Raw genomic sequence first — 57,671 nt, 5'->3', positions numbered from 1 at the left:
GCGAACTTCGTCCCCTCCTCATCGAGGCCGAAGTGGGACGCCATCCACGCCTGGTGCTCCTCCAGCGTGTCGAGGACCTTGAGCGAGCGCTCCATGAGCTCCTCGTCCTCGCGCGCCCATTCGGGGAACCAGAAGGGAAGCTCGTCCAGACGGACGTACCGCAGTGATTCCTGGGAGAAGGCGCAGCCCGCGCGGTGGCGGATGAGCTCGTGTGTCAGCACGCGGGACACGTTGTGGAGGATGAACGTGTAGTTCGCGTGCTCGAGCACCGATCCGTGCTGCGAGCGGATGACGTTGCCGACGTATTCGGAGGAGTCCGTGCGCACGCGGGAGACGTTCGGGTTGAGGCCGGGCTCCCACGAGCGATAGCACATGCGACCGGAGAACTCGACGAGGTCCTCGCCATCGGGCGACTCGGACGGCTGGACGCGGTCCGACCATGCACGGCCTCCCACCTCATCGAGGTAGGCGTTGACCGACTCCCAGTCGATCTGGGGCTTGGCGATGAGCGAGACTTCCGGTTCGACGTGGCGCACTTCTGTCCTTCTTCGCGGTTTCCGGGACGAGGTGGAGCGCGGCGATGACGCCGCGTCCCACGGGTGTCGCCAGTCTCCCACATCGCGGGGCGCCTCACCCACCGTCGTCACGGCACGCGGCGGGTCCATTTCTCCGTGCCGAACTTCTCCTCCACGAGCTCCTGGGCCGCCGCCATCTCCTGGCCCGTGACCTCGCCGGTGCGCGCACCGTACTTCGCGGTGAAGGTCTCGATCATCGTGCGGATGATCTCCTCCCGCGACACGCCCGTCTGACTGCGCACCGGATCGACGCGCTTCTTCGCACTCGCGATTCCCTTGTCGGAGATCTTCGCCTTCCCGATCCGCAGGACGTCGGTCATCTTGTCCGCATCGATGTCGTAGCTCATCGTCGCGTGGTGGATGACGGCGTTCCTCGTCCGCTTCTGGGCGGCTCCGCCGATCTTCCCCTTCGACGAGGTGATGTCGTTGATCGGCACGTACCAGGCGTTCACGCCGTGCTTCGCGAGCGCTTCGATCACCCATCGGTCCAGGTACGCGTACGACTCCGTGTAGTCGAGCCCTGCGACGATCTCCCGCGGCGCATAGAGGGAGTAGGTGATGCAGTTGCCGCCCTCCATGAACATCGCGCCGCCCCCGGTCACACGTCGGACGACTTCCACACCGTGCTCCTCGACGCCTTCGGGGTGCAGTTCGTTCATGTACGACTGGAAGGCCCCGATCACCACTGCGCGGTCGTCCCACTCCCAGATCCGGAGTGTGGGCCCGCGCCGGCCGGCTTCGACCTCCGCCAGGAGCAGCTGGTCGAGCGCGACATTGAGCCGCGTGGGCAGCACCGGGGTGTGGATGACCTCCCACGGGTAGTCCGCGAACTCACGCGCGCCCGCCAGTGCGCGGCGCACGACCGTCACGACGTCGTCGAGGCTGAAGCCCTGCAGGTCGAGGTCCTCGTCGAACGGCGCGAGTGCCGCTTCGAGGCGCTGCACCAGCGCCTCCGGGCCCTCCGTCGCCGAGGCCCCCACAAGTGCCGGTGCCAGCGCATCGAAGGCGTCCTCCGGGTCGAGGAAGAAGTCCCCGGAGATCTTCGCCTCCACGATCCGACCGTCCGCGGTCGTGAGGTCCGCGACGACGAGCTTGCCGCCGGGCACCTTGTACTCGCCGTGGTGCTGCTGCCTGTGCGTGCTGGAGTGTTCTGCCTTCGAGTGATCCATGCTCGTCATGCCTCCAACCTACTCGGTGCACACCGTTCGGCTGGGTGCACATCGTTCTGCTGGGTGCAGATCGTGCACCGACCCTTGACTCGACCCTCGGTTGAATGGTTACCTAGTCGAGTAACTAACCGATCCACCAGGGCAGGAGCTCGGATGTTCGATCAGGGTCGCCCCCTCTTCCTCCAGATCGCGGAATCGATCGAGGACTCGATCGTCGACGGCAGTCTCGAGGAGGAGTCCAAGGCGCCTTCCACGAACGAGCTCTCGACCTTCCATCGCATCAATCCGGCGACAGCGGCGAAGGGTGTCTCCGAACTCGTGGACCGGGGAATCCTCTACAAGAAGCGAGGAATCGGAATGTTCGTCGCCACCGGAGCCCGCACGCGACTCGTCGACGAGCGCACCCAGGGGTTCGCGCACGCCTACATCTCCCCTCTGCTCGCCGAGGCCCGCCGACTGCGACTGGGACCGGATGACGTCATCCGCCTCATCACAGAGCACCGGGACGACTCGGAGCGGACCGAACGGGCCGCAGAGCAGACAGACCCCACCGACCAGGCGGGCTCCACCGACCAGGCAGACCCCGCAGACCAGGCAGCCCACCGTGCACCACAGGAGGCATGATGACCGCCGTCATCGACGTCCAGAACCTCACCAAGCGCTACCGCAGCACCACCGCAGTCGACGACCTGAGTTTCCGCATCGAAGAGCATGCGATCTACGGGTTCCTCGGCAGCAACGGCGCCGGCAAGACCACGACGATGTCCATGCTCACGGCGCAGAACTTCCCCACATCGGGCAGCATCCGCGTGTTCGGGGAGCAGCCCTACGAGAACGCCCGCGTCCTGTCCCGGATGTGCTTCGTCCGCGAGAGCCAGAAGTACCCGGACGACTTCACCCCGCAGCACGCCTTCCGCTCCGCACGCCTGTTCTTTCCGCACTGGGACGAGGACTTCGCGCAAGAGCTCATCTCCGACTTCCGCCTGCCCCTGAAGACCACGATCAAGAAGCTGTCCCGCGGGCAGCTGTCCGCTGTCGGCGTCATCATCGGATTGGCAGCGCGGGCGGAGATCACGTTCTTCGATGAGCCGTACCTGGGACTCGATGCAGTGGCACGCGCGCTCTTCTACGACAGGCTCATGGAGGACTACGCGGAGCACCCGCGCACGATCGTCCTGTCGTCGCACCTCATCGATGAGATCGCGGACCTCATCGAGCGGGTCCTCATCATCGACGACGGGCACCTGCTGGTCGACGCGACGACTGATGACCTGCGCGGCCAGGCCGTGACGCTCACCGGCAGCGCCGACCAGGTGAACCGTTTCGTCGTGGGCCGCGAGGTCCTGCACCGTCAGTCGCTCGGCAACGTCTCATCCGCCACGGTGTTCGGCACGCTGAGCGATGCGGAGCTGACGGATGTGCGGGAGGCGGGCCTCGAGCGCACGCCCGTCCCGCTGCAGCAGCTCGTCGTCCACCTCACCCAGAAGAACCGGAACGGATCGTCCGAGGCACGACCCGGCGCACAGGCCGGTTCACAGGCCGGTTCACAGGTCGGCTCACAGGCCGGCACGGGATCCCGCTCCACTGATCCATCGGAGGCACGCACATGACCACCGCATCCACGACCACCACCTCGACCAGTACCTCGGCCAGCACAGGAGGCACGACCGTGACCACGACCGGCGACGCCGCCAGGGCGACAGGACCGATCCGCGCCCGTGCCGCTGATCCCCCGACGAGCGGCACCGCTTCGACCGGCTCACGCATCCTCAGCGTGGTACGGCTGCAGTTCGTCAATCGGTACACGTTCCTCTGGATCCCGCTCCTCATCATCGTCTCCGCCGTCCTCCTCTCCCTGGCGATCTACTGGATGGTCGACTCGGACTCCCCGGTGTACGGCGGCGGCGGTCAGGCTCCGCTCTGGTACTACCTGGCCGTGGGCGTCCAGGCGATGAGCCTCACGTTCCCGTTCTCCCAGGCGATGAGCCTCACGCGGCGCGAGTTCTTCCTCGGCACGGTCCTCGCCGCAGCGATCTCCGCCCTTGTGCTCGCCGCGTTCTACGTCCTCCTGGGACTCTTCGAGCAGGCGACCGACGGATACGGGATCAACGGCTACATCGCCTACCTCCCGTGGGTCTGGGAGAACGGTTGGGTGGGCACGGCAGCCGTCGTCGCCGCACTCACGATGTTCTTCTTCCTCACCGGGTTCTGGTTCGCCACGATCTACCGGCGCGCGGGGACGATCGCCGTCACGATCGCCGTCATAGGACTGGCCCTCGTGCTCCTCGCAGCGATCTTCATCATCACGCGGATGGAGGCGTGGTCGTCCGTGCTGGAGTTCTTCGCAACGATGGGACCGCTGGGGCTGGCAGGCATACTCGCTGGACTGGCAGTCGTCGTCGGGACAGGCTCCTGGGTCACCCTGCGCCGCTCGATGCACTGACGACTCGATGCAGTGAGGACTCGAAGCGCTGAGGACTCGAAGCGCTGAGGCCCGGCACGGCCCTCGAGCAGCACCCGGCCTCGAGCAGCACCCTCCCTGGAGTAGCAACCGACCTGGAGCAGCACCCTCCCTGGAGTCGAGTGAGTGCAATATGGCCCAGAATCGCCGATTCCGGGCCATATTGCACTCACTCGATCGGGTGTTGAGGGGGGCGGGTCACGCTCGGTGTCTCCGCGGCTCCGTCACTCCCGTACTCAGCCGTCCAGCCGCTCCGTCACTCAACCGCCCAGCCGTTTAACCATCCAGCCGCCCAGCCGTCCAGCCGTCCAGTCACTCAGCCGTTCAGCTGTCGCATGAGGAACGCGTAGGACAGCGCGCGGGTCTTGGCGGCCTGCTCGTTGTCCGACGCGGCGGAGTGGCCGCCCTCCCGGTCTTCGAAGAACCACACATGCTCCGCGCCGGCCTTCTGCATCCTCGCCGCCATCTTCCGCGCCTGCACCGGGCCGACGCGGTCGTCCGAGGTCGCCGTCCAGAAGAGGACGGGAGGATACGTCGTCCCTCCCTCCTCGTCGACGAGGTGGTACGGCGAGAAAGTCCGGATGAAGTTCCAGTCCGCGGGGTCGTCCGGGTCGCCGTACTCGGCGGCCCAGGAGGCTCCGGCGGACAGCTTCGTGTAGCGGCGCATGTCCAGGAGCGGGACTCCGCAGGAGACCGCGCCGAAGTCGTCGGGGAACTGCGTGAGCATGTTGCCGACCAGCAGGCCTCCGTTGGAGCCGCCGGAGCACGCGAGCTTCTGCGGCACCGTCACGCCCCGGGCGACGAGGTCGCGTGCGACGGCCACGAAGTCCTCGTAGGCACGCTGGCGGTTCTCCCGCAGCGCTGCCGTGTGCCAGCCGGGGCCGTACTCCCCGCCGCCGCGGATGTTCGCGATGACGTACGTGCCGCCCTTCTCCAGCCAGCCCAGCCCGATCGTCGGCGCGTAGCCGGGCAGCCGGCTGAGCTCGAAGCCGCCGTATCCGTCGAGCATGACGGGGGCGGGTTCGCCGTCTCCGCCTCCGTCTGCGGGACCCACCTGGAAGTACGGCACGCGGGTGCCGTCCGCGCTGCGGGTGAAGTGCTGGGTGACGGTGAGCCCCGTCGCGTCGAAGAGCTCAGGAGCCTGCTTGACCGCAGTCAGATCGGCATCGGGTTCCCCCGCGGTTCCGAGCGCGCCTCTTTGCAGCGTCGTGGGCGTGAGAAATCCGCTCACCGTCATCCACACGTCATTCGCCGTCGCCGGATCATCCGGGTCGACGGCCCCCAGGCCGACCGACAGCATCGGGTCCACACCCGGCAGCGCACGACCGGGCAGCGCACCGGGCCTCCCCGCAGGGACGTCTCCTGACGCAGCACCACCCTCGGACACAGCACCACCTTGGGACGCGGGCACGCCCCCGGAGACGAGGACCTCGCGGTCCACGACCCGCAGCTCCGCGCGCACATCGGTGAGGAAGGACAGCACCAGATGGTCCCGGGTGAGCGACCAGCCCTGCAGCGAGGTCCGCGGCTGGGGACCCTCCTCCGGGGCGAAGAGGACCATCGGCGCAGCGGACGCGGCTCCCCCGCCGTGGACGAATGTGTCATACGGCGCGACGGCGAGCGCCCCCGCCGGCACGGTGAAGGGAACGCCGTTCGGACCGGTGCCCGACCAGTCCGTGCGCGGCCGGAGGAGCAGGAGGTCCCGATCGACGTCGACGGAGACGTCCGTCGGGACGTCGATGAGCGTCCAGCTCACGGTGAGGTCATCCGCCTCTGCGATGCCGTCGTCGGTGACCGGGAGCTCTCGCATCCAGGTGCGGGAGTTGTAGAAGTCGATCGCCTCGACGATGACGGCCCGCTCGAATCCCGGTGTGCGGTCGACGCCGGTGAAGATGGACAGGAGCTCGACCGGCACGGACATGATCTCGCGGGCGTCCTCGAGCGCCTCTCCGCGTCGCAGCAGACGGGCGCTGCGCGGGTAGGTCGAATCGGTGAGCGATCCGGGTCCGAAGTCCGTCGCGATGAGCAGGGTGTCGTCATCGATCCAGCTCGCCTGCGCCTTCGCGGTGGGCAGCACGAAGCCGTCCGCCGGGTCGACGAACTCCTTCGTCTCGAGGTCGAACTCCCGGATCATATGGGCGTCGCCGCCGTCCGGGGACAGCGAGACGAGCGCACGACGGCGGTCGGTGCGGCGGACCCGGACGCCGTGGAACACCCACTCCGTCTCGTCGGCCGCGGCCAGCGCGTCGACGTCGAGCAGCAGCTCCCACTCCGGGCTGTCCGTCACGTAGGACTCCCAGGTGGTGCGGCGCCACAGGCCCTTGGGGTGGTCCCGGTCGCGCCAGAAGTTGTAGTAGAGGTCGCCCAGCTTGCTCACGCCGGGGATGCGGTCCTCCGAATCGAGGGCCCCGCGGATCGCGTCCGAAGTCGCCTTCGCATCGTCATCGAAGAACTCCGCGAGAGTCGCCTGGTTCTGCTCGTCCACCCAGGTGAGCGCATCTGCTCCCTCGATCTCCTCGAGCCAGAGGAACTCGTCGTGGGGCATGGGGGCGGCACCGGACTGCGCAGACGTTTCGACCATGGGCCCACCCTACGCACAGCCCACCTGCGCACAGCTCCTCAGCTCTCTGCCCCGATCCTTTCTGCTCCGCTCCTTTCCACCCCGATTCGCTCCGGCCGCAGGTCGAGCCGGCGCAGCAGCTGCGCGTTGAGTGCGACGACAACGGTCGACAGCGACATGAGGATCGCTCCGACGCTCATCGGCAGGACGAAGCCCACCGGCGCCAGGACGCCTGCGGCCAGGGGCACGGACAGCAGGTTGTAGCCGGCGGCCCACCAGAGGTTCTGCACCATCTTCCGGTACGTCGCCCGCGACAGGTCGATGACGGACAGGACGCTGCGCGGATCCGAGCTTGCGAGCACCACCCCCGCGGAGCCGATCGCCACATCCGTGCCGGCGCCGATCGCCAGCCCCACGTCCGCGCGGGCGAGCGCGGGAGCGTCGTTCACGCCGTCACCCACCATCGCGGTGATGCGGCCCTCCTGCTGGAGGCGTTCGACGGCGGCCGCCTTATCCTCCGGGCGCACGTCGGCGAAGACGCGGTCGATGCCCAGTTCTGCGGCCACCGTCCGTGCGACGGACTCCGCATCGCCGGTGATCATCGCGACGTCGACCCCGCGATCGTGGAGCGCGTCGATCGTCGCTCGCGACTCCGGGCGCACCTCGTCCTCGACGCGCAGTGCGCCGACGACGACGCCGTCTGCGAACACGTGCAGGACGGTCGCCCCTGCGTCCCGCCACGGAGCCGTCGCGTCGAGCGACTCACCTCCCAGCCTCGTGAGCAGGTGCGGGCCGCCCACGTGGACGTCGATGCCGTCGGTGCCGTCGGTGCCATCGGTGCCATCGGTGCCGTCGGTGCTTTCGACGCGAGCGTGCACTCCCTCCGCGGGATGCGAGGAGAAGTCGGTGGCCCGGGGCACGGTGAGTCCCCGCTGCTCGGCCGCCCGGACGATCGCCCGGGCCAGCGGGTGCTCGCTGTCGGCCTCCGCTGCCGCGGCGAGCCGCAGCACCCAGTCCTCCCCCGCGCCCGAGGCTGAGGTCCGGACCTTCCCCGCGCCCGAGGCTGAAGTCCGGTCCTCCCCCGCGCCCGAGGCAGGAGCCGGGTCCCGCTGGACCCCCTCGGCCGGGCCGTTCGGCTGGGTCTCGACCACGACCTCGGCGGCGGGGTTCTCCCCAGCAGTGCGGTTCTCCGCAGTGATGGGGTTCTCTGCAGCAGTGAGGTCCTCAGCGACTGTGGGGCGAGCCGTCACGACCACGTCGGTGACGGCGGGTTCGCCCTTGGTGAGCGTCCCGGTCTTGTCGAAGAGGACCACGTCGACGCGGCGCATCGACTCGAGCGCCAGCCGGTCCGCCACGAGCACGCCCGCGCGGGCGGCCCGCTCCGTGGCAATCGACACGACGAGCGGGATCGCCAGCCCCAGTGCATGCGGACACGCGATGACGAGCACGGTGATCGTGCGGACAACGGCGTCATCGGGTGTGCCGAGCAGCCCCCACACGATCGCGGTGACGATGGCAGCGACGAAGGCGAACCAGAAGAGCCAGGCCGCGGCACGATCAGCGAGCCGCTGGGCGCGGGAGCTGGAGGACTGGGCCTCCTCGACCAGACGGCTGATGCCGGCGAGGGTGGTGTCGTCCCCCACCGCCGTCACCTCGACGCGCAGACCGGAGTCAGTGGCGATGGTGCCGGCGATGACGAGATCGCCCTCGGCTCGGCGGACGGTCGTGGACTCGCCGGTGACCATCGACTCGTCCATGCTCGCGGAACCCTCGGCGACGCGGCCGTCGGCCGGCACGGACGCACCGGGGCGGACGACGACGAGGTCGCCCACCACCAGCTCGGCGGGATCCACCTGGACGGTCTCGCCCTCGCGGACCACCTCTGCGGTGTCCGGCAGGAGGGCAGCGAGCGCGGTGAGGGCGGAGGCCGTCTGCGCGGTGGAGCGCATCTCCACCCAGTGGCCCAGCAGCATGATGACGACGAGGAGCGCCAGCTCCCACCAGAAGTCCAGTTCAGCACTCAGCACGCCCAGGGTGGAGCCCCAGGACGAGAGGAACGCGACGGTGATCGCGAGCCCGATGAGGAGCATCATCCCGGGACGAAGGGCCCGGATCTCGTCGACCGCGCCGGTGAGGAAGGGGCGGCCGCCCCACACGTACATGACGGTGCCGAGGACCGGAGCGACCCACGTCAGCCAGCCGGACTCGGGGAGCGGATAGCCGACGAGTCGCGCGAACATCGGGTCGAGGGCGACGGTGGGCACCGCGAGGACCAGCATGATCCAGAAGAGGCGCCGGAACTGCTCCGCGTGGGCGGAGTGGTCGTGGTGACCGTGGCCTCCGGCGTGCTCGTGCTCGTGCTCGTGCTCGTGACCAGCATGGCTGTGGCCATGGGAACCGTGCTCGTGGTGGCCGTCCTGGTGATCGCCGGGTCCGTCCCGGTGATCGCCGTCGCCAGCTGGGTGCTCGCCATGGCTACCCGCATGCTCGCGGTGGTCCGCGTCAGAGTTATGAGGGGGATGGCGCCGAGAGTCAGTCATACTCCATATATACCCCCAGGGGGTATATATGGCAAGCCGCTCACAGGTGGTCCAGGGCGTCCACCTCCCGCGCCAGACCGCCCGTCACTCCAGTTCGCGACCCGTGGTGTCGTGGGCGAGCACCGCCATGAGGATGACTGCGATGACGACCAGCACTCCCGTCAGCGCGAAGGTCCACGTCAGCCCGAGGACTGGCCACAGGAACGACCCGAACGCCAGCGGCGCGATGCCCGTCGCCCAGCGCGATGCGCTCGACGCCCAGCCGAAGCCGGAGGCGCGCAGCTTCGTCGGGTAGAGCTCGGAGACGTACGTGTAGAGGGTGGGGATCGCGATCTGGATGACGAACCCGAACACGAGGATGAGGGCCTGCGCCGTCGCACTCAGGTTGGCGCCGGACGATTCCAGCGCCCATGCGAAGCCCACCAGGGCAGCGACGCCCGCGAGCGACGACAGGGCCAGCTGCCAGCGCCGACCGATGTACTCGATCAGCAGCGCGGACGCGATGACGCCGACGATGCCCACCGCCGTCATCTGCCCCGTCACGATGAAGGCGGCCTCGTCGCCCAGGCCCTGCTCGCGCAGGATCTTCGGCAACCAGGTGAGCGCCGCGTAGTACAGGAGCAGGATCGAGACGAACAGCGACCACGCCACGAGCGTGATCGGAGTCGACCACTTCCACAGATCTGCGACCTGCCCGGTGACGGCCGCGACCTTGCCCGCCCATGTGCCGGGCGCCGCCGCGGGAGGCTCGACCTCCGCACGGCGCCACTCCGTCACGTCGGACCCTGTCGCCTTCACGAGCCGGTGGACGATCACGTCGGCTTCGTCGTGGCGGCCGACGCTCGCCAGGTACATCGGGGATTCGGGGACGAAGAGGCGGATGCCGAACACCAGGAAGGCGGGGACGATCATGATGAGCATGACGGCGCGCCAGTCAGTGAACGAGATGAGCCATGCGGAGACGAACGCGCACAGGGTCGCGCCGATCGGCCACCAGCCGTCCAGTGCCGTGAGCACCCGGCCGCGGTGCTTCGCCGGCGAGAACTCGCCCACCAGCGCGTAGTCGACCGGGATGCAGCCGCCCAGGCCGAATCCGGCGAAGAACCGGAAGAGGCAGAAGATCCAGATGCTGGGGCTCATCGCACCCAGTGCAGTGAAGACCGAGAAGCACAGCAGCGTCAGGGTGAACGCCTTCTTCCGCCCGATCCGGTCAGCGATGCCGCCCCAGACGAACGCGCCGATCGCCATGCCGATCAGATTGACCGTCGCGATCCAGGCGGCCTCACCGACCGTCAGGCTCCAGTGGTCGCTCAGCAGCGGGATGAGGAAGCCGTTGAGCGCGACGTCCCAGGCGTCGAACATGAAGCCCAGGCCACCCACCAGGAAGATCGCACCCTGGGTTCTCCACCTCCAGGGGAGGCCGGCGATGACGTCTGAGGTCGTCGGAAGCTCAGCGCGCTGCGCGAGCGTTCCCGCATCACTGCGGGAGTCTGAAGAAGACATGGGGAGACAGTACACCGGCTTTTTCGCTCTTCTGCGAAAAAGGGGTGACACCGAGAATCATCGTGACCGTTTCGTAATATTCTTGGGTCAGCGGCGGCGCGGCAGCAGCCGGTCGGCCGCCAGCTGCGCCCGGATCGTGCTCCCGAGCATCGACGACGGCCCGCCGCCCTTCGACAGCCCCTCGAGCCGCACCTCCGACGAACCGCCGGCACCAGCATCTGCGCCGCGCAGCTCATCGGCCCCGTCAGCGTCGCCCTCCCCCATAGGTGCGACCGTTCCCTCCTGTGCGACCGTCCCCACCTGCGTGACCGTCCCGATACGTGCGACCGCCAGGCGGATCGACGCGAACAGCGCTTCGACGTGAGTATCCAGGGCACTGTGGCCGTGGTCCGGCACCGTGGCCAGCACACCGCGAGGCGACAGCTCCACGATCCGCTCTGCGACAGGACGCGGCGTGCGCAGGTCCCGGTCCCCTGACAGCGCGATGACCGGAACGGTGAGCGATGGAAGCGCCCCCGCGAGGTGGAAGGGCTCAGCGCTGAATGGCGAGAATCCCTTCGAGACGTCGTGGAACGATGCGCCCGTGTCGAAGAACGCCTCCGGGTCCGAATCGGCGAAGTCGAGTTCCCGGAACGCGATCTCGCCGACCAGGTCGAACTCCATGTAGTACGGGAGCGATTCGTCGGTGTCCGACCGGCCGAGCTTCGCAAGCGTCGCGAGAGTCGTCCGAGCTCGTCCCACCGCGATCTGGTTGAGCAGCGCGTCGAGGGTGCCGGGCCCGGCGAACTCGTAGACGATGCGGACTGCATGAGACAGCTGCTCCGCCGTGACCACCCCGTCCAGCGCGAGGTCGCGCACCTTGCGGGCCAGCAAGCGGTGCTCGTCGTCGCCGTGGGTCCCGTCGTAGAGCAGACCGTCCGCCCACGCGCGGCTCTCCGCCCTGCTCGCCTCCAGCATCGGAGAGTCCAGCACGATCGCCGCCACCCGATGAGGCAGGGTCACGGCGAACGCCAGCGCGACGTACGAGCCGTAGGACGAGCCCACGATGGTCACCCGGTCGATGCCCTCGGCATCGAGCACGGCGCGGATGTCGTCGACGACGAGAGAGATGCGCATCGCCTCCAGCGGCAGATCCGACCCGTCGGCGGAACGGCGAGAGAGCCCGACTCCGCGGTGCTCGAGCATGAGGACGTCCAGGCCCTGCTTGACGGCCTTCTGCCGCAGCGCCCGGTACGGCACTGCAGACGCCAGCCCGGGTCCACCCGGGATGATGAGGACGGGAGGACCGGAGTCATCCGCCGCCCGCGGTGCATCATCGCCCAGTCCGGGCGTCGTGCGGACATAGGCCAGGGAGAACGTCGCCGAATCCCGCTCATCCGTGACCGGTCGTTCGATCCGATGCAGTCCGGGGGTGGCCTCAGCGGCCGTGCGCAGTCGCTTGCTCATATGCGGTCATCGTATGCGCCCGACACCCACGCCGCATATCGGTCCGCCGACTCTGCGATGGCACGCGCCCCGCCGTGCATGAGCCGCTGCCCGAAGCTGCCGTAGATCCTCTCCACGTCCAGGTCCGCGACGCGCTCCGCGATCATCCGGACCGCTCGTGCGGACAGTGGCAGGTAGTTCGGGAACGACCGCATGAAGGTGACCCAGCCGGCGCGGGCCACGGGCGACACGGAGTCGCTGCCGAGCATCACCAGCGCACCGTCGCTCGGCGCGCGCCACAGCGCCACGGAGCTGCCGGGGAAGTGCCCGCCCACCTGGCGCACGCGGATGCCGGGCAGGGGCTCCGCCTCCTCGTCGTAGAGCTCGATCGCGGGTCCATGGCACTGCACCCAGCCCGAGTCCTTCCGCGACACGAGGATCGGGGCATCGTCGAAGGCACGGCTCCACTCGAGCTGCAGTCCGTACATGTGCGGGTGGCTCGCCACGATCGCGCCCACTCCCCCGCGCGCCGCCACCGCCTGGACCGCGGCGTCGTCGATGAAGGGCGGGACGTCGAAGAGCAGCCCGCCGGTGCGATCCGCTCCCGAGGCCGCCGCCAGATAGCAGGTCTGTCCGATTCCCGTGCGGGGCTGGGTCCGCAGTGAGTGGAGGCCCGGCTCGACCTCGGCTACCTCGATCGATCGCCCCGAGTCAGCGAGCTCTCCCACCGTCGTCCACACCTGGCCGACGGCGGGGACGAACTGGCGCTCGTCCTCGCAGATCGGGCAGACGGCGGGCGGCGGATCCGCCGCCTCCACGCCGCAGGTCGCGCACAGCGTCACGCGCGCGACGGAGCGCGCTCCGTCATGGCTGGGGACGGCACTGCCTGCAGAGACAGCAGAGGGGGCCGGGGCACCTTCGTCTTCGGGCATCCCGACCCCCTCCTCGTCGAACAGAGCGTGCATGGATCAGCGCGTGTGTGGACCAGCGCGTGCGGTCGATGCGGTCTGTGCTCGCTCAGGCGAGCTTGACCATCCAGCCCTCCGGCGCCTCGGCCCGGCCGTACTGGATGTCCAGCAGAGTCCGCCGCATCGCCATCGTCGTCTCGCCGGGCGTCTCACCGTGGTCGACGGTCCAGTCGTCCGTGACGAGCTTCCCGATCGGGGTGATCGCCGCGGCGGTGCCGCAGGCGAATGCCTCCACGATCGTGCCGTCGGCGGCACCGGTGCGCCATTCCTCCACAGTGATGGGGCGCTCCTCCGGGGTCAGCCCCAGACCCGATGCCAGGTCGAGCACCGACCGGCGGGTCACACCGTCGAGGATCGTCTCCGACACCGGTGGGGTCAGCAGCTTCCCGTCCGAGGTGACGAGCATGAGGTTCATGCCGCCCAGCTCTTCGAGGTGGGTGCCGTCCACAGCGTCCGTGAACATGACCTGCTGGCAGCCCTTCGAGCTCGCCTCGATCATCGCGGCCGTCGACGCGGCGTAGTTGCCGCCGGTCTTCGCGAAGCCGGTCCCGCCGGCACCCGAGCGCTTGAGGTTCTGCGACAGCCAGATGCTCACCGGCTTGATACCGCCGGAGAAGTACGCGGCGGCTGGAGACGCGATGACGTAGTAGTCGGCCTGCTGCGTGGGGCGCAGCCCCAGGAAGCGCTCTGCGGAGATCATGAAGGGGCGCAGGTAGAGGCTCACCTCGTCGGCGTCGTCCTTCGGGGTGGGCACCCACGCCGCATCCTGCTCGACCAGCGCGCGCAGCGAGTCGACGAAGTCATCTCCGTCCATCGGGGGCAGCGCCATGCGGGCAGCGGAGGAGTTCATGCGGTCTGCGTTGCGGTCCGGGCGGAACGTCCAGACGGATCCGTCGGCGTGGCGGTAGGCCTTGAGCCCCTCGAAGATCTCCTGCGCGTAGTGCAGGACCGCGGCGGCCGGATCCAGGGCGAGAGGACCGTAGGAGACCACCTCATGGTTGTGCCATCCCTGCTCCTCGGTGAACCGGATGTGGGCCATGTGGTCCGTGAACTGCGTCCCGAACACGGGGGCACCCAGAATCGCGTTCCGCACGGTCTCGCTCTGCGGCTGCGGATTCTTCTGGAGTGCGAACGTCGTCATTGCATACTTCTCTCTGATGAGGAATCGGTTGTGTCTGCGGTCACTCTAACGCAGGGACGACGAACGCCCCCACCCGGTGGGCGCACCCGACTCCGGAGTGCTGGGAAGGGGGTTCGACGGCCTCGGCGAACCGCTGGTCAGTCAGTCAGCCGACCAGCCGGCCCGGCGTCCAGCCGGCCCGGCGTTCAGCCGGCCCGGCGTTCAGCCGGCCCGGCGTTCAGCCGGCCCGGCCCGTCAGGCCAGGCGTGCTGCGATGGCGTCTCCGACCTCGGCGGTGGTCCGGGGTGCCGTACCGCGGTCCGCGAGGTCGGCCTCGACGGCTGTCTGGATGGCCTCGGCGACAGCGGTCAGACCCAGGTTCTCCGCCATGAGCGCTCCGGAGAGGATGCAGGCGGTGGGGTCCGCCTTGCCCTGGCCCGCGATGTCCGGGGCCGATCCGTGGATGGGCTCGAACAGGCTGGGTGCCGTGCCCGCGACGTTGATGTTGCCGCTGGCGGCCAGGCCGATCCCGCCGGTGACGACGGCCGCGAGGTCCGTCACGAGGTCGCCGAACAGGTTGTCGGTGACGATGACGTCGTACTGCGACGGGTTCGCGACCATGTAGATCATGGCGGCGTCAGTGTGCTGGTAGGCCACCTCGACGTCGGGGTACTCCTCGCCGACCGATTCCACCACGCGGCGCCACAGGTGGCCCGCGTGGACCATGACGTTCGTCTTGTGGAGGTACGTGAGCTTCTTCCGGCGGGCGCGCGCCTGCTCGAAGGCGAAGCGGACTGTGCGCTCGACGCCGTAGCGGGTGTTGACGGAGACCTCGGTGGCCAGTTCGTTCGGGGTGCCTTCGCGCAGCGTCCCGCCCTGTCCGGTGTAGGAGCCCTCCGTGCCTTCGCGGACGACCACGAAGTCGATGTCGCCGGGGTTGGCGAGCGGTGAGGTGGCGCCCGGGTACAGCTTCGACGGGCGGAGGTTCACCGCGTGCTCGAAGCCGAAGCGCATCTTGAGGATGATGCCGCGCTCCAGGACGCCCGACGGCACCGACGGATCGCCGCATGCGCCGAAGAAGATGGCGTCGAAGGCGCGCAGGCGCTCCATCTCCTCGTCGGTGAGGGTCTCCCCCGTCTCGTGCCAGCGACGGGCGCTGGCATCGAACTGCTCGGTGTCGAGGACGGCATCCGAACCGGTGGCCTCGATCGCGCGGGTGAGGACCTTGAGGCCTTCGGGGACGACTTCCGTGCCGATGCCGTCACCGGGCATCACAGCGATCTTGAACGTTGTCATGGGGATGACAGTAGCGCGCGGGTCTCACCATTCGACTGCTCATCTTGAGAAATGAGACTCGGACAGGCGAGGGGTGTCTTCGCGTCGTTCAGGCCGGTCGATTCCGCGTGCCACGACGCATCGCCGCCGGGTGCATTCCGGCGACAGCGCCGGGTGCATTCCAGTGACAGACGGCAATAGACTCGGAGCATGTCGACGACTCCCATTCGCAATGCTCGCGCCGCGGCGCTGCCCGCCAAGCTGTCCCGGACCTGGCTGCTCGTGAACGCCGCCAAGCCAGAACTGTTCGAACCCGGTCAGCGGTCCGAGGCGGACTCGGTGATCTTCGACATGGAGGCCGCCGTCGCGGAGGACCAGAAGGATACGGCGCGCGCGCACGTCGTCGAGGCCCTGTCCGGCCGCGACTCTGACACCGGCGAACCCAAGATGACCGCATGGGTGCGGATCAACGGGACGCGGACCCCTCACTGGGAGGACGACCTCGCAGCGCTCAACGGGCTGGCCGGTCTGCGCGGCGTCATGCTTCCGAACACGGAGGCGCCCGAACAGGTCAGCTGGACCTCGATGAAGGCGGGGGCCGGAGTGCCGGTGCTTGCGCTCGTCGAGACCGCGATCGGTGTCGAGCACGCGACGCAGATCGCGAACGCCCCCGGCACGTTCCGCCTGGCGCTGGGCACGAACGATCTCCGCAAGGACACCGGCATGTCCGACGATCCGCTGGCGCTGGCGTACGTGCGCTCGCGGCTCGTCATCGCATCCCGCGTGGGCGGACTGCCGGGCGCCATCGACGGGCCCTCGCCCGCCGGCGCCTCGGAGGATCGCGTCCGTGAGGACTGCGAGTGGACCATCAAGATGGGTATGGCCGGGAAGCTCACGCTCACGCCCTCGATGACGCCGATCATCAACGATTCCCTGGCCCCGTCCGAGGACGAGCGCCGCTGGGCGCGCGAACTGATCGAGGGCGCGCAGAGCAGCGGCGGGGAGATCACGGACGGCTCGTACCTGCCGCGCCTGGCCCGCGCGAAGAAGATCGTGGAGCTCGCAGACTCCTACGGTCTCTGGAACGCCTGACGGAAGTCGCACGCGCTTCCCACCGAGTGAGTGCAAACCGGCCCAGAATCTAAGGTTCTGGGCCGGTTTGCACTCACTCGGTATGGGGTGACTGTAGATACGGGGTGACTGTCGGTGTGGGGTGGGCGTCGGTATGGGGTGGCTGTGAGGCACGCGACCGCGCGGGCACGGGCCGCGCGGCGGGACAGAGTGCCAGCGCCGCGATGAGTCCGCCCTACGCCCGGATCAGCCCAGACCTGTCCGGAGACCCTACGCCCCGATCAGCCCTGAGACTGTCTCCACGACCTGGACGCCTGCCAGCACTGTGAAGAGCACGAGGCACACGGTGAGCACGGTGTTCGACAGCCATCCGTTGCGCAGCTGCGGCGCGACCGACTTCCGGTTGAGCAGCAGGAGCAGCACGATCGCGAGTACCGGCAGGATGAACGAGCTGATCGCCGCGTAGACCAGCACCAGCGTGACAGGGCGGTCGAAGCCCAGCACCTGCTCCACGGTCAGCAGACCCAGCGTGCACACCGTCAGCCAGATGAGCGCCGCCTTGAACTCCACCGCATCCGATGACATCGCGTGGGCAGGATCGTCCTGGTGCGGGTACCGGCGGAGCACGCGCAGGCAGTCACCGGTCACGTACGCGATGCCCTGGAATCCTCCGAGCAGGCTCGTGTAGGTCACGGCGAAGAACGACAGCAGGAACAGGATCCACGCCCAGCCGCCCAGCCGCTCTCCGATGAGCTCGCCTACCATGAATACCGCGTCGTTGCTCTCGATCGAGTGCCCCTGGCCGTAGAGCCAGAAGGCTCCGACGACGGTCATCGAGACCGCGAAGAGCCCCACGAGCAGGTAGCTGAATGCCAGGTCGACGCGCACGACGCTCTTCCACGCCGCCCCGCTCCAGCGCTTCTCCTGCACGAAGAACGTGTAGGCCATGATCCCGGTCGCACCGCCCACTCCGCCGACCAGCGACAGCACCGTGATGAGCGACGTGTGCGGGTAGATCGGCATGATCGTCTGCGCCGCGGTCGCCTGCGCGTCGCCGTCACCGGCCGACCCGATCGCCAGGGACACGATGCCGAGGAACATGAGGATCGCGAAGCCCATCATCGCCTTCTCGACGATGCCGTAGCGGCCCACCCAGAGGAGGACGACGGCGGACAGGAGGATCACGACCAGCGTCGGCCAGAACGGCAGGGCGGGGAACAGCGCCTGGGCGATGAGCGTGGTGATCGCGGCGACTCCCGCGCCGAAGAACAGCCCCACCAGGAGTTCCGCGATGAGCAGGACGACGGGGAACAGCCGTCCGCCCACATCCGTGATGTGTGAGAAGAGCGAACGGTCCGCGGTGAGCTGGAGGCGGGTGATCGCCTCGGACAGCCCGAACTTCAGCAGCAGCCCCAGGGTGAACACCCAGATGAGCGCGAGGCCGTACTCGGCTCCCGAGTTCAGCGTCGTCACCATGTCCGACGCGCCGACGCTCGCAAGTGCCAGCACGACGCCCGGGCCGAGCAGCCTCAGGTGGCCCGCCCAGGAGCGCGGCGCGACAGGGCCGGCCTCCCCCGGGGCGCCGGCCTCGCGTGCCGCAGCACCGACTGGCTGAGTTGCCCCGGCAGACTGAGCCGCACCCGTCCCGCGTGCAGCCCCGGCCTCGCGCGCAGCACCGGCCTCGCGTGCCGCGCCCGTCCCGCGTGCCGCGCCGGTCCCGCTGTTCTGTTCCATCGTGCTCGTCCTTCCGGAGGATGGTCTCGTACACACGAGGAGCGGCCGGGCTGCGAAACCCGACCGCTCCTCGCGGTGATGCCCGTGGTGGTGCGGAGGTCAGACCTCCGCGAGGTCAGTCCTCCGTGAGGTTGACCGCTGCGGCGTGCTCCGCATCGGCCGCCGCCGCGACGGTCTGCACGATCTCCGTCGTGACCGCGGTGTCGACGGCGAGCACGGACAGCGCGCGGCCGCCCTCCCCCGCACGCGACACCTGCATGCCGGCGATGTTCACGTTGTTGCGGCCCAGAGCCTGGCCGAAGACGCCGATGACGCCTGGACGGTCCACGTACTCGAAGATCAGCAGGTGGTCGGTCAGCGAGATCTCCAACTCGAAGCCGTTCACCTCGACCAGCTTCTGCACCTGCTTGGGTCCGGTGAGCGTGCCGGACACGGACACCTGTGCCCCTGCCGAGGTCGTCGCCACCAGGGTGATGACGTTGCGGAATCCGTCTGCGACGTCGCTGGTCTCGACCGCGACGTCCACGCCCCGCTCGTCCGCGAGCACGGGGGCGTTCACGTAGGAGACGGGCACGTCGACCCGGTCCTTGAAGAGCCCCTTGAGAGCCGCGAGCTTGAGTGCGCCCACGTCCTTCGATGCGATCTCGCCCTTCACCTCGAGCTTGAAGTGGGTGACGGTGTCCGTGAGTGCTGCGATGATCCGGCCCAGTCGCTCCGTGAGCGGGATGCCGGGGCGGACGTCCTCGTCGATCTTGCCGCCGGCCACGTTCACGGCGTCCGGGACGAGCTCTCCGGCGAGCGCGAGGCGCACGGACTTCGCGACGGCGACTCCGGCCTTCTCCTGCGCCTCGTCGGTCGATGCGCCGAGGTGCGGAGTGACGTTCACCGCGTCGAGCTCCATGAGCTCCGAGTGCTCAGGCGGCTCCTGGGACCACACGTCGATGCCGGCGCCGCCCACGCGACCGGAGGCCACGGCCTCGGCGAGTGCCTCTTCATCGACGATCCCGCCGCGGGCCACGTTCACGATGCGCACGCCCTGCTTCGCCTTCGCGAGCTGCTCACGGCCGATCATGCCGACCGTCTCCGGAGTCTTCGGCATGTGGACGGTGAGGAAGTCCGCCTGCTCGACGAGCTCGTCGAGTTCCATGACCTTCACACCCATCTGCGCTGCGCGCGATGCGGAGATGTAGGGGTCGTACCCGATGAGGTTCATGCCGAACGACTTGGCGCGCTCTGCGACGAGCCCGCCGATCCGGCCCAGGCCGATGATCCCGAGCGTCTTGTCGTAGAGCTCCACGCCCGTGAGGCGCTTGCGCTCCCAGCGGCCCTCCTTGAGGGAGGCGTGGCCGGCGCCGAAGAAGCGGGCCGAGGCCAGCAGGTGCGTCATCGTGAGCTCTGCGGCGGAGATGATGTTCGAGGTCGGTGCGTTCACGACCATGACGCCCGCAGTCGTCGCAGCGGGCACATCGACGTTGTCGAGTCCCACCCCGGCGCGGGCGATCACCTTGAGGCGCGGCGCGGCGGCGATGGCCTCGGCGTCCATGTGGGTGGCGGAGCGGACGAGCACGGCGTCCGCCTCTGCCAGGGCGGTCAGCAGTGCCGGGCGGTCGGTCCCGTCGGCCTGACGGACATCGAAGTCGGGACCGAGGGCCTCGACGGTGGCCGGTGAAAGGTTCTCAGCAAGCAGCACGACGGGCTTGGGCACAGTTCTCCTCCTGGGGAGCGTCTTCGCGGATCGTGCCCACTGTAGTGACCGCAACGGGGATGTGCGCGGCCGGGTTCACATCGTGAGCAGTGCCGGGTCGTCGCACGATACGTCGCCTCTTGTCATACTGTGTGCCACACAGTATTGTGTACGCCATGATTCCAGCCGACTCCCCCGACCCCCTCGCCCTGCATCTCCAGGAGGTGCGGCGCGGCACTGTGGTGCTTGCATGCCTCACCGCGTGCAGGGAGCCCCAGTACGGCTACTCGCTGCTGGACACGCTCGCTCAGGCGGGCGTCCAGGTCGAGGCCAACACCCTCTATCCGCTTCTGCGCAGGCTCGACAAGCAGGGGCTGCTGACCGCCGAATGGAACACCGATGAACCGCGTCCGCGGAAGTACTACACGCTCACAGACGCCGGTGCCCGGATCGCCGACGACCTCCGCACCGAATGGCTCGCACTCACCGCGAGCCTCACAGCTCTCTGGAAGGACATCTGACATGCGCACGCTCACCGACAGGTATGTGCACGCCGTCGTCCGCCGCGTCCCGGATGCCATGCGGCCCGAGGTCACAGCGGACGTCACCGCGATGATCGCGGACATGACCGAGGCCCGCATGGCCGACGCTCGCATGACCGAGGCCCGGCACGACGAGATCGCGGCCGCCACTGAGGCCGACGTCGAGGCCGCCGTCGAGATCGCCGTGCTCGAGGAACTGGGCGATCCGGCGGTGCTGGCGCGGGAGTACTCGGACTCGCCGCAGCACCTCATCGGCCCGCAGTACTTCCCCGTCTACACATGGCTGCTCACCTGGGTACTGCCGGTGGCCCTGGTCGCCGCGCTGGTCTCGAACGGGCTCTCCTACACTCTCAGCACTGCGGACGCGCACATCGGAGGACTGCTCGGCACTGCGATCGGCAAGTCCATACCCGCGGTCTTCATAGCCTTCGCGGCGGTGACCATCCTCTTCGCGATCATCGAACGCGCCACCCCCATGGGCACGCAGGCGGGCACGGATAATGCCGCCGAACAGGTCGGTGAGAAGCTGCGTCCCGTCGCCGCGCGTCGTCCCCGGTGGACGGTCGACAGCCTCAAAGAGGTCCCGCCCGGAGGCACATCCGTCCGCGCGGACGCGATCCTCTCACTGGTCTTCCTCGTGCTGCTGGCACTCGTGCCGTTCGTGCCCACGACTGCCGTCTACGTCGGCCACCTCAATGACGGGGAGACGTTCATCAACCCGGATCTGGGTCTCTTCTGGCTCATCGGGTACTGGGTGCTGCTCGCGGTCACCGCGGTCGGTGCGGTGCTGAGGATCCGCCGCAGGCGCCTGAGCACGGGTCTGGTCGCGCTGGACATGATCACCGACCTCGTCATGGCGGTGTTCCTCACGATCGCGCTCCTCACGCAGGACGTGCTCCATCCCGCGATCGAGGCTCTGACGTCCCTGCCCGTGGAGCTCTGGGCGATCCCCCTCATCTGGGCGATCACGATCTGGGACCAGGTGAGCACGGTCCGCGGCTACCGCACCCACCTCGCCGCGCACGGCCGGTCATGACGAGGCGGAATGCTGCGGGGTGGAATAGCGCCGGGCCGAACGTGATGAGCTGGAACGTGAACAGCAGGACTGTGACCAGCCCAGCCCACCCCCTGCCGAGGATCATCCCTGAGGACGATGTCCGACCGCTCCCCCACCGCTAGCGTGGCACGCATGTCCTTCTCCTCCACCGCCTCTCGCGCCCGATCCGTCCTCCGCGCTCATCCGTGGATCACCGACGGTCTGCTGTGGGCGGCGCCGGTGGCCTGGTTGAGTGTGAGCTCTGTTCAGGGCCGCGTGTGGGTCGATACGACGAGCACCACGCCGCAGTGGGTGCACTTCGCGGTCGCTCTGCTCATGACGGCGCCGCTCGCGCTGCGGCGACGGGCTCCGCTCGTGAGCTCAGTCCTCATCGCGACCGGCTGCGCGCTCTCATTGCTGACCGGGGCCGGTCCGTCCATGGCGGTCATCGCGGTGCCCCTCACGGTCTTCTCCTCTGCCAAGTGGGGGTCGCGGACGGACTCGCGGATCGTGCTCGGGCTGGGTCTGGTCGGTTCCCTCGCCATGGGCCTCTGGGCGTATATGGCTGCTCTGCAGAGTTCGATGGGACCCGGTGGCCGACCGATCGACGGCAGTGAGTACTCCGCGCTGAGCGCGCTGATCATCCTGTGCGCGGCGATCGTGCTCTCCGCGTGGCTCCTGGGGATACTCGCCCACCGCCGGCGCACCGCCGTCGAGGACATCCGCGAGCGCAACCGCCTCCTGGAGAAGGAGCGGGAGTCGGAATCTCGACTGGCCGCGGACGCCGAGCGCATGCGGATCGCCCGGGAGATGCACGACATCATCGCCCACTCGCTGTCGGTCGTCATCGCGCAGGCGGACGGGGGCCGCTATGCGGCGAAGAGCAATCCGGCCGCCGCCGAGGACGCGCTCACGACCATCGCGGCGACCGGACGCGACGCCCTCGCGCAGACGCGGAATCTGCTGGGCGTCCTCCGGACCGATTCGCTCACGGATGCGGCGACCTCGCCGATGCCGGGGCTGGCGGCCGTCCCCTCCCTTGTCGACGACCTGCGGGCCACCGGACTCGCTGTGAGCATCGACGGCTTCGACGCTCCAGAGAAGGTGGGGCACCTGTCGGAGGGCGCGGGACTCGCGGTCTATCGGATCGTGCAGGAGGCGCTCACGAATGTCCTCAAGCACGCGGGGTCGGGGGCTCGGGCGCAGGTGGCGCTCTCGACGACGGACCAGGGACTCATCGTCCGCGTCAGCGACGACGGCGGCCCGGTGCGCTCGCACGCTGGCCGCGCGGGTGCTGCTGAGGCAGGAGTTTCTGAGGCAGGAGTTTCTGGGGCAGGAGTTTCTGGGGCAGGAGTGTCTGGGGCAGGAGTGTCTGGGGCAGGAGTGTCTGGGGCGGGCGTTTCTGAGGCGGGTGCTGCTGGGGCTGGAATATCTGCAGCTGGAGCGTCCGGGAAGGACACCTCCGTGCTGGGGGGAGCCGGCAGCGGGATCATCGGAATGCGCGAGCGCGCCACGCTGTACGGCGGGTCACTCGAAGCGGGACCCCGTCGCGGAGGCGAACGCGGGTTCACGGTGACAGCCCGGTTCCCGTCCGCGGGCCGCCCGGCGTCGGAGCCCACAGCAGGCGGTCGTCCTGCAGGCAGTTCCCCAGCAGCCGGTCCTCCAGCATCCGATCCGCCAGAAGCCAGGCCTCCAGAAGCCACGCCCCCAGCACAGACTGCTCTCGCACCCTCCGCGACCGAGGCGCCGGAGGCGAGCGCGGACCCGGCTCCTGCTGGAGCGACGAACAACGGAGGGGCGAGCGCTGAACTGGCGAGCGCTGGGGTGCCGAGCGCTGGGGTGCCGAGCGCTGAACAGGCGAGCGCGGGGATGACTGCCGAGGACCCTCGTGCAGACAAACCGCATGCTGAGGAATACCAGCAGAGGAGCGCACACCATGACTGACCCGATGGCCTCCTCAGCAGATGGGACAAAGGCTCCACGCGACGTGCCTATCCATGGAGAGTCCCCCGACGCCGCTCCCGAAACCACTCCCAGCGACTCCTCCGCACCCATCCGTGTGGTGCTGGTCGACGATCAGGCGCTCGTGCGCGCGGGGTTCTCGATGGTCATCGACTCGCAGGACGACCTGGAGGTCGTGGGGCAGGCCGGCGACGGCGAGGAGGCGGTCGCGATCATCGCCCGCGTCCAGCCGGACGTCGTGCTCATGGACGTGCGCATGCCGCGGCTGAACGGGATCCAGGCGACGGGTCGGGTCCTCGCCCTCGCCGATGAGGGAGCGATCCGCGCACCGCGGATCATCGTCCTCACCACGTTCGACGAGGACGAGTACGCACTCGCGGCGCTGCGCGGCGGGGCATCCGGGTTCCTGCTCAAGGACGTCCTGCCGGAGATCCTGCTGGACTCGATCCGCACGGTCGTCAGGGGAGGTGCTGTGATCGCGCCGACGACGACCCGCCGGCTGCTCGACACGCAGCTGTTCCAGGCCACTCAGGGAGTCGGCGCTGACGACGCACACGCGGCGACCTCGGCGGCTGTGCCCTCAGACGCTGCGACCGCAGCCGGTGCGCCCGCAGCTGCTGCGACCTCGGCGGCTTCATCCTCACCCGCGGCACCCACGTCCACCCCACCCAGCGCCCCGCCGGCCCCACCCGCACTCGACCCTGAACGGGCCCGGATGCTCGCCTCGCTCACGCCGCGCGAGCGAGAGGTGCTCGCACTCGTGGGGCAGGGCATGAGCAACGCTGAGATCGTCGACTCCCTGGTCCTCGCCGAACCCACCGTGAAGACCCACGTGGGGCGCATCCTCATGAAGCTGGAGGCGAGGGACCGCGTCCAGGCCGTCGTCTTCGCCTACGACGCCGGGATCGTCACGCCCGGGCACTAACCCACTCCCCTGCAGCAGGTCGTGCTAGCAGCACGTCGCCCGCCGAGTAGTACTCCGGTATGACGCGGATCGTGCATCGTCGCACCGCACCGTGCTCCGCGCCACATCCAGGACCATCCTCCAGTCCGATGTGCGCACGGCCGTCGGCGACGAGGCTGGAGTCATGCACACACCACAGCAGCCACCTGCACGAACATCCACTCACGCAGCATCCGCCGCTCCGGCCACCGCGTCGGCCTTCCCAACGTCCCAGGCACCGACCCACACACCGACCACAACCACCGCCCCAGAAGTCGCCCCTTCCTCCGCGCCCACCGCCGCACCTGCCATCCGTGCGATCGGCCTCGTGAAGACGTACGGCGAAGGTGACGCGCGCGTCCGGCCGCTGGACGGGCTCACGCTCGACATCGCTGCGGGGAGCTTCACCGCGATCATGGGGCCCTCCGGCTCCGGCAAGTCCACCCTGCTGAACATGCTCGCCGGCCTCGACGTCCCCGATGCGGGTGATGTCATCCTGGCCGGCACGCCGATCACCGGCCTGAAGGACTCCCAGCTCACGGCCCTGCGACGCGACCGGATCGGGTTCGTCTTCCAGGCATTCAACCTCGTGCCCGCGATGACGGCGGAGGAGAACATCCTCCTGCCCTCCCAGCTGGCCGGGCGGAAGGTTGACCGTCGGTTCTTCCACCGGATCGTCGACCTCCTGGGGCTCACGGACCGCCTGCGGCATCGTCCGCACGAGCTGTCCGGCGGCCAGCAGCAGCGCGTGGCCGTCGCTCGTGCGCTCGTCACGAGCCCCGAGGTCATCGTCGCCGACGAGCCCACCGGCAACCTCGACTCCGCGAGCGGTGCGGAGGTGCTGGGGCTGCTCCGGGCCTCAGTCGACGAGTTCGGCCAGACCGTCGTCATGGTGACCCATGACCCGCAGGCCGCCGCGCGGGCGGATCGCGTCGTCATGCTGGCCGACGGTCGGCTGGCCGGCGAGCTCCGGTCCCCCACCGCCGAGGCCGTCGCCACCGCACTCGCCCACATCACCACCCAGCCCGGCACCACCAAGGCAAGCACCACCCAGACAAGCTCTACTCAGCCCAGCGCCACCCAGGTCAGCCCTACTCAGCCCAGCGCCACCCAGCCCAGCCCTACCCAGCCCAGCCCCACTCAGGCCGGTGGTGCACGATGATCCGCATCGCATTGTCGAACCTCCGCAGCGCGTCGGGCAGGCTCGTCGCGGCCGGCATCGCGGTCGCGGTGTCCGTCGCGTTCATGGTCGCCGCGCTGCTCTTCGCACAGGGCTTCGGCGATACGCTCGCGAACCAGGTCAGATCGTCCTGGGCCGGGGCGGATGTCGCAATCCTCGCCGACGAGCGTGAGGATCCGGCGGATGCGGCCGAGGTCCTCACCGACGACCTCCTCGACGAGGTCGCAGCGGTCGACGGCGTCGAAGCCGCTCACATCGAGGAGACCGGCTACCTCATGGCGAGCGCGGGCACCTCGAGCGTCTCCGCGGCTGTCACGGGACTGCCGACGAACGGCCAGGATCCCGTTGACGGGACGCTGCCGGCAGCCGCCGACGAGCTCGCCCTCAACGAGACGGACGCAGAGGCGCTCGGGGTCACAGTCGGCGATACCGTGACGCTCGAGGCGTACGCGGCCACCCCGGGGACGGAGGAGACCGACTACACGGTCTCCGGCCTGCTGCCGGATTCCTCATCCCTCCAGCTGACCCTCCACCTCACCGATGACGGCCTCGAGGGCGCTCCGGCAGAGATCATTCCCGCCGCGATCCGTGTGAGCGCCGCGGACGGCACGGACCCGGCGACGCTGTCGACGGCGATCGACGAGGCGATCGGTGAGAGAGAGTCAGGCAGCGGGGCAGGGTCGGCCGGCGAGGCAGAGTCGGCCGGCGAGGCAGAGTCGGCTGGCGAGGCACCTGTCGACGTGTCCACCGTCGAGGAGGTCGTCGAGCAGCAGATCCAGGACCTGTCCGGATCGACGAACATGCTCGCGACCGTGGGGATCGCGTTCGGGCTGCTGTCCGTCGGCGTTGCGTCCCTCGTCATCTCGAACACGTTCCAGGTGCTCGTCGCCTCCCGTGCCCGCGTGCTCGCCCTCTACCGAGCGGTGGGAGCCACGGCGCGACAGCTGCGCGGCGCGACCCTGCTCGAGGGGCTCGTCCTGGGAGTCGTCGGCGCGGCGGCGGGCGTGGTGCTGGGACTGCTGATCGGCTGGGGACTGTCAGGGCTGGTCCGCGCACTGTGGATGCCCGACTTCGCGCAGATCTCCCCCACCCCGGCGGCACTGCTCGTGGGTCCGCTCGTCGGCATCGCCGTCACGGTGCTCGCGGGGATGGTCCCGGCGTTCCGGGCGGGAAGCGTCTCCCCCATCGAAGCGCTGCGTCCCGCCGATGTCCGCCCTGCTCAGGCACGTTTCCCCTGGGTCCGCATGATCATCGGCGGACTGCTGGGGGCGGGCGGGCTCGCGCTCTGCCTCCTCGCGGTATCCACCCAGTCCGTACTGATCGGCATCGTGGGTTGCTTCACGCTCTTCATCGCTGTGCTCGTCGCGGCGCGCGTCTTCGTGCCGCCGCTCATCGGCGTCATGGGCCGCGCGCTGTCCGCTCTCACCGGTCGGTCGCCGTCCATCCTGCTGGCGGGCCGGTCCGCGAGCTCCGCGCCCGGGCGCACCTCGTCGACGACTGCGGCGCTGCTCATCGGTGTCACCCTCGTGTCCGCCGTGCTCGTGGGCGCGGCGAGCCTCCAGCGCACGATCGAGCTGTCGACGGCGGAGGACACTCCGGTCGACCTGGTGGTGGACGGGTCCGGCGACCAGGTCGCGGCGGCGCTCGACGAGTCCACTGTCGTCGAGGAGCGCGCGGTCGTCCCCGCGGTCCGTGCAGAGGTGACGGTCACGGATACGCCGGCCGGGGCCTCGGGCTCGGATTCCGACGCCGAGGCGGCGGGAGCCCTGACAGGTGACCTCACCATCGCGAGTGCGCAGGACGCCGAGGACTCCGTGCTTCGGAGCGACGGCTTCGAGGTCGAGCCGGGGACGGTTCGCCTGGCGCCGGGTGAGCTCGGGGGCGACGGTGCGACGGCCGACTACGAGGGACTCGAGACGACGATCGCCGTGGGCGGCGAGACCTTCACGCTCACCGTGGATCCGACGCTGGACGTGCCCGCCGGCACGGCGCTCGTGAGTGGCGCGGACGCGGAACGGATCGCGGAGGCGGCTGATCCAGCGAGTTCAGCTGAGGCAGCTGACGCCGCGACTGCAGCTGAGACGGCCGAGCAGACGTGGGTGCGGCTCGCGGATGATGCGACGATCGCGCAGATCGAGTCGCTGACCTCGCAGCTGTCGGCGCTGGACGTCACGGCGGACGCGGATCCGTCGCTCATGCGCGCTCAGTACGCGGACATCTTCCAGGTCGCGATCACCGTGGTCCTGGGGCTGCTCGCCGCGGCCGTCGTCATCGCCGTCATCGGGGTGAGCAACACGCTCACGCTGTCGGTCATCGACCGGAGGAGGGAAGGTGCGCTGCTGCGTGCGCTCGGTTTCAGCCGTGGCGCGCTGGGCCGGATGATCACGGTCGAGTCGCTGCTCATGACGGTGATCGCGCTGGTCGTCGGCGTGGGTCTGGGGACGTTCTTCGGGTGGGTGGGCACGGCCTCGCTCATCGGGGAGACGATCGATCCCACCCTGAGCGTGCCGCCTCTGCCCCTGGCACTCATCGGGGTCGCGGCGGTCGCCGCTGCGGTCCTCGCGTCCGCGCTGCCGGCACGGACGATGTCCCGCGTGGTGCCTGCGGAGGGCATGAGCGAGGAGTGACGGGAGTCGGAGAGGTGGGAGGACGCGTGCATGAGCGCCTGCGGTCCCACCTCTCCAGCTCCGGGCACGTCTGCCGACTCCCCGGTTCCAGACACGTGTGTCGACCATGAGAACGTCGACCGCGCCCGGGTCGATGATCGTGCCCGGGTCGACGATCGTGCCCGGGTCTCCTCAGTACGTCCCCTCGCCGTCTGCGGCCTCTCGATTCGTCGCGTCTGCCTGCTGCGGCCCCTCAATTCGTCGCGTCTGCCTTCCGCGCGAAGGCGAGCGCGAACTCCTTCCTACTGTCGGCGAGGGCGACCTGCTCGTGGGTGTTGCGCCATGTGCGGATGAGGCGCTTCTGCTGGGCGATAACCGCACGGTCGGATTCCATTGTGTCGCGCAGGTAGCTCAACGCTGTCTCACGGACCTCGGCGGGCTCGACCAGCGCATTGAGGAAGCCGCAGCGGTCCATGTCCTGCGCGGAGAACCTGTTGGCGGTCAGGATGAGCTCCGTCGCCTTCGTCCATCCCATAAGTCTCCAGAGGTTCGCTGCGTCGAGGACGGAGGGGATGCCGATGCGCACCTCCGGCATCGAGTACCACGAATCCGTGGCGGCGACGCGGTAATCCGCGGCCGCAGCGATCTCGAGCGCTCCGCCGATGCAGTACCCGTGGATGGCTGCGGCGACGGGCAGGTCGCAGTTCTTCACCGCTTCGCACACCTCGCCGAGGTGGCTGATCGTGGCGTATGCGCGTTCCGAGTCCTGGTGCTCGAACTGGGCGGTGTCCATTCCGGCGGAGAACCCCCGATCCCCTGCGGAGGTGAGGAGGATCGCTCGCAGCGACTCGTCTGCGGACGCGATGGTGAACGCGTCGATCAGCTGCGTGAGCATCTCCGCGTTGAGGCTGTTCGCCCTCCGCTCGTTGTCGATCGCGATCGTGAGGATGCCGGCGTCGCGGGTCTGAGTGATCACAGAGGGTCCTTCCGGATGGTGTGGTGGCATGAGCCCACCGTCGGGCGTGGGTCCACGACCACACTGGCACAGCACCATGCACTTCGCACCGCATCATGCGGACGGGTCCGGGCCTGGTCGCTCAGACTCCCAGTTCAGAAGGGTGGAGGAACATCACCTGGTTCATTCACCTCCTCTGGCTCATCCGACTCGGCTGGCTCATCAGAATCGTCTGACTCAACCGCGCGGGTCAGAAGAGTTCCCGCTTCAACGGTTCGATCGCTCACAGCCACCGGAGGTGCCGTCCGCATCGCGCGCACCCCCATGGGCAGCACCCAGCACGCCTCATTCGGACCGAGCTTCTCGAGCCGAATCACGCCCTCCGTCTTGAGACCGTGGTGATGCTTGCACATCGGGTGCAGGTTCTCCATGACAGTCAGCCCGCCAGTGGCAGGGTCCATCTTCGAGAACCGGCAGCAGTGCTCCATCTCGCACCACTGCGCCGGCTGACTGCATCCGGGAACGGTGCAGGTCCGCCACTTCTGTCGGACCGTGCGCCGCATCGCCGCAGTCGGCTCGTACGTGTGCGCGACGTGATCGGTCACGATGCTCGTCGCCGGATCCGTGAGAACCCGGAACCAGGACGTCGCATGCGCGGCCGCCTCACGGCACTGCTCGGCAGCGAGCGGCACATCGCCGTTGACCATGCCCGGGCTGTCATCCAGCGACAGCACCGTGGTGATCGGAACCGTGATGGTGACCGCAGCCTGTTTCCGCAGCCAATCACCATCGGTCGGGCAGAACACATCGATCAGTTCTTCCTGCTCTGCACCGTCCTGTGGCGAAGCACTCCCCTGTCCCGCTTCGGAACCCGGACTCTTCACTCGCACCTGCGTGTGCAGACGCGACGAGGCCAGCAGATCGAACATCAGCTGCGCGACGGTCCGCTCGTCGACAGTGCCGAGTTCGACACGGCTCGGGTCAACAGCCCGCCCGAACGAGTCCGACTCCATCGACTCGAGCTGATTGCGACGTATCGATCGCGCCATCGCACATAGACGCTGATACAGCCCTTCGACCACGAGGATCGGCCCGTGCAGCTCCAAGCGCGCAGTGCCGTCATCGAACCGCTCGTAGCGCACGCAGCGCTGCTTGCGCGGCGCCTCAGGATCAGCCGGCACGGGCGCGAGCGAACGGATGTGCCGGCGTGCGAGCTTCTCGAACTGATCCAACGACAGCTGCGGACTCAGCTCCGCGAGGAAACCGTCCAGCTTCCTCACCTCATCCACTGGGAGCAGTGAATCATCGATACGACGATGGAGCCGCTCAACCCGTTCGAACCTCACGCGACCAGTCGCCGCTGATTCGAGCAGGCCGTGCAGACCGATGAACGCGACGACCGCGCTCGCCGCGGCACGGCGGGCGAAGTCCAAGCGAGTGTTCAGCTTCGCCGCGACGAGGATCGCATCGGCCGGATCGAGCAGTGCCCGAGCCCGCGTCGACAAGCGATCGTCCTCGAAGACCTCGACGCCCGAACCCGAGGCCGAGGCGGCCGACGAACCGGACGCGGAGGCTGCCGACGAACCATCGTCTCGGCCTGCAGTGCCCCTGGCCGGAGTCGCCAGGAAGTCGCTCAGCTCAACGTCCCCATCCCTGCGCGCGAGGACACGTGCGAGCACGAACGCCCCCAGCCGAGCGGTTTCAGCCGCCCGCATCCGGTCCGCGGCGCGAGAGCTCTCCGCCCACTCCTCCAGCAGTGCGAACGATGAGACAGCCTCGCGTTCGCCTGACGACGGTTCCTTGGCGGATCCACCCGTAGTCGCATGCGAGGGACTCCGATCACCGCACACATCCAGAGCGTCGAACTCACCACGAGCGACCCGAGCGATCGCCGTACGGACGTTTTCAACAGTCCACGGCTGCACCGCCGGGTCCGGTGGCTCCGGTCCAGCATCGCTGCTGGGAGCCGACTCAGTCCTATCAGTCACGTCCCACACCTCCTCCCGTGTCGAACATGTGACCTATCGGTCACATCGAAAGGGCATCTTTACCCATCGATGTTCTACACAGTATTCGGAGGCACAGACATAACTCCGCGAAGCACGAGATCGAGGTGGTTCGGGTGCGTCGACTCGAGCAGAATGAACCGGCCGGCCACCAGACCGGCAGAGGTCATAGCAACAACCGCAACCTCGGCCGTGGCTACGGCTACGGCTACGGCTACGGCTACGGCTACGGCTACGGTCTCAGCAACGACCTCGGCCTCGGGCCCGGAAACGGTCCAAGTCCCGACTGAAGTCTGGGTCCCGCCCTAGGCCTCCGGCCGCGCGGCCGCAGTCGCGCTCTCACGAGCCTGGGTCTCGGACCCGGCTGCGACCTCGGCATCGGGAACCGCACCCGCCGCCTCACTCGCACGGGCACCTTCTCCAGCCATCTCACCCACGCTGGCACTCGCACCCGCACCGGCCCTCTCACCAGCGCCGGCACTCTCCGCAGCCTCGGCCGTCTCACCAGCCCCAGCGCCGCCACCAACCGGCACCGTCACCAGCAGCACCACCGTGAACAGCGCCGCCACGACGAGGAACAGCGCCAGCCCCGTGAGCCCGTACCCGGCTGCCCACTCCCAGTTGGCGACCAGCAGCACCCCGAGGACGACCGCCGCACCCGCGGCAGCTCCCCCGCGCGCACGCCGCCGCGCATCGCCGGTCAGCCGCCAGCCTCCCCCGAGCAGGCTCACCGACACCAGCGCGACCATGTTCACGATCATGCCGACCCACACGGGGTGGGTGCCCAGGTAGAACTCCGTGGCGCTGAAGCCGGACAGCGCGTACCATCCGAACCCGGCGCTGAACCCGCCCAGCAGCGATGCCATCGCCCCGGACCGCGTGGCCACCGGCCAGAAGAACGCCGCGAGCACCGGCGCGAAGGTCGCACCGTTGCGCAGGGTCCAGGCCATGATGTTCCACCACGCCGATTCCTCGGCCCGCAGGATGCTGAACCCGATCATCACGACCGTGAGGACCACGAGCGCCACGCGGGTGTACCGGACCAGCTGCTCCTGGCTCGCCCGCGGACGCAGCGCACCGCCCAGGTCGCGCCCCAGCGACGTCGCCCCGGAGAACTGGCACGGACCCGCCCAGCCCAGCGCGCACGCCCACATGCCCAGGAAGAACACGGCCGCGGCCCACGGCGGCACGGTCTGGGTGATGTACTCGGAGATCGCGATGAGCGGCAGGCCGTCCCCGGGCATGACGCTCGCGGCACCGATCCCGACGACCACGCCCAGGATGATGAGCGGCGCACCGATCACCGCGGCGAGGAACAGGCCGCGCTGGCCGTCCTCCGGGGTACGGGCGGACATCGACATCTGGAACGCGGCCTGCGCGAGCGGCACGTTCACGATGAAGGTTCCGAACCAGGCGACGATGAGCGACACCCCGGCGCTCGCGGGCGCGGTCATCTGTGGGTTGGCTGCCGTGAACTCCCTCATCCCGTCGATTCCGGGCGACACCATCAGCGCCCACACGCCCACCACGAACATCGCACCGATCACGATCACGTTCATCGTCTGGCTGAAGGCGACCGACCGCATCCCGCCGAACACCAGGAACGCGAAGAGCACCACGGCTGTCAGCGCGATCGACTGCCACAGCGACACGTCCGTGATGACGGTGAGTGCGGATGCGAAGGCGATCGCCGTCGCGAGCGAGTACATGGGGAACGTGAAGCCCGTGATGACAGCGCTCACCCCCTGCGCCGCGCGGCCGAACCGGTCGCCGATGATCCCCGTGACCGTCACGACCAGCTTCCGGCGCAGCGGCTTCACGAGCAGCAGCGCGATGAGGATGATCTGGACCGTCTCTGCGACGCCGTACCAGATCGCGGAGACACCGGTCCGATAGCTCAGCTCCACGATCGCGATGTACGACGACCCGGAGAACAGGCCGGTGATGCAGAACGCCACCGTCCACGGGCTGAACGACCGGCCGCTGACGAAGAAGTTCGCACCCTTCTCCTGCCGCGCGACGACCCACCGGCCGCCGACCACCAGCCACACGGTGTAAGCAAGGGCCAGACCCAGCGTCCACAGCCCCACAGTCGTCATGCGCGGGCTCCTGCTCCATCGGCGTTCACCACGGTGAGGAACGGGCGAGGGTCCGTGACGCCCTGCGTCGAGTAGCCCCACGCGGAGTTGCTGAGCGCCTCCGCCGCGCGGTCAGACGCCTCCTCCGTGAAGGACCACACCACCTCGAGCCCTGTGCGCGCATCGCGCAGCAGGTTGATCGCGGGGCAGATGTGCTCGGCGTTCGCGGCGAAGCCGATGAGCTCCACCTCGTCGCGCTGCTCGGTCGCCACGACGATCTGCAGCCGGTAGGAATAGAAGTAGGGCTGGACGTCGGCGGAGCCGCCGAGCCCCCTCGTGTCCTGCTTGGCGAGCGTGTAGGTCTGCACCGCGGACACGGGGAGCCCCCGCCGCTCCGCGAGCTGGTCGATGACCACCGTGATGCAGCTGTTCACCGCGCCGGCGAGGTACTCCATCGGCGTCGGTCCCTGGTCACGGCCGCCGATCTTCGCCGGCTCGTCGGACACGAACGTGAAGTCCCGGATCCGGACCTCGGTCTGCTGCGAACCGGTACCGACCCCCGCTGCGCGCAGCGTCTTCGCGTGCGCGGGCGAGGTCGCCTCGCGGAAGCGCGGGTTCGCGGAACGACCCGCGGCCGAGGCGGCAGAGGCACTCGCTGCCGAGGCTGCGGAGGGATTCGCGGACGGAGCACCGGACGAGGTCGCGGAGGGCGTGGGTGTCGACATGGAACCGAGGCTAGGGGGTGACGTGACCGCGTTCGTAAACTCGTGTCACATTCGTTCACGGACCGACACAGATCACACCCGAGTCAGGTCACACCCGAGTCAGCCTCGGCGGCGTCGGCACCTGCGTTCGCACGCCGCCGGGTTCGGCACGAGCCCGTCGGTGATCGCGACGGGCACGGGCGTGCGGCAGACCTCGGGCTCCCGTGACACCGGTGCGGAGCAGTCCGGAGTCGTGGGCCCGCCGGACCGGCGCACGCACGAACTGACGCGGGAGGTGTCCTCCCGCTGCAGGAGCGGCCACGCCCGGATGCAGCGGGCGCTTGCGACGAACGATTCGAGAAGAGGAGAGCGTCCCATGACGATCGCCTCAGAAGTCGTTCGGCGCGTACGGTGCGCGCTCGAGCGAGAAGAGGGCCCGCGCTCTGATCGCGGCGTCCTCCGATCGTTTGGAGATCCGCCCCGCCCTGCTCAGCACGACGGGATCGGCACCGCCCAGGTACAGCGACCCCAGCTCCGGAACGCCGAGGCTCAGATCCGCCGCCCTGCCCTCCGCGGAGTCCGAAGACTCTGCGAGGCGCTCCACCGTACCGTTCGCCCCGTCGGAGGTGAGCCGGAAGACGCCCTCCGCATAGTCCATGTCATCGTGGACGGCGAGCGTGATCGACCCCGCCACGGAGTACGGCCTGGCCTCCAGCGACTTCTTGACGTCGAGGATCCGCAGCCACATGCCATCGCTCTGAGCCTGCACCCGCACGCGCCGCGGATCGGTCAGCAGCCACGGCAGCGGCGACTGCTGCGAGGCGTATCCGAACTGCACGCGTTCCACGAGGTCGACCGCGCCGAGGAACGCCCACAGGGAGGAGTACGCCGCATCGCTCGCCGCGATGAGGTCGAGCACTTCGAGCGTCGCGGGCTTCACGTCCCAGCCGGCGAACCGGTAGCTCACATACCCGTCGGGCCTGCCGTCCTCGTCGTAGTGGAGCGCCGCGCGCGTCGCGAGGTCCTCCTCATCCGTCGACAGATTCAGGTCACCGGACGCGACGTCGACGTACACGCGCTGCCTGCCGGTGGCGCCGGGCGTCATCTGCTGGAAGCGGTCGTAGAGCTCCGGGCCCAGCTCACGCAGCACGTGCGGGTCGACCATCTCGACCCGACGATCCGGCTCCACCGCCATCTGGAAACCTGCACGGGTGTCGACTTCCACCTCGTTGTACCAGGTGGCAGCGCCGAAGCCGAAGCGCCGGTAGATGCTGCCCTCTGTCACGGTCAGCGCGGCGAACGGGTACCCGTTCTCTGCGGCACGGGCCAGGTTCCCCGTCATCATGCTGCGCAGCAGCCCGCGCCGACGATGTGTGGGCCGCACGGTCACCCACGTGATGAGGTGGGCGGGGATCAGTCGTCCTCCGCCCACGTTCACGGTCTTCTCGAAGTGGGCGAACGTCGCCACGGGGATCTCCGGCGGCAATGCCAGCTGCGGTGCGTTGTCCGCGTACACGGATGTGAACACCCGCTCGTCCGCCATCGCCCGTTCTGTCCTGCGGAGGAGCTTCTTCCCCTCGACGCGCTTGTCGTGGAACCCCGCGCGCACTGCCTGCATGTACGCCGTCGTACGCGCATCAGGTGCGCCGTTCTCCAGGGCCGGTTCAAATGTCTCGAAGCGGTATTCGGTCACGCTTCAACCCTATAGCACTCGACTCCCACCGCTGGGGGGTCTGGCTCTGGGATCGTCCGGGCGCCTGCTTCGGGATCGCTCCGGCATCCGGCTCGAGATCGTCCGGGCACCCGGCTCGAGATCGTTCGGGCATCCGGCTCGAGATCGTCCGGGCACCCGGCTCAAGATCGTTCGGGCATCCGGCTCGGGCCGCGAGCGTCTAGCGCGCCGCGCGGTCCTCACGCCTGCGCCGCCGCATCCAGCGAGGCGCCCACGGAGCGGGGAGCGGCACTCCCAGTGTCCCCAGGAAGCCCACCAGCAGCAGGACGAAGAGTACGACGGCGAGCGGATCGAACACCTCCCCCGGCAACGGGACACCCAGCGCAGTCAGCATCGACTGAGCTGCCACGAGCAGGCCGAGAACGGCGAACGACGGGATGAGGTAGAGGAAGACGCGGGAGGTCCATGTGCCGTACCAGCTCTCCCCCACCCAGTAAGCCGGGTAGAACCAGGACCACCACACGGCAGCGACCGCAGCACAGACGCCGATCGCACCGGGCACGGCTTCCACTCGGACCTCCTCTGCTCGCCCGTCTACCACTCCACCCTCGACGATCGACGATCCTCCGCGACGATCTTCCGCGACGCCCCCCAGAGGATCCCACAGACAAGTGGGGCGGGGAGAGGGCTGCTGCCCTCTCCCCGCCCCACTTGTCAGCCGACTGCGCTCCTGCGGACCGTCGTCAGCACGACGACCTGTTCAGCGCTGAGAACCGCTCAGCGCCTCAGCGATCAGCGTGCTGCGGTGCCCTCGACGTAGTCGTCGTCCGAGTCCTTGAGCCATGCGAACATCTGGCGCAGCTCACGGCCGGTCGCCTCGATCGGGTGCTTCTCCTCCTTGGCGCGCAGCTCCTTGAACTCCGGAGCGCCGGCGGCCTGGTCATCCATGAAGCGCTTCGCGAACGCACCGTTCTGGATGTCGTCCAGGACGGCCTTCATGTTCTCCTTGACCTCCGGCGTGATCACGCGGGGGCCGGAGACATAGTCGCCGTACTCGGCCGTGTCGGAGCAGGACCAACGCTGCTTCGCGATGCCGCCCTCCACCATGAGGTCGACGATCAGCTTGAGCTCGTGCAGGACCTCGAAGTACGCGATCTCCGGCTGGTAGCCGGCCTCCGTCAGGACCTCGAAGCCGTACTGGACGAGGTGCGAGGCACCGCCGCACAGGACCGTCTGCTCACCGAACAGGTCGGTCTCGGTCTCCTCCGTGAAGGTCGTCTTGATGCCGCCGGCGCGCAGGCCGCCGATCGCCTTCGCGTAGGCCAGAGCCGTGGCCCACGCCGAACCGGATGCGTCCACCTCGACTGCGACGAGCACCGGCACACCGCGGCCGTCGACGTACTCACGACGCACGACGTGGCCCGGGCCCTTGGGCGCGACCATGACGACGTCCACGCCTTCCGGCGCCTGGATGTAGTCGTAGCGGATGTTGAAGCCGTGGATGAAGACGAGCGTCTTGCCCTCGGCCAGGTTGTCCTTGACGGACTCGTTGAAGATCTGCGCCTGGACCTGGTCCGGAGCGGCGATCGTGATGACGTCGGCCCATGCGGCGACCTCGGCCGGCGTGCCGACCGTCAGGCCCTCTGCCTCAGCCTTGTCGCGGCTCGTCGAGCCCTCCTTGAGGCCGATGCGGACCTCGACGCCGGAATCGCGCAGGCTCAGCGAGTGAGCGTGGCCCTGCGAGCCGTAGCCGATGACGGCGACCTTCTTGCCCTGGAGGACGGACAGGTCTGCGTCATCGTCGTAGAAGCGCTCTGCTGCCATGGGATTTCTCCTTCTCGAAAGGTGGGATGCGGATGCCCGCATCCCAGCGTAGTACGGGCCGAAGCGACCCGGAACTCTGTCTCAGATGTGTGGTTCAGCGCCCGGATGCTGTGATTCAGCGCCCAGCGCGGTCGGTCATCGACTTCGAGCCGCGACCGATCGCGAGCGTCCCGGACTGGACGATCTCCTTGATGCCGAACGGCTCGAGCACCCGGTGGAGCGCATCGACCTTGTCCTGCTCGCCGGTCGCCTCGACGCTCACCGCGTCGACGGCGACATCGACGATGCGGGCGTCGAACATCTCCACGACGGCCTGGACCTGCACCCGGACCGCGGCATCGGCCCGGACCTTGAAGATCATGTGGGCGCGGCGGACCGAGGTCTCCGGTTCCAGCTCCACGATCTTGATGACGTTGATCAGCTTGTTGAGCTGCTTCGTCACCTGTTCCAGCGGTGTGTCCTCGACATCCACGACGACTGTGATCCGCGACAGCCCCTCGAGCTCCGTGGTGCCCACGGCGAGCGAGTGGATGTTGAACCCGCGGCGGGCGATGAGGCCGGTGAAGCGCGTCAGCACACCGGGCTTGTCCTCGACGAGGACGGACAGCGTATGGCGGCTCATGCCTCTTCACCTTCCTCGGATTCGCCGGAGAAGTCCGGGCGGATGTCACGGGCGTACTGGATGTGGTCGTTGCTCACGCCGGCGGCCACCATCGGCCACACCATCGCGTCCGCGGGGACGACGAAGTCGATGACGACCGGACGGTCGTTGATGTCCAGCGCGCGCTGGACCGCCTCGTCGACCTCCTCGTTGCGGGTGACGCGGATGCCCTCGCAGCCGTACGCCTCCGCGAGCTTGACGAAGTCCGGCACCCGCACGGACTCGTGGCCCGTGTTGAGGTCGGAGTGCGAGTAGCGGCCGTCGTAGAACAGCGTCTGCCACTGGCGGACCATGCCCAGCGACGAGTTGTTGATGATAGCGACCTTGATCGGGATCTTGTTGATGACGCAGGTCGCGAGCTCCTGGTTGGTCATCTGGAAGCATCCGTCGCCGTCGATCGCCCAGACCTGGCGGTCCGGCTCGCCGACCTTCGCACCCATCGCGGCGGGCACGGAGTAGCCCATGGTGCCCAGACCGCCGGAGTTCAGCCATGCCTTCGGACGCTCGTACTCCACGAACTGCGCGGCCCACATCTGGTGCTGGCCGACGCCCGCGGCGTAGACGCCCTCGGGGCCGGTGAGCGCGGAGATCCGCTGGATGACGTACTGCGGATCGCACAGTCCGTCGTCGTTCTTCTCGAAGCCCAGTGGGAAGCTCTGCTTCCACCCATTGACCAGGCCCCACCAGGAGGGCCTCTCCGCGGCCAGAGCCGCAGAGTGGTTCGTCCGCAGCTCGGTCAGCAGGGCATCGAGCACCTCCGCGGCATCGCCCACGATCGGCACGTCCGCGATGCGGTTCTTGCCGATCTCTGCGGGGTCGATGTCGGCATGGATGACCCGGGCTCCGGGCGCGAAGCTCTCGAGCTCACCGGTGACCCGGTCGTCGAAGCGGGAGCCGATCGCGATGAGCAGGTCGGACTTCTGGATGGCGGCGACCGCCGGGACCGTCCCGTGCATGCCGGGCATGCCCAGGTGCTGCGGGTGGGAGTCCGGGAACGCGCCGCGGGCCATGAGGGTCGTGGTGACTGGGATGTTCGTCGCCTCGGCGAGCGCGAGGAGCTCCTTGTGGGCGCCCGAGCGGATCACGCCACCGCCCACGTAGAAGACCGGACGCTCGGCCTCCGCCATGAGCACTGCCGCTTCGCGGATCTGCTTGGCGTGCGGGCGGTTCACCGGACGGTAGCCCGGCAGGTCGAGCTCGTCGTCCCAGCGGAACTCGAGCTCCGCCTGCTGGGCGTCCTTCGTGACGTCGACCAGGACCGGTCCGGGGCGACCGGTGCTCGCGATGTGGTGCGCGGAGCGGATCACCTGCGGGATGTCCTGGGCGTTGGTCACGAGGAACGAGTGCTTCGTGACGGGCATCGTCATGCCCACGATGTCCGCCTCCTGGAAGGCGTCGGTGCCCAGCAGCTTGGACGACTGCTGGCCCGTGATCGCGAGCAGCGGGACGGAGTCCATGTGCGCGTCCGCGATCGGGGTGACGAGGTTCGTCGCGCCCGGACCGGAGGTTGCCATGCAGACGCCCACGCGGCCGGTCGCCGCCGCGTAACCGGTCGCCGCGTGTCCGGCGCCCTGCTCGTGGCGGACCAGCACGTGGTTGATCTGCTCCGAGTCGAGCAGCGGATCGTATGTGGGGAGGATCGTGCCGCCGGGGAGGCCGAAGACGGTGTCGACGCCCAGCTGCTCGAGAGTGCGGATGATCGCCTGAGCGCCGGTCATCACCTCCGGCTGCGAGCGCGAGCCGCGGACTGCGGCACCGCCCGGAGCGGGCACGGGACTGGGAGTGGGGGTGGCGCGGGGTGTCTGCGCCGGTGCTGGGCCTGCCACGATGGGCTCCTTCGTGTGATCGATTCCCTGATGGACGCCTTGCGCGGCGTCCTCATGCCCCGCTTCCTCTTCACGCTCAGCGCCCCGGGATGGAGCACCTCGCATAAAAAAACGCCCTTCCGTTCTGGAAAGGGCGCGCGGGACGTCGTCAGTCGACAGCTACGGGGTCACCGCGCGCTGGGTAATGACGACGAGAAGGACGTTCATGTGTGAGAGGCTACAAGCACGATCGTCCGCGTGTCGAATCTCGGCTCGTCGCGTCTCGTACGGTGAGACATAGGTGTCTCGCGTGTCCGGTGTAGACGGAGTCTGCCGCGTATCCTGGAGCGCGATGGCCACACACTCTGTTGATCGCGCCGACGATCGCGCAGCCGATCGCACTGTTGATCACTCAGCCGATCACCCTGTCGATCACGCTGTCGTCGCGGATCCGCCCCCACTCCCCTGCGCGCACTTCGATGCGGGCCGGTGCCGTTCGTGCACCCTGCTGCCCGTCCCCACCCTGCGGCGCCTCGACGATATGCAGAGTGAGATCGCGGCGCTGCTCGATCCACACGCGGCGAGCCACACCGATGTGCACGCGGCCGGCCCCGCCGATTCGCACGCGGCCAGTCCGACCGATCCACACGCGGCCGGCCCCGCCTATTGGCAGTCGCCCGCCTATTGGCAGCCGCCCGTCCGCAGTCCCGAGGCCGGGTTCCGGAACAAGGCGAAGATGGTCGCCGGCGGCACCGCCGAGGCTCCCACGCTGGGACTCGTCGACGTCGAGGGCCACGGGATCGACCTCTCCGACTGCCCTCTCTATCCCCCGGCGATCCACGCGGCACTGGCCGCACTCCCCGCCCTCATCCGACGGGCGCAGGTCTCCCCGTACGACGTCGCCCGCCGTCGCGGCGAACTCAAGCACGTCCTCATCACCGCGTCCCCCGACGGCGAGCTCATGGTCCGCTTCGTCCTGCGCACCGCACGACCGGCCCCTCGCCTCCAGGAGCACATCGCCCTGCTCACGGACCCCGTCGCCGCGAACGGCTTCCAGGTGCGGGTCGTCACCGCGAACATCCAGCCCGAGCACGCCGCCGTCCTCGAGGGCCCCGACGAGATCCACCTCCACGGGGACGAAGCGCTCACCGTCCGCCAGGGCCGCATCCCTCTGCGGGTGCGCCCGCAGTCCTTCCTGCAGACCAACACGCACGTCGCCTCCCAGCTGTACGAGCAGGTCGCCTCCTGGGTCGACGACTGCGCGCCTGCTGAGGCAGCCGCCGCCGAGGCGCTGGCCGCCACCCAGCGCGACTCCCCCTTCGTCGTGTGGGACCTCTTCTGCGGTGTGGGCGGCTTCGCACTGCACTGCGCGAAGCCCATCGGTGACGCCTCCCGGAAGGTGCTCGGTGTCGAGGTCTCCGAGCAGGCCATCGACTCCGCGACCCGCACGGCACAGGACCTGGGCCTCGACGTGGAGTTCACGACCGCCGACGCCGCTCTGTTCGCCACCGGGGACGAAGACGGGGGTGCCGCCAGGGACGAGCATGCGCACCGCCCCGACCTCCTCATCGTGAATCCCCCGCGGCGGGGCCTCGGCCGGGATCTCGCCGCGTGGGTCGAGGGCTCCCGCGTCCGCGACGTCATCTACTCCAGCTGCAATCCGACGACGCTCGCCCACGACCTGCAGACGATGTCGTCGTACCGCATCACCGCCGCCCGGCTGCTCGACATGTTCCCGCACACCGCCCACGCCGAGGTCGTCGTCCGCCTGCGACGCGGCTGACGGGTGCCGCCGGTTCAGGCAGCAGCCGGGCCGGTCAGCACCCCCGGCACAGCACTCGGCATAGGATTGGCCCACCATGCGTGATCTCCTCAGGTTCTGGCCGGACATCCGTCCCCGGGCATGGCGCTACGCGGTGAGCATCCTGCTCGCGCTCTTCTCCACGGGCATCGGATTCCTCATCCCCGTCCTCACCGGTCGCGCCGTCGACGGGCCGATCGCCGACCACGATTACCGCCGCCTCGTCCTCATCGCCCTCCTGGTCGTCGCCGTGGGCTTCGCGGAGTCCCTCGCCCAGCTCATCCGCCGCATGATCACCGCCGGCATGACCGCCGACTGGGAAGTGCTGTGGCGCCGCCGCCTCTTCTCCCACCTGCAGCGCCTCGACATCACCCACCACGACGAGTGGGACTCCGGCCAGATGCTGTCGCGCGCCACCAACGACCTCACCCAGCTGCGCCGCTTCACCGCGTTCGGCCTGCCGTTCCTGGTGATCACCCCGTGCCTGGTCGTGCTCGGCGGCGTGATCCTGTCCTTCATCCAGCCGGTGTTCGTCGTCCTCCTCGTGCTCATGAGCCTGCCGACGATGGCCGGCGTCGCGTGGTTCAACTCCCGCTACAAGATCGCCGCCCGCGCCGCACAGGACACGATGGGCGAGGTCTCCACCTCCGTCGAGGAATCGGTCCAGGGCATCCGCGTCCTACTGGCTTTCGGGCGCAGCCCCTGGGCCGCGCAGCGATTCCGCCTCATCGTCGAACGCCTGCGCGGCCACGAGCTGGAGAAGGTCCGGCTCGACGCGTGGCTGTTCGGCGCGATCATGCTGCTGCCGCAGCTGGCGCTGGTCGCCTTCGCCGCCGTCGGCGCGTGGGGCGTCGTGACCGGCTGGGCGACGCTCGGCCAGACGGTCGCCGCGATCACGCTCATGATGTACCTCCGCATGCCCATCGAGATGTTCGGGTTCCTCCTGGCCGACGCGCTCATGGCCGCGACCGCCGCCACCCGCTACTGGGAGCTCATGGATCTGGAGCCTCGGATCACCGATCCCAAGGCGGCGGAGGCCGCCGCTGTCACCTCGGCAGCCGCTTCCTCGTCTGACCCCGCTACTGGCGTGCTCGAGTTCGACCGCGTCGTCTTCCAGCACGAGGATGCGGAGACTCCCCTGCTCGCAGGCGTGGACCTGCGGATCGCACCCGGTGAGACGCTCGCCCTGGTCGGAACGACCGGCACCGGGAAGACCGCGATGACGGCACTCGTGCCCCGCCTCTTCGACGTCACGGAAGGCGCCGTGCGCGTGGACGGCCACGACGTCCGGGACCTCGCGCTCGCGGACCTGCGCTCCCGCATGGGCGTCGCGTTCGAGGAGCCCATCCTGTTCTCCGCGTCTGTCAAGGAGAACGTCGCGATGGGCACGCAGTCCGTCGACGGCGGCACCGCGATCGACGAGAACGGGGTGTGGGAGGCGCTCGAGATCGCCCAGGCTGCCGATTTCGTCCGCGCGCTGCCGGACGGCCTCGACACCGAGGTCGGCGAGCAGGGCCTTTCGCTGTCCGGCGGGCAGCGGCAGCGCATCGCGCTGGCACGGGCTGTCGCGGGCCGACCGCGGTTCCTCGTCCTCGACGATCCCCTCTCCGCCGTCGACGTCGACACCGAGGACCGCGTGCAGAATCGCCTGCGCACCGTGCTCGCTGAGACCACCGCGCTCATCGTCGCCCACCGCCCCTCGACGGCGGCGCTGGCCGACCGCGTCGCCGTCATGGACGACGGACGGATCCTCGCGGTGGGCGGCCACGAGGAGCTGCTGGGGACCTCGGCGGTCTACCGCACCCTCATGGGGGTGAAGGTATGAGCGACCACTCAGACCAGGAGCGGCGCAGCCCGCACGAACCGGACACCCTGCCGCCGGACATCGCGCAGCGCGCCCGCAGGCTGCTGTTCGATCTGGCGCGGCCGGAGCGCACGGGCTACCTCGTGCTCGTCGTGATCCTGCTGCTGTTCGGGATCGGCAACGCGATCGGCCCCGCCCTCATCGCGCAGGCGATGGACCGCGGCATCCCCGCTGCGATCGACGGCGACACGACCGCACTGGTGATCCCACTGGCTGCGTTCCTGCTGGTCACCCTCGCCACGGGTGTCGCAGACTTCTTCGGCACGAGACTGACCGGCACGCTCGCGCAGCGCCTCATGGTCTCGCTGCGCCGGCGCCTGTTCGACCATGTCCAGCGCCTGGGCATCGCGTACCACGAGCGGTCGACCTCCGGCAGGCTCGTGTCCCGCCAGACATCCGACATGGAGAACATCCAGGTCTTCCTCACGGGCTCGCTGCAGGAGACGGCGATCGGACTGGCCGCGATGGGCGCGATCGCCGTGACGCTGATCGTCATGGACTGGCGGATGGCGATCGTCGTGTTCCTGGGCTTCATCCCGCTGCTGTGGGTGTCGATCGTGTCGAACCGCGCCCAGCGCCGGAATCAGCGCCGCACCCGCACGGCGATCGCGAAGGTCATCGTCCACATCGTCGAGACGCTGGGCGGCATCCGCGCCGTCCAGTCGTTCCGCCGGGAGGACGTCAATGACCGACGCATCGTCGAGGAGGACAGGGAGTTCCGCAACGCCACTGCGGCCAGCCTCCGCAACACCGCGTGGTTCGCCGCCGGCACGCGGCTGATCGGCAACCTGTCGATGGCGGCGGTGCTGCTGGTGGGCGGCTGGCTGGTGATCGGCGATGCACTGCAGGTCGGCATGCTCACCGCCTTCCTGCTGTACGTGCGCCGGTTCTACGGACCGCTCGACGAGCTGGTCCAGGCGTTCACGATGTACCAGTCCGCGTCCGCCGCGCTGGAGAAGATCACCGCCGTCATCGACGCCGTGCCCGAGGTCGTCGAGCCCACCAGCCCCACCCCGCTGCCGGCGGTGCGGGCCGGGGGTCGCCGGGTCGAGTTCGACGACGTCGCGTTCTCCTACGGCGACGGTGTTCCGGTGCTGCCGCGGTTCGACCTGGAGATCCCGGCGGGGCAGACCGTTGCGCTCGTCGGGATGACAGGTGCGGGGAAGTCAACGCTCGTGAAGCTGCTGACCCGGTTCTACGATCCGACGGCCGGCCGGGTCCTGATGGACGGGGTGGACCTGCGAGAGGTCGCGGACGACGACCTGCGCAGGGCGGTCGTCATGGTGACGCAGGAGTCGTACCAGTTCGGCGGATCGATCGCGGACAACATCCGCATCGGCAGGCCCGGGGCGACGGATCAGCAGGTCAGGGACGCGGCGGATGCGGTGGGGCTCACCCCGTTCATCCGACGGATGCCCGACGGCTTCGACACGGACGTGCGCAAGCGCGGCGGGCGGCTGTCATCCGGCCAGCGGCAGCTGGTGAGCTTCGCACGCGCGTTCCTCGCGGACCCGGACGTCCTGGTGCTCGATGAGGCCACCGCGCACCTCGACATCCCCTCGGAGCGGCAGGTCCAGGAGGCACTCGCGACGGTGCTGGAGGGGCGGACTGCGGTGATCATCGCCCACCGCCTGTCCACCGTGGAGATCGCGGACCGGGTCCTCGTCATGGACGACGGCCGGCTCGTGGAGGATGACACTCCCGCCGCGCTCATCGCGTCCGGCGGACGGTTCGCGAAGCTGCACGGGGCGTGGGAGGAGTCGCGGGCTTAGGCCTGCTCCTCGCTGGCCTTCTCTGCGCGGACGATGAGTGCGGTGAGCCTGTCCCGCAGCGACGCCAGTTCGTCGATGTCCATGTCGAGGTCGGCGAGGATCGCACCGGGGATCGTCTCCGCGCGCTTCCGGACGTCCCTCCCCTCATCGGTCAGCCCGACCAGGCGGACGCGGGCGTCCGCGGGCGACGCGACCCGCTGGACGTAGCCGACCTTCTCCAGCCTCGTGAGCAGCGGAGAGAGCGTGGCCGGCTCCAGGTGCACCGCCCGGGCGAGGTCGCCCTGGTGACGGGGAGACTCCTCCCACAGCGCCAGCATGACGAGGTACTGCGGGTGGGTGATGCCCAGAGGAGCCAGATGCGGCCCGTACATCGCCACGACCGTGCGCGACGCGACGGCGAGAGCGAAGCACACCTGCTCGTCGAGGCGCAGCAGGTCGCGCGCAGGGGCGTCGGCGGGTGCGGAAGGGTCGGGATCAATGGTCACGCGTCGAGGGTACACCGCCCGTCAGCGCACGGTCCTCCTGCTATACTTAGTGCACGAAACAGTTGTGTGCCGCGTAGACTCGCCGGACCACACCGCGCCCGCCATCCGCACCGAGGAGATCCCACTCATGCCAGACGACAAGCACCCGCCACTCAGCTCGAGCAGCACGGGCGGCGGCGATCCGGCAGAGCCCAGCGCGATCCACGATCCGGAGGGCACTCCCGCGCCCGAAACACCGATGACGAAGCCGAAGGGCGACGACGGGTTCGGCCTCGGGTACCGCTTCTTCTTCCGGTTCCAGTACGCGCTCCTCCACGTCATCGGACCGCCGCGCCTGACCGCCAGCATGGACCCGCGCACGAAGCTCAAGCAGGACTACGACCGCCGCAGGGCACTGAACGAGCAGTGGAAGGCCGCCAAGGCGAAGGGCTGAGCAGCACGGGCCAGGCCCCGTACAAGCCCGTCCGCACAGGCCCATCGGAGCCACACGCGCTCCCCGGGATGATGACCCCTGCCGCCGGTGTTGTCGAAGGAGACGGACACACCCTCGGAAGGAGTGGGGTCATCATGGACAGCACAGGCACGGGTGCACACAGCACGTACGACTACGTGATCGTCGGCGCAGGAGTCGCGGCGGCCTCGGCGGCGAAGGCGATCCGGGAGCACGACGCGGACGGCACCCTGGCGATCCTCGGTCGCGAACCGGACGGCCCCTACTACCGCCCCGACCTGTCGAAGACGCTGTGGCTGGATGGCGAGGCGCAGCTCGACAACGGATGGCTGCTCGACGGCGAGGCCGGCACCGGATCGCAGGACGGCGCAGACGTGCGGACCGGGGCGTCCGTGACGGCGATCGACACGAGCGCCAAGACACTCACGCTGGCAGACACCTCCACGGTCGGCTACGAGTACCTGCTGCTGGCGACGGGCTCGCAGCCGCGGGAGCTCGACCTGCCCGCATCCGACCGCATCATCCACTTCCGCACCGTCGAGGACTACCGGCACCTGCGCGCCCAAGCGAAGCCTGGCAGCCGTGCTGTCGTCGTGGGCGGCGGGTACATCGGCGCGGAGATCTCCTCCGCACTGGCGCAGAACGACGTGTCGGTGACCATGCTCATGCGCGGAGCGACGGTGCAGGGGCACATGTTCCCCGCGCGCCTGGCCGAGACGGTGACGCAGACGTATCGCGACCGCGGTGTGACCGTGGTCGGCGAGTCCGCCGCCTACGGCGCGAGCGAGCGCGACGATCACCTCATCGTCGCGGATGCCTCCGGCGAAACCCACACCGCCGAGGTCGTGGTGGTCGGCGTCGGCGTCACACCGAACGATCAGGTCGCGCGAGCAGCCGGCATCACCGTCGACGACGGGATCATCGTCGATCGCCGCCTCGCGACGAATGCACCGGACGTGTGGGCCGCGGGAGACGTCGCCCGCTACGAGGACGCGCTCCTGGGTGACCGGCGTGTCGAGCATGTGGACAGCGCGGAGCACATGGGCGCCGTCGCCGGCCGCAACATGGCAGTCGCCCGCACGCGGAAGGGCGATCCGGAGAGCTACACGTACACCCCGATCTTCTGGTCCGACCTCTTCGACTACGGCTACGAGGCGGTCGGAGACCTCGATTCCTCGCTCGAGACCGTCGAGGACTTCACCGACGACGGCAGCGCCGGAGTGGTCTATTACCTCGACACCGGCCGCGTGCGCGGTGTCCTGCTGTGGAACGTGTGGGATTCGACGGACAAGGCGAAGCAGATCATCGAGCAGTCGACCGCGGAACCGCTGGACGCGGCGGAGCTGAAGGGTCGGATCAGCCTGGGGTGACGTCCTCCCTGCCCACCTGGTGAACACAGGTCGCCAGTCAAGGCTGACCGGATTATGGTGTGCTGAGTCACAGTTCGCATCGGTGCAGCTGCTTTCGCTCGCTGCCCGCCATGTTCCAGGAGAGGCCGCCTGTGTTCACCACCCCGGCAGAGATCTACGAGCACTCGTTCCGCATCCACAGCGCGCTCACCGCGATCCGCGAGGACGACCGCGAGTTCACCTACAGGGACTTGTGGCTGTGGTCGGACGCCGTCATGGAGCAGCTGCGCCAGCACGGCGCCTCCACCGGTGATGTCGTCGGCATGTTCGCCGGCAACCGCGCCGAATGGCTGGTCGTCGAATCCGCCGTCGCCCGCATGGGCCTCGTGCGCACGCCGGCTAACTACATGTCCGCCCTGGAGACCGTCGCGTACCAGCTGGCATACGCGAAGGCCGCGTTCCTCGTCACCGGCTACGACCTCGGCGCCGCACTTCTGCCCTACCTCGACCCGGACGACCGACCCGTCCTCCTGCAGGTGGAGGACCCCGCCGGCAGGATGCTCCCGGATGCGATCCCCCTGGCGCCCCTGCCGCCTGGTGGCACGGAACCCGACCGCACGGAGCACTCCGTCGATCCGGAATCGCGCGCAGGAATCTATTTCACCGGCGGGACGACGGGACGGCCGAAGGCGGTCTCCCACTCCGCACGATCGGTCGCAGCGGCCCTGTACATCCAGATGATCGAGGCGGAGATCCGCCCCGGCGAGCGCATGCTCATCATGACGCCGCTCGCGCACGCGGGCGGTTCCCTCGCGGCAGCCGCGATCGGACGTGGGGCGAACGTGCGCGTGCTCGACAGCTTCGATGCGCACCGCACCGTCGACCTGCTCCTCCACGATCGGATCACCTGGACCTTCATGGTGCCCACGATGATCTATCGCGTGCTCGACCTCCTCGACGGGCGCCTGGCCGACGGGGGGTCAGGATCAGAGGGATCAGGAGGATCGGGAGACCGCTCTGCGGATCTGGCCCTGAACACGATCGTCTACGGCGCCGCGCCGATGTCACCGACCAGGCTGGTCGACGGACTCCGCCTGCTGGGCCCGGTCTTCCTCCAACTCTTCGGTCAGACAGAGGCACCTCAGTTCTGCACGCGCCTCTCGAAGCTCGACCACGATCCGAACCGACCCGAACTGCTGGCCTCCTGCGGCAACGCCACGCTCTTCACCGACGTCGCGGTCACCGACGACACGGGCGCGCACCTGCCCCCGGGAGAGTTCGGCGAGATCACGGTGCGCACACCCTTCGCTCTCACCGAGTACATCGGCAATGCGGAAGCGACGGCGGAGAAGTTCTGGGACGGCTGGGTCCGCACCGGCGACATGGGGATCATCGACGACGCCGGGTACGTCTTCCTCAAGGACCGGAAGAACGACATGATCATCTCCGGCGGCTTCAACGTCTACTCCCGCGAGGTCGAGGACGCGCTCTCGTCCCATCCGCTCGTCGCGCAGGTCGCAGTGATCGGCGTCCCGCACCCGGACTGGGGCGAGGCGGTCCACGCGGTCGTGGTCACGCGCGGCGTCGGTGCCGACGACGAAGACGGGAGCAGTGCCGACGGCGACGAAGTCCGTGGCGATGGCGCTGACCGTGACGATGATGGCAGCGGTGACACTGACGGCCTCACAGACCAGGCACTCAAGGACCACGCGTCCATCGGACTCGCGCGGTATGCGCGCCCCAAGAGCTTCGAGTTCGTCGACTCCCTCCCGCTGACGCCGTTCGGGAAGATCGACAAGAAGGCGCTGCGCGCACCCCACTGGGAGGGCGCGGCCCGCCAGATCGGGTGATGCTGCCCCAGGTCGGGTGATGCCGCCCCAGATCGGGTGACGCACCCGCCATGCCTGTCAGACCAGCAACCGCTGCGCCTTGTTCACCCTCACCAACGTCGCCCTCACCAAGGAGTCAACGATGACATCTGCTCGCCCACTCACCTTCGCAGCGGCGGCCGTCTGCGCCGCACTCACGCTGTCCTCCTGCGCCGGATCCGCGGGAGCCGGAGGCTCGTCCGGCGGTGAAGCCGGCGCTGGCTTCGAATACGACGCCGACCAGGCAGCCGTCGACGAAGCGCTGGCCGATCTGGACCCGGTCACACTGACCTACCAGCCCGCCGCGGCCTCACCGGAATCGATCATGGCGCCGGCCGCCTACGCGTACCAGGACTACATCGAAGAGCGGTCCGGCGGGAAGATCACTCTGGAGATGGTCTGGGGACAGGCGATCGCAGGCTACGCGGAGGTCGACGACGCTCTGGCGGACGGGCGCCTCGACCTGTCCTACTCGCTGCCCATCTACAACCCCAGCGACTACCCGTCGTTCGACGCGACCGCATCCGCCCTCTCCGGGCTGCCGATCTCCCCCGTGCGCGGAGAGGCGATCTACAACGCGGTCGCAGGCGATCTCGGGTGGCAGACCGAGAGCCTCCTCGACGAGTACGAAGCGAAGGGCGTCACGCCGCTGACCCCGATGGTCGCGTCGGGAGGCTACTACCCGATCTGCAACGAGGAGGGGAGCGAACCGGACGACTGGGAGGGACGCCAGATCCGCGTGGCGAGCACCTCGCACCTGAACGTGACGCAGGAGCTGGGGGCGTCCCCCGTGTCGATGGAGTACGTCGAGGTGTTCGAGGCCCTGCAGCGCGGCACCGTCGACTGCACGTTCGCACAGCTCCTCCCGTCTGCGGAGAGCCAGCTGTTCGACGTGGCCCCGCACCTGTCCTACAGCACGGACGAGGCGAGCATGGCTTCGCGGGCCGTGGGCGCGGAGCTCGCAGGCAGTTCGTTCGAGACGCTGCCGCTGGCCTACCAGCAGATCATCTTCGACGCGGCCCAGTCATCGTTCGCGGGCTTCGTCAACATCGTGGCCGACGGCAACACGGAGAGCGTGCGCCAGGTGAAGGAGGCCGACGGCACGATCGAGCAGATCGACGAGGAGACGGAGAAGATCATCAGCGACGCGAACGCCGCAGAGCTGGAGAGGATCCTCGACGACGGGCTGCTCAGCGACGACGTGCCCGCGAAGATCGATGAGTCCACGGAGAAGTGGACGTCCGTCGCGGACGAACTGGGGATCGAGGACAAGGGCGATTTCGAGGACCTCGACGAGTGGTGGGAAGAGGGCGTCCTGGACTTCGCCCCGATGGGCAAGCGCGTCTACGAGGAGACCGGGCTCGCCCACCGACCGTCCTGACTCTCGTCCAGCAGCAGAGGGCACGGGGCGCGATACAGCGGACTGAAGCACACGGGCGCGACTCAGCTGCCCGAAGAGCGCGGTTCGGCTGACGGCGACCCGACGGTCACCTCGCGACTGAATGTTGAGTTTCCTTGACATCCATGTGTTAACTCTGCTTAACATGTAGATGTCAAGGAAACTCAACATCAAGGGGTGGATATGCCGATCACCGGACAGACCGGGGGCTCCACCGAAGCAGGTCCTCGCCCATCCGACGGCGGCACCGAGTCCATCCGGACTCTGCGCAGAGCCGTGGGACTCACACAGGGCGAGCTCGGCAAGCACGTCGGCGTGACCCGCCAGACGATCGCTGCCGTGGAGAAGGGCGACTACGCACCCAGCGTCTACCTCGCACTGCGCATCAGCCGCCGCCTGGGCTCGACCGTCGAAGCCCTCTTCCCGCTGGACAAGGAGCCGTCATGACAACGCATACCCCACGCCGCTTCACCACGACCGCAGACAGACTCGCAGGGATCGCCGATCCCTCGATGGGCGATGAGCGCGAACGGGACATCGCCCTGCGCGCCGGCACCGTCGCGATGGTCGTCTCGATCTTCACCATCCAGCTGATCGGCGTCGCCCTCGCCGTGATCGGCGTGGGGATGTGGTCCGGCATCGTCATCGTCGCGGCCCTCATCCCGAGCGGCGCCTACAGTTGGTACTGCCGCAGCGCCGGACTCGATATGAACCGCGTCTACTCGAAGATCGCCCCGCGACGCAGGCGACTGGCGACGCTCGCCGGACTCGCCGTGGCAGCCGCGTGGATCGCAGCGCTCTCGTTCCATATGTTCACGGGGGCGCCGCTCATCGACGTGGGCCTCAGTGATGCAGTCAGCACCGACAGCAGCACCGCGGCCGGCCTCGTCACCGGCGGCATCGTGGGCGGTGGGGCAGCGATGATCGCCCTTGCGTACTCCGCTCGCCGTGGACGCAGGCGCCTCGCCGCCGAAGACGACGCGGATGAAGACGCGGACGACGAGTACTGAAAACAGACAGTGGCAACGGGGAGTCGCCGCGCACGATGCTCAGACATCACGCGCAGCGCTTTCCGCACACGCAGGGGCTCCGGTCCTCCTCGACGGGAGGACCGGGGCCCCTGCGTGGATGTCTCACCGCGGGGGACGGAGACCCGCCCCTCGCACGCTCAGCTTGCTGCTCGGGCGTGCACGCTCAGCCTGCGACTCAGGCTTGCGCACTCGAACGGTCGCTCAGACCGTCGTCGCGCCCACGGCCGCAGACTTCACGAGCTTCGCGTACTTGCCCAGCACACCGGTCAGGCGGTGGTTCTCCGGGATCGTCCACTCCTTGCGGCGCTCCTCCAGCTCAGCCTCCGACACCTCGAGCTCGATCGTCCGGGCCGCGATGTCGATGCTGATCTTGTCGCCGTCCTTCACGAGCGCGATCGGGCCTCCGTCGACGGCCTCCGGCGCCACGTGGCCGATGCACAGACCTGTCGAGCCGCCGGAGAACCGGCCGTCCGTGATGAGCAGGACGTCCTTGCCGATGCCCGCGCCCTTGATCGCACCGGTGATCGCGAGCATCTCGCGCATGCCCGGTCCGCCCTTGGGACCCTCGTAGCGGATGACGACGACGTCGCCGGCCTTCAGCTCACCGTTCAGCACGGCGTCCATCGCGGGCTGCTCACGGTCGAACACGCGCGCAGTGCCCTCGAAGACGTCCGCGTCGAAGCCTGCCGACTTCACGACTGCGCCCTCCGGGGCGAGCGAGCCCTTCAGCACCGTCAGACCGCCCGTCGGGTGGATCGGGTCGTTCATCGCCCGGAGGATCTTGCCGTCCGGGTCCGGCGGATTGATCTTCTCGAGGTTCTCCGCGACCGTCTTGCCGGTGACCGTCATGCAGTCGCCGTGCAGCAGGCCCGCATCCAGCAGCGCGCGCATGACGACCGGCACGCCGCCGATCTTGAAGACGTCGTTCATGACGTAGTCGCCGAACGGCTTCACGTTGCCCAGGTGGGGCACCTGATCGCCGATCCGGTTGAAGTCGTCGAGGCTCAGGTCCACGCCCGCCTCGTGCGCGATCGCCATCATGTGCAGGACCGCGTTGGTCGAACCGCCGAACGCCATCGTCACGGCGATCGCGTTCTCCAGCGACTCCTTCGTGATGATGTCCTTCGTCGTGATGCCGCGGCGCAGCAGGTTCACGACCGCGTCGCCGGACATGCGGGCGAACACGTTGCGGTTGCGGTGGATCGCCGGCGGAGCGGCGGAGCCGGGCAGGGACATGCCCATCGCCTCGGCCGCAGAGGCCATCGTGTTCGCGGTGTACATACCGCCGCACGCACCCTCACCGGGGCAGACTGCGCGCTCGATCGCGTCGACGTCCGCCTCCGTCATCTTGCCGGCTCGGCAGGCGCCCACGGCTTCGAAGGCGTCGATGAGTGTGACCTCCTTCTCCGTGCCGTCGGAGAGCTTCGCCGTGCCCGGCATGATGGAGCCGTTGTAGAGGAACACGCTGGAGAGCTCCAGACGGGCCGCCGCCATGAGCATGCCCGGGATCGACTTGTCGCAGCCGGCCAGCAGGACGGAGCCGTCCAGGCGCTCGCCGCCGAACACCGTCTCCACCGAGTCCGCGATGACCTCACGGGAGACGAGCGAGTAGTGCATGCCCTCGTGGCCCATGGAGATGCCGTCGGACACGGAGATCGTGCCGAACTCCAGCGGGTAGCCGCCGGCCGCGTGGACGCCTTCCTTGGCGAATCCGGCCAGGCGCTGGAGCGACAGGTTGCACGGGGTGATCTCGTTCCACGACGAGGCGACGCCGACCTGCGGCTTCTGCCAGTCACCGTCGCCCATGCCGACCGCACGGAGCATTCCGCGGGCCGCGGCGCGCTCGATGCCGTCGGTGACGTCGCGCGAACGCGGCTTGATGTCGACGCCCGGATCGGGCTGGGCTGGTGACGAGGCGACTGCTGGGTCCGGTTCCACAATGCTCATGTCCCGCATCTTAGGACCGCCGTCACACTGCACCGCCATCGGCTCACATGGCGGACCGGACCACCGTCGCCGAGGTGCCGGTCACCCCTGCGGGCAACCGGCACCCAGGCGACGGTGCGGCTCGGGTCCCAGCGCGCTCACCTGCGCAGATGACTCTCTTCGGTCTCCGTGACCGCGTGAGGGACGTCACGTCCCGCGCGAGTCACCAGTCGCCGTTCGTCTCATCGGCGACGATGCGAGGGCCGCAGAGACCAATACCGAACGCTTGTGTGCGCATAGTCGAGCGCCGCTGCGCGTGGGTCACTCCTCCGGCAGGTCGACGATGTTCAGCAGCTCCTTGCCAACCTGCAGGCGGTGCAGCTGTTCCACGAGCAGCCGCTCGATGCGCGGGTGGAAGGCCGATGCGTCTCCGCCCACGTGCGGGGTGAGCAGCGTGTTCGGGGCCTCCCACAGCGGGTGCTTCGCAGGCAGCGGCTCCGGGTCGACGACGTCGAGGGCCGCATGGATCCGACCGGTCTGCAGTTCAGTGAGCAGCGCGTCCGTGTCAACCACTCCCCCGCGCGCCACGTTCACGACGAGCGCTCCGTCCGGCAGCGCGGCGAGGAAGTCCTTGTCGACCAGCTTCGCCGTGCGGTCGGTGAGCGGGGTGATGAGGACGACGACCTCTGCATCCGGCAGCAGCGAGGGCAGCTCGTCGATCGCGTGGATGTGGCCGCGATCGTCGTCGCGCGCGGTCGTGGCGACACGCGCCTGCTCGACCTCGAACGGCGCGAAGCGGTCGTAGATCGCGTTGCCGATCCCGCCTGCCCCCACGATGAGGATCTTCCGGTCCGCGAGCGACGGCAGCTGCTGGTGGTCCCATGTCTGGCGCGTCATGTCGCGGGCCGCGACGTCGATGCCGCGCAGCCGCGCGAGCGTGAGCGCCACGGCGAGCTCTGCGGTCGCCGCCGCGTGCACGCCCGAGGCCGTCGCCACCTGCACCTCCGGGCCGACCTTCCCGATCAGCGCGTCGTATCCGGTGGTCTGCAGCTGCACGAACTTGAGGTTGGGCAGCTCGTGGAGTCGGTCGATCGTCGGACCGTGGTCGGGGTACGGGAGGATGACCGCGTCGATGTCGGACTTCCTGAGTCCGCGCGACTCTTCCTCCGCCGACCACACGACGAAGTCCACGCGGGACTGCTGGTGGTCCACGATGCGGGAGTCGACCTTCGACCGCAGGGCGCTGGTGGGGAATGCGACGGTCTTCACGAGTCCGGCCGGGGGCGTCTGGGCACCCGCAGTGCCCGTGCGTGCTTCTTCGCTCATGCGACCAGTCTGGCATGAGGCTCGGACATGACCCTCAGACGTCGATGGCATTCCTCATCTTGCCCATGATGCGCGCCAGGTCGTCGATGTCCTCGGCGTCCAGCTGCGCGTCGAACACCTCATGGATCTGCGCGCGATGATCGCGACCGGCGGCGATGAGGGCCGCCGTGCCGGCTTCGGTGAGGATTATGTTGTGAGCGCGGCGGTCCTCGGTGCAGGACTCCTTCAGCACCCAGCCCCGGTCGACCAGCACTCCGATGCGATAGCTGAGCCGCGGGACGGAGAAGACGATCTTCTCCGCGAGCACCGTCATCCGCAGCGTGCGCTGCGGCGCCTCCGCGAGCACCATGAGGAGGTTGTAGTCCGCGAGATCCATCCCCGCGTCGTCCTTGAGAGCCGCTCCCAGCTGGGCCATCACCCGCTGCGAGGTCTCGAAGTAGAGCCGCCATGCCTCCATCGTGCGGGCGTCGCCCAGCAGGTCGCGGCGAGGCTCCGGCGCCAGCAGGCCGGCACCGGGCTGGCTGCCCAGGAGCTGGGGTCGAGGCTCACTGGGGTGGAGACGCTCTTCGCCGGCTGGTCCGTCGGCCACGCCGCTCACTGTCCCAGGAGGAGCGAGAACGGAGTCACCGACGCGGGGTCGAACTCGTCTCGGGCGCGCTCGTCGCGCGCCCGGTCGCCCAGGCCGCGCGGGGTGATGGCCGACTTGCCCGATTCGTCCGCAGGCCCCGCATATGGGATGTCCCGGGCATAGTCATCGGACTCCGTCGTCGAGGCGTCGGTCGGATGGCTGTCGGTCGACTGGGCTCCAGCCACCGAAGCTCCGACCGCCGGGGTTCCGGTCGGCTGGGTGCCGGGGTCGGCCTCGGCGGCGGTGTCCTCACGCGTGCCGACCGAGGCCGGGTTGAGGGCGAGCGCGAGCTCCGCCAGCTCATCCGTCGCCTGGGTGATGCGGCGGTCGAGGCCGGCCTGCTCGCCCCCGCCCCAGTCGTCGGTGGCAGCGAACACGGAGGTGGGCAGCGCAAACCCCTTGAGGTAGGCGATCATCGGGCGCAGCGTGGACTCCGCTGCGAGCGAGTGACGGGGCGTGCCGCCGGTCCCGCCCAGCAGCACCGGGGTGCCCGCCAGCGACGCATCGTCGATGAGCTGCCAGAACAGGGTGTGGATGCCGGCCGGCGCCGCCTTGTAGACGGGCGCCACCGTGATGACCGCCGAGGCCCGCTTGACTGCGGCGAACGCCTCGTCCAGCTCACGGGCGGGGAAACCGGAGACGGTGAGGTCGACGAGCGCCTTCGCCAGGGTGCGCACGTTGATGTGGGTGGTTGTGACCTCCGCACCTCGGGCTGCGAACGCGCCCTCTGCGGAGGAGAGCATGCGCTGGGCCAGCCGCGTGGTGGTGGAGTCCTCGCTGAGGCCGGTCGACACTGCGACGATCTCGATCATGGTGAAATCCTCTCTGGAATGACGTGGGGCGGCTCGATCACCTGGAGCCGGAGTCGGCCTTCGCGCGCTCTGCTTCCTGGGCGGCGAGGCGGTCCTCGTGCGCGCGGGTGCCGGGAGCACCGCCGGGGACCGGGGCGTTGCCTGCGCGCTGGCGGGCGACGAGCCACTCATGCGTGGGAGCCTCGGGGATGTCCGCCGGACGGTTGGCCGCGAACTCCTTCCGGAGTTCGGGGACGACCTGCTCGCCGAGGATGTCGATCTGCTCGAGCACCGTCTTGAGCGGCAGCCCTGCGTGGTCCATGAGGAAGAGCTGGCGCTGGTAGTCGCCGGCCCACTCGCGGAAGCCCGCGTAGCGCTCGATGACCTCCTGGGGCGAACCGACCGTGAGCGGCGTCTGCTCCGTGAAGTCTTCCATGCTGGGGCCGTGGCCGTAGACGGGCGCGTTGTCGAAGTACGGGCGGAATCTCCGCTTCGCCTCCTGCGAATCCTTGTCCATGAAGACCTGACCGCCCAGACCGACGAACGCCTGGTCGGCGCGACCGTGGCCGTAGTACTCGTAGCGCTGGCGGTAGAGGTTCACCATGCGCGCGGTGTGGCTGGTGGGCCAGAAGATGTTGTTGTGGAAGAACCCGTCGCCGTAGTAGGCGGCCTGCTCCGCGATCTCCGGGCTGCGGATCGAGCCGTGCCACACGAACGGCGGCACCTCGTCCAGGGGCCACGGCGTGACGGTGAAGGAGTTGAGCGGTGTGCGGAAGTTTCCGTCCCAGTCGAGGTTCTTCTCGCGCCACAGGCGGTAGAGCAGGTTGTAGTTCTCCACTGCGAGCGGGATGCCCTGGCGGATGTCCTTGCCGAACCACGGGTAGACGGGACCGGTGTTGCCGCGGCCCATCGTGAGATCGA

The 57,671-nt window shown here is 68.8% G+C and carries 47 protein-coding genes (2 of these 47 cut by a window edge); 21 read left to right on the top strand and 26 right to left on the bottom strand.

Annotated features, from left to right (window positions below; translation table 11 throughout):
* Together thyX and FM105_RS10995 are read right to left on the bottom strand one after the other, a co-directional pair.
* Positions 1-536, bottom strand: partial view of an FAD-dependent thymidylate synthase gene (gene thyX / locus FM105_RS11000; protein ID WP_087008119.1) — the 5' portion only. The gene continues 250 nt to the left of window position 1, outside the view; only the first 536 of its 786 coding nucleotides appear in the window; it begins with the start codon at positions 534-536; the stop codon falls past the left edge of the window.
* 107 nt (positions 537-643) lie between these two features.
* Positions 644-1,753, bottom strand: coding sequence for a lipoyl protein ligase domain-containing protein (locus FM105_RS10995; protein WP_373404777.1), 1,110 nt, complete (start codon positions 1,751-1,753; stop codon positions 644-646).
* 144 nt (positions 1,754-1,897) lie between these two features.
* Here FM105_RS10995 and FM105_RS10990 point away from each other — a divergent pair, with 144 nt between their 5' ends.
* The 3 genes from FM105_RS10990 to FM105_RS10980 are packed head-to-tail and all read left to right on the top strand — an operon-like array spanning position 1,898 to position 4,187.
* Positions 1,898-2,368 (top strand): GntR family transcriptional regulator, encoded by a 471-nt coding sequence (locus FM105_RS10990; protein WP_087008117.1) that lies wholly within the window; start codon positions 1,898-1,900, stop codon positions 2,366-2,368.
* Positions 2,368-3,354, top strand: coding sequence for an ABC transporter ATP-binding protein (locus tag FM105_RS10985; protein ID WP_087008116.1), 987 nt, complete (start codon positions 2,368-2,370; stop codon positions 3,352-3,354). Before FM105_RS10990 ends, FM105_RS10985 begins: the two co-directional genes overlap by 1 nt.
* Complete coding sequence (locus FM105_RS10980) at positions 3,351-4,187, top strand: hypothetical protein (RefSeq protein WP_256970348.1); 837 nt, start codon at positions 3,351-3,353, stop codon at positions 4,185-4,187. Before FM105_RS10985 ends, FM105_RS10980 begins: the two co-directional genes overlap by 4 nt.
* Positions 4,188-4,521: 334 nt before the next feature.
* Here the strand turns inward: FM105_RS10980 and FM105_RS10975 are convergent, their stop codons facing one another.
* The 7 genes from FM105_RS10975 to FM105_RS10945 form a co-directional block, all read right to left on the bottom strand.
* The gene (locus tag FM105_RS10975; protein WP_087008114.1) at positions 4,522-6,786 is read right to left on the bottom strand and encodes a prolyl oligopeptidase family serine peptidase; all 2,265 of its coding nucleotides are present in this window, start codon (positions 6,784-6,786) and stop codon (positions 4,522-4,524) included.
* A gap of 38 nt (positions 6,787-6,824) precedes the next feature.
* Positions 6,825-9,305 carry an HAD-IC family P-type ATPase gene (locus tag FM105_RS10970; RefSeq protein WP_087008112.1) on the bottom strand — a complete coding sequence of 827 codons (2,481 nt, stop codon included), beginning with the start codon at positions 9,303-9,305 and terminating at the stop codon, positions 6,825-6,827.
* An 84-nt stretch (positions 9,306-9,389) separates the two neighbouring features.
* On the bottom strand, positions 9,390-10,808 hold the full coding sequence (locus FM105_RS10965; RefSeq protein WP_087008110.1) for an MFS transporter: 1,419 nt from the start codon (positions 10,806-10,808) through the stop codon (positions 9,390-9,392).
* Between the two features lie 87 nt (positions 10,809-10,895).
* Positions 10,896-12,254 carry an alpha/beta fold hydrolase gene (locus FM105_RS10960; protein ID WP_087008108.1) on the bottom strand — a complete coding sequence of 453 codons (1,359 nt, stop codon included), beginning with the start codon at positions 12,252-12,254 and terminating at the stop codon, positions 10,896-10,898.
* Complete coding sequence (locus FM105_RS10955) at positions 12,251-13,165, bottom strand: hydrolase (protein WP_256970347.1); 915 nt, start codon at positions 13,163-13,165, stop codon at positions 12,251-12,253. The genes FM105_RS10960 and FM105_RS10955 overlap by 4 nt, the downstream gene beginning before the upstream one ends.
* An 85-nt stretch (positions 13,166-13,250) precedes the next feature.
* A complete protein-coding gene (locus FM105_RS10950; protein ID WP_087008106.1) occupies positions 13,251-14,342 on the bottom strand; it encodes a branched-chain amino acid aminotransferase in 1,092 nt (363 codons plus the stop codon).
* Between the two features lie 234 nt (positions 14,343-14,576).
* Entirely contained in the window at positions 14,577-15,617 is a 1,041-nt protein-coding gene (locus tag FM105_RS10945) for a 3-isopropylmalate dehydrogenase (RefSeq protein ID WP_087008105.1), read from the bottom strand.
* Positions 15,618-15,806: 189 nt separating this feature from the next.
* On the opposite strand from FM105_RS10945, the gene FM105_RS10940 reads away from it, so the two are divergent.
* Positions 15,807-16,688 (top strand): HpcH/HpaI aldolase/citrate lyase family protein, encoded by an 882-nt coding sequence (locus FM105_RS10940; protein WP_087008103.1) that lies wholly within the window; start codon positions 15,807-15,809, stop codon positions 16,686-16,688.
* A 249-nt stretch (positions 16,689-16,937) separates the two neighbouring features.
* Here the strand turns inward: FM105_RS10940 and FM105_RS10935 are convergent, their stop codons facing one another.
* Entirely contained in the window at positions 16,938-18,401 is a 1,464-nt protein-coding gene (locus tag FM105_RS10935; protein WP_087008101.1) for an Nramp family divalent metal transporter, read from the bottom strand.
* A gap of 115 nt (positions 18,402-18,516) precedes the next feature.
* Positions 18,517-20,106, bottom strand: coding sequence for a phosphoglycerate dehydrogenase (gene serA, locus FM105_RS10930; RefSeq protein WP_087008099.1), 1,590 nt, complete (start codon positions 20,104-20,106; stop codon positions 18,517-18,519).
* 155 nt (positions 20,107-20,261) lie between these two features.
* Between serA and FM105_RS10925 the strand changes: the two genes are divergently transcribed.
* The 6 genes from FM105_RS10925 to FM105_RS10900 all read left to right on the top strand — a co-directional run bounded on the left by FM105_RS10925 (position 20,262) and on the right by FM105_RS10900 (position 28,375).
* Positions 20,262-20,606, top strand: coding sequence for a PadR family transcriptional regulator (locus tag FM105_RS10925; RefSeq protein ID WP_087008097.1), 345 nt, complete (start codon positions 20,262-20,264; stop codon positions 20,604-20,606).
* Position 20,607: 1 nt separating this feature from the next.
* Positions 20,608-21,663: a hypothetical protein gene (locus FM105_RS10920; RefSeq protein WP_087008095.1), complete on the top strand. Its 1,056-nt coding sequence runs from the start codon at positions 20,608-20,610 to the stop codon at positions 21,661-21,663.
* A 153-nt stretch (positions 21,664-21,816) separates the two neighbouring features.
* Entirely contained in the window at positions 21,817-23,607 is a 1,791-nt protein-coding gene (locus FM105_RS10915; protein ID WP_179207165.1) for a sensor histidine kinase, read from the top strand.
* Entirely contained in the window at positions 23,600-24,550 is a 951-nt protein-coding gene (locus FM105_RS10910; protein ID WP_306298587.1) for a response regulator transcription factor, read from the top strand. Before FM105_RS10915 ends, FM105_RS10910 begins: the two co-directional genes overlap by 8 nt.
* 163 nt (positions 24,551-24,713) lie before the next feature.
* Positions 24,714-25,730, top strand: coding sequence for an ABC transporter ATP-binding protein (locus FM105_RS10905; protein WP_087008428.1), 1,017 nt, complete (start codon positions 24,714-24,716; stop codon positions 25,728-25,730).
* Positions 25,727-28,375 (top strand): FtsX-like permease family protein, encoded by a 2,649-nt coding sequence (locus tag FM105_RS10900; protein WP_087008091.1) that lies wholly within the window; start codon positions 25,727-25,729, stop codon positions 28,373-28,375. The genes FM105_RS10905 and FM105_RS10900 overlap by 4 nt, the downstream gene beginning before the upstream one ends.
* 232 nt (positions 28,376-28,607) lie before the next feature.
* Here FM105_RS10900 and FM105_RS10895 read toward each other — a convergent pair whose 3' ends face one another.
* Both FM105_RS10895 and FM105_RS10890 read right to left on the bottom strand, forming a co-directional pair.
* Complete coding sequence (locus FM105_RS10895; protein ID WP_087008089.1) at positions 28,608-29,330, bottom strand: enoyl-CoA hydratase/isomerase family protein; 723 nt, start codon at positions 29,328-29,330, stop codon at positions 28,608-28,610.
* A 134-nt stretch (positions 29,331-29,464) separates the two neighbouring features.
* Positions 29,465-31,024 (bottom strand): HNH endonuclease signature motif containing protein, encoded by a 1,560-nt coding sequence (locus tag FM105_RS10890; RefSeq protein WP_087008087.1) that lies wholly within the window; start codon positions 31,022-31,024, stop codon positions 29,465-29,467.
* 407 nt (positions 31,025-31,431) lie between these two features.
* Here FM105_RS10890 and FM105_RS14565 point away from each other — a divergent pair, with 407 nt between their 5' ends.
* Positions 31,432-31,605, top strand: coding sequence for a hypothetical protein (locus FM105_RS14565; RefSeq protein WP_179207164.1), 174 nt, complete (start codon positions 31,432-31,434; stop codon positions 31,603-31,605).
* A 15-nt stretch (positions 31,606-31,620) separates the two neighbouring features.
* On the opposite strand, the gene FM105_RS10885 is transcribed toward FM105_RS14565, so the two are convergent.
* From FM105_RS10885 to FM105_RS10855, 7 genes are all read right to left on the bottom strand, one after another.
* Complete coding sequence (locus FM105_RS10885) at positions 31,621-33,414, bottom strand: sodium:solute symporter family protein (protein ID WP_087008086.1); 1,794 nt, start codon at positions 33,412-33,414, stop codon at positions 31,621-31,623.
* Positions 33,411-34,118, bottom strand: a complete 708-nt coding sequence (locus FM105_RS10880) for an OsmC family protein (RefSeq protein ID WP_087008084.1) — start codon at positions 34,116-34,118, stop codon at positions 33,411-33,413. The genes FM105_RS10885 and FM105_RS10880 overlap by 4 nt, the downstream gene beginning before the upstream one ends.
* Before the next feature lie 367 nt (positions 34,119-34,485).
* Positions 34,486-35,790, bottom strand: a complete 1,305-nt coding sequence (locus tag FM105_RS10875) for a GNAT family N-acetyltransferase (RefSeq protein ID WP_087008082.1) — start codon at positions 35,788-35,790, stop codon at positions 34,486-34,488.
* Positions 35,791-35,989: 199 nt separating this feature from the next.
* On the bottom strand, positions 35,990-36,340 hold the full coding sequence (locus tag FM105_RS10870) for a hypothetical protein (RefSeq protein ID WP_087008080.1): 351 nt from the start codon (positions 36,338-36,340) through the stop codon (positions 35,990-35,992).
* 221 nt (positions 36,341-36,561) lie between these two features.
* On the bottom strand, positions 36,562-37,635 hold the full coding sequence (gene ilvC, locus FM105_RS10865) for a ketol-acid reductoisomerase (RefSeq protein ID WP_143275873.1): 1,074 nt from the start codon (positions 37,633-37,635) through the stop codon (positions 36,562-36,564).
* A 73-nt stretch (positions 37,636-37,708) separates the two neighbouring features.
* A complete protein-coding gene (gene ilvN / locus FM105_RS10860; protein ID WP_087008077.1) occupies positions 37,709-38,215 on the bottom strand; it encodes an acetolactate synthase small subunit in 507 nt (168 codons plus the stop codon).
* On the bottom strand, positions 38,212-39,972 hold the full coding sequence (locus FM105_RS10855; RefSeq protein WP_373404781.1) for an acetolactate synthase large subunit: 1,761 nt from the start codon (positions 39,970-39,972) through the stop codon (positions 38,212-38,214). Before FM105_RS10855 ends, ilvN begins: the two co-directional genes overlap by 4 nt.
* Before the next feature lie 123 nt (positions 39,973-40,095).
* Here FM105_RS10855 and FM105_RS14720 point away from each other — a divergent pair, with 123 nt between their 5' ends.
* The 4 genes from FM105_RS14720 (at position 40,096) to FM105_RS10840 (ending at position 45,496) form a co-directional block, all read left to right on the top strand.
* Entirely contained in the window at positions 40,096-40,293 is a 198-nt protein-coding gene (locus FM105_RS14720; RefSeq protein ID WP_179207131.1) for a hypothetical protein, read from the top strand.
* Between the two features lie 307 nt (positions 40,294-40,600).
* On the top strand, positions 40,601-41,842 hold the full coding sequence (locus tag FM105_RS10850) for a methyltransferase domain-containing protein (RefSeq protein WP_256970346.1): 1,242 nt from the start codon (positions 40,601-40,603) through the stop codon (positions 41,840-41,842).
* A 76-nt stretch (positions 41,843-41,918) separates the two neighbouring features.
* Positions 41,919-43,685 (top strand): ABC transporter ATP-binding protein, encoded by a 1,767-nt coding sequence (locus tag FM105_RS10845; RefSeq protein WP_179207163.1) that lies wholly within the window; start codon positions 41,919-41,921, stop codon positions 43,683-43,685.
* Positions 43,682-45,496 carry an ABC transporter ATP-binding protein gene (locus tag FM105_RS10840; protein ID WP_087008071.1) on the top strand — a complete coding sequence of 605 codons (1,815 nt, stop codon included), beginning with the start codon at positions 43,682-43,684 and terminating at the stop codon, positions 45,494-45,496. The genes FM105_RS10845 and FM105_RS10840 overlap by 4 nt, the downstream gene beginning before the upstream one ends.
* On the opposite strand, the gene FM105_RS10835 is transcribed toward FM105_RS10840, so the two are convergent.
* Complete coding sequence (locus tag FM105_RS10835; protein WP_256970345.1) at positions 45,493-45,981, bottom strand: MarR family winged helix-turn-helix transcriptional regulator; 489 nt, start codon at positions 45,979-45,981, stop codon at positions 45,493-45,495. The two genes, FM105_RS10840 and FM105_RS10835, sit on opposite strands and share 4 nt — an antisense overlap.
* Positions 45,982-46,108: 127 nt before the next feature.
* On the opposite strand from FM105_RS10835, the gene FM105_RS14810 reads away from it, so the two are divergent.
* From FM105_RS14810 to FM105_RS10805, 6 genes are all read left to right on the top strand, one after another.
* Entirely contained in the window at positions 46,109-46,414 is a 306-nt protein-coding gene (locus FM105_RS14810) for a hypothetical protein (protein ID WP_218777944.1), read from the top strand.
* Positions 46,415-46,548: 134 nt separating this feature from the next.
* Positions 46,549-47,802, top strand: a complete 1,254-nt coding sequence (locus FM105_RS10825; protein WP_179207162.1) for an NAD(P)/FAD-dependent oxidoreductase — start codon at positions 46,549-46,551, stop codon at positions 47,800-47,802.
* A gap of 131 nt (positions 47,803-47,933) precedes the next feature.
* Positions 47,934-49,631, top strand: coding sequence for an AMP-binding protein (locus FM105_RS10820; RefSeq protein ID WP_179207161.1), 1,698 nt, complete (start codon positions 47,934-47,936; stop codon positions 49,629-49,631).
* Positions 49,632-49,752: 121 nt separating this feature from the next.
* Positions 49,753-51,030, top strand: coding sequence for a TRAP transporter substrate-binding protein DctP (dctP, locus tag FM105_RS10815; protein ID WP_087008067.1), 1,278 nt, complete (start codon positions 49,753-49,755; stop codon positions 51,028-51,030).
* Between the two features lie 201 nt (positions 51,031-51,231).
* Positions 51,232-51,495, top strand: coding sequence for a helix-turn-helix transcriptional regulator (locus FM105_RS10810; protein ID WP_087008065.1), 264 nt, complete (start codon positions 51,232-51,234; stop codon positions 51,493-51,495).
* A complete protein-coding gene (locus FM105_RS10805) occupies positions 51,492-52,058 on the top strand; it encodes a hypothetical protein (protein WP_087008063.1) in 567 nt (188 codons plus the stop codon). Before FM105_RS10810 ends, FM105_RS10805 begins: the two co-directional genes overlap by 4 nt.
* A 222-nt stretch (positions 52,059-52,280) precedes the next feature.
* On the opposite strand, the gene ilvD is transcribed toward FM105_RS10805, so the two are convergent.
* The 5 genes from ilvD to FM105_RS10780 form a co-directional block, all read right to left on the bottom strand.
* Entirely contained in the window at positions 52,281-54,026 is a 1,746-nt protein-coding gene (ilvD, locus tag FM105_RS10800) for a dihydroxy-acid dehydratase (protein WP_087008061.1), read from the bottom strand.
* Positions 54,027-54,326: 300 nt separating this feature from the next.
* Positions 54,327-55,331 carry a 2-hydroxyacid dehydrogenase gene (locus FM105_RS10795; protein ID WP_087008059.1) on the bottom strand — a complete coding sequence of 335 codons (1,005 nt, stop codon included), beginning with the start codon at positions 55,329-55,331 and terminating at the stop codon, positions 54,327-54,329.
* A gap of 34 nt (positions 55,332-55,365) precedes the next feature.
* Positions 55,366-55,920, bottom strand: a complete 555-nt coding sequence (locus FM105_RS10790; protein WP_256970344.1) for a MarR family winged helix-turn-helix transcriptional regulator — start codon at positions 55,918-55,920, stop codon at positions 55,366-55,368.
* Between the two features lie 5 nt (positions 55,921-55,925).
* Positions 55,926-56,771, bottom strand: coding sequence for a CE1759 family FMN reductase (locus tag FM105_RS10785; protein ID WP_087008058.1), 846 nt, complete (start codon positions 56,769-56,771; stop codon positions 55,926-55,928).
* A 37-nt stretch (positions 56,772-56,808) separates the two neighbouring features.
* Positions 56,809-57,671 carry the 3' portion of an LLM class flavin-dependent oxidoreductase gene (locus FM105_RS10780; protein WP_087008417.1) on the bottom strand. The gene runs 319 nt beyond the window's last position, so the window shows 863 of its 1,182 coding nt (coding positions 320-1,182); its start codon lies beyond the right edge, outside the window; the stop codon is at positions 56,809-56,811.

This window comes from Brevibacterium yomogidense, from assembly GCF_900163715.1.
Classification (GTDB): Bacteria; Actinomycetota; Actinomycetes; order Actinomycetales; family Brevibacteriaceae; genus Brevibacterium; species Brevibacterium yomogidense_A.
The sequence above is the reverse complement of the archived record's forward strand: the minus strand, read 5'-3'. Positions and strand labels throughout refer to the sequence as shown.

Excerpts from the sequence above, each read along its gene's own strand:
- FM105_RS10920 (WP_087008095.1), top strand. The coding sequence starts at position 20,608 with ATGCGCACGCTCACCGACAGGTATGTGCACGCCGTCGTCCGCCGCGTC.
- FM105_RS10795 (WP_087008059.1), bottom strand. The coding sequence starts at position 55,331 with ATGAGCGAAGAAGCACGCACGGGCACTGCGGGTGCCCAGACGCCCCCG.
- FM105_RS10940 (WP_087008103.1), top strand. The coding sequence starts at position 15,807 with ATGTCGACGACTCCCATTCGCAATGCTCGCGCCGCGGCGCTGCCCGCC.
- FM105_RS10985 (WP_087008116.1), top strand. The coding sequence starts at position 2,368 with ATGACCGCCGTCATCGACGTCCAGAACCTCACCAAGCGCTACCGCAGC.
- FM105_RS10970 (WP_087008112.1), bottom strand. The coding sequence starts at position 9,305 with ATGACTGACTCTCGGCGCCATCCCCCTCATAACTCTGACGCGGACCAC.
- FM105_RS10915 (WP_179207165.1), top strand. The coding sequence starts at position 21,817 with ATGTCCTTCTCCTCCACCGCCTCTCGCGCCCGATCCGTCCTCCGCGCT.
- FM105_RS10905 (WP_087008428.1), top strand. The coding sequence starts at position 24,714 with ATGCACACACCACAGCAGCCACCTGCACGAACATCCACTCACGCAGCA.
- FM105_RS10990 (WP_087008117.1), top strand. The coding sequence starts at position 1,898 with ATGTTCGATCAGGGTCGCCCCCTCTTCCTCCAGATCGCGGAATCGATC.
- FM105_RS10825 (WP_179207162.1), top strand. The coding sequence starts at position 46,549 with ATGGACAGCACAGGCACGGGTGCACACAGCACGTACGACTACGTGATC.
- ilvN (WP_087008077.1), bottom strand. The coding sequence starts at position 38,215 with ATGAGCCGCCATACGCTGTCCGTCCTCGTCGAGGACAAGCCCGGTGTG.
- FM105_RS10955 (WP_256970347.1), bottom strand. The coding sequence starts at position 13,165 with ATGCCCGAAGACGAAGGTGCCCCGGCCCCCTCTGCTGTCTCTGCAGGC.
- FM105_RS10885 (WP_087008086.1), bottom strand. The coding sequence starts at position 33,414 with ATGACGACTGTGGGGCTGTGGACGCTGGGTCTGGCCCTTGCTTACACC.
- FM105_RS10935 (WP_087008101.1), bottom strand. The coding sequence starts at position 18,401 with ATGGAACAGAACAGCGGGACCGGCGCGGCACGCGGGACGGGCGCGGCA.
- dctP (WP_087008067.1), top strand. The coding sequence starts at position 49,753 with ATGACATCTGCTCGCCCACTCACCTTCGCAGCGGCGGCCGTCTGCGCC.
- FM105_RS10845 (WP_179207163.1), top strand. The coding sequence starts at position 41,919 with ATGCGTGATCTCCTCAGGTTCTGGCCGGACATCCGTCCCCGGGCATGG.
- FM105_RS10855 (WP_373404781.1), bottom strand. The coding sequence starts at position 39,972 with ATGACCGGCGCTCAGGCGATCATCCGCACTCTCGAGCAGCTGGGCGTC.
- FM105_RS10785 (WP_087008058.1), bottom strand. The coding sequence starts at position 56,771 with ATGATCGAGATCGTCGCAGTGTCGACCGGCCTCAGCGAGGACTCCACC.
- FM105_RS10900 (WP_087008091.1), top strand. The coding sequence starts at position 25,727 with ATGATCCGCATCGCATTGTCGAACCTCCGCAGCGCGTCGGGCAGGCTC.
- FM105_RS10880 (WP_087008084.1), bottom strand. The coding sequence starts at position 34,118 with ATGTCGACACCCACGCCCTCCGCGACCTCGTCCGGTGCTCCGTCCGCG.
- FM105_RS10925 (WP_087008097.1), top strand. The coding sequence starts at position 20,262 with ATGATTCCAGCCGACTCCCCCGACCCCCTCGCCCTGCATCTCCAGGAG.
- FM105_RS10945 (WP_087008105.1), bottom strand. The coding sequence starts at position 15,617 with ATGACAACGTTCAAGATCGCTGTGATGCCCGGTGACGGCATCGGCACG.
- FM105_RS10995 (WP_373404777.1), bottom strand. The coding sequence starts at position 1,753 with ATGACGAGCATGGATCACTCGAAGGCAGAACACTCCAGCACGCACAGG.
- FM105_RS10910 (WP_306298587.1), top strand. The coding sequence starts at position 23,600 with ATGACTGACCCGATGGCCTCCTCAGCAGATGGGACAAAGGCTCCACGC.
- FM105_RS10965 (WP_087008110.1), bottom strand. The coding sequence starts at position 10,808 with ATGTCTTCTTCAGACTCCCGCAGTGATGCGGGAACGCTCGCGCAGCGC.
- FM105_RS10890 (WP_087008087.1), bottom strand. The coding sequence starts at position 31,024 with ATGCGGGCGGCTGAAACCGCTCGGCTGGGGGCGTTCGTGCTCGCACGT.
- FM105_RS10840 (WP_087008071.1), top strand. The coding sequence starts at position 43,682 with ATGAGCGACCACTCAGACCAGGAGCGGCGCAGCCCGCACGAACCGGAC.
- FM105_RS10805 (WP_087008063.1), top strand. The coding sequence starts at position 51,492 with ATGACAACGCATACCCCACGCCGCTTCACCACGACCGCAGACAGACTC.
- FM105_RS10850 (WP_256970346.1), top strand. The coding sequence starts at position 40,601 with ATGCAGAGTGAGATCGCGGCGCTGCTCGATCCACACGCGGCGAGCCAC.
- ilvC (WP_143275873.1), bottom strand. The coding sequence starts at position 37,635 with ATGCGGGCATCCGCATCCCACCTTTCGAGAAGGAGAAATCCCATGGCA.
- FM105_RS10950 (WP_087008106.1), bottom strand. The coding sequence starts at position 14,342 with ATGACGACGTTCGCACTCCAGAAGAATCCGCAGCCGCAGAGCGAGACC.
- FM105_RS10810 (WP_087008065.1), top strand. The coding sequence starts at position 51,232 with ATGCCGATCACCGGACAGACCGGGGGCTCCACCGAAGCAGGTCCTCGC.
- FM105_RS10980 (WP_256970348.1), top strand. The coding sequence starts at position 3,351 with ATGACCACCGCATCCACGACCACCACCTCGACCAGTACCTCGGCCAGC.
- FM105_RS14810 (WP_218777944.1), top strand. The coding sequence starts at position 46,109 with ATGCCAGACGACAAGCACCCGCCACTCAGCTCGAGCAGCACGGGCGGC.
- FM105_RS10960 (WP_087008108.1), bottom strand. The coding sequence starts at position 12,254 with ATGAGCAAGCGACTGCGCACGGCCGCTGAGGCCACCCCCGGACTGCAT.
- ilvD (WP_087008061.1), bottom strand. The coding sequence starts at position 54,026 with ATGAGCATTGTGGAACCGGACCCAGCAGTCGCCTCGTCACCAGCCCAG.
- FM105_RS10975 (WP_087008114.1), bottom strand. The coding sequence starts at position 6,786 with ATGGTCGAAACGTCTGCGCAGTCCGGTGCCGCCCCCATGCCCCACGAC.